Origin of the sequence: Pseudarthrobacter oxydans (assembly GCF_034258515.1) — a bacterium.
Lineage (GTDB): Bacteria > Actinomycetota > Actinomycetes > Actinomycetales > Micrococcaceae > Arthrobacter.
On sequence record NZ_CP139438.1, the window covers coordinates 2,287,502 to 2,345,172 of the forward strand.

Sequence of the window (57,671 nt, forward strand, 5' to 3'; positions counted from 1 at the left end):
TGCCGGGTGTGATTGGCGACTTCCACTTCGAATACGTCATCTTCGGCTACACCCTCACGCTGAATGTCCTGCTGCCGGCCCTGGTCCCGGCAGGCATCCTGTTCACCATCATGTTCATGTACCCGTGGATCGAACGCTGGGTTACCAAGGACGAACGTGAACACCACGTCCTGGACCGTCCCCGGAACGCCCCCACCCGTACGGCTATCGGTATGGCCGGCTTCGTCTGGTACTGCGTCATGTGGGCGGCTGCCGGGTCCGACCTCATCGCAACCCACTTCCATGTCTCCCTGAACGATGTGACGTACTGGCTGCGCGCCCTGTTCTTCGTCGGGCCGATTATCGCCTTCGTCGTCACGAAGCGCGTGGCGCTGGCCCTCCAGCGCAAGGACCGCGAGATCGCCCTGCACGGACGCGAGACGGGCCGCATTGTCCGCCTCCCGCATGGTGAGTTCATCGAGGTTCACGCTCCCCTGGACGAGTACAAGCGCTACAAGCTGGTGGGCTTCGAATCGCCTGAGGTTCTTCCTGCCGTGCCGAATGAACACGGCGTTGTAACCCGCAAGGAAAAGCGCCGCGCGTTGCTCTCCAAGTGGTTCTTCGAGGACCGGGTTGCACCTGCAACTCCGGCTGAACTTGAAGCTGCGCACGGCCACGGCCATGCCGCAGTGGAAGCACCCGAGGAAGCAAAGAGCCTGTCCCACTAAGGCTTACAAAGGCAAACAGGAAGGCCCGGTCCACATGGACCGGGCCTTCCTGTTTGCCTTTCGCGTGTCCGCAGCGCCAGCGCTGCACTCCGTCTGCCGCCGGTGTGGCGGCGGGCGCCTCAGTGGTTACGTGCCCGGCGTGCACCCGGGCGCTGCAGCGGCACCCATAGCTTGTACCTGTCTGCGCGGTAGTAGGAGACCGAATAGTCAACCATGGCCCGGGCTACGAAGGCATGCCGCTGGATCTTAAGGAGCGGCGCACCCACCTCCACGTTCAGCAACCGCGCGGTGGACGGCGAAGCCGCGGTGGCCTCGATCATGTCCTCGCCCCATTCCATCACCAGCCCAAATTGCTCGCTGAGGACGTTGTACAGCGAGGTGGGCGGTTCCCCGTCCAGCAGTCCAGGCACCCGGTGGGCCGGAATGAAGTTCTCGTCAACGCTCATGGGTTCACCGTCGGCCAGGAGCAGGCGCCGGAAACGCACCAATGGCGTTCCCTCATCCAACTGCAGCTCGCGTGCAAGGAACGCACTGGCGGCAATCTGCTCAAAGCTCAGGACCTTCGCCGCGGGGACCATCCCGCGTCGCTGCATCTCCTCGCTGTAGGACGTCAGTTTGACCTGGAGATCGAGCTTAGGCCGGCGGACGAACGTGCCCAGGCCCACTACTCTCTCGATCACTTCTTCGCCTACCAACGCATCAATCGCCTGGCGGACGGTCATGCGGGCAAGGCCGAACCGTTCGGCGAGATCCCGTTCAGACGGCAGGGCTGATCCCGGCGGGCAGGAGTCGGCGATGTAGGTACGCAGGATCTCACGCAGCTGGACGTAGATGGCCGTGCCACTGGACCGGTCGATGTCGCCGGTGATGGCTGCCGCACTAGCTGGCATGGATTGTCTCCCCTGCGTTGAAGTTCACCTTCCAATTTTAGGTCAGGTCTAGACCAGCGTCGTTCACCATGCCCAGCCGTTTAGCAGGGCAACGGGGCAGGCCCTATATTTGTCATGAAAACGCGATGTCGACGGAGGGGGCCGTCATAACGGAGGAGTCCCTTTGCCAACACATAACGCCGTGGTCAAAGCATCGGTGGGCCTGCACGCCAGGCCTGCCGCCCTATTTGTACGGGCTGTTACGGAAACCGGACTGCCGGTGACCATCTCCAAGGAGGGTGGCCCAGGCGTTGATGCGCGCTCCCTGCTGCAGGTAATGGCGGCGGATTTTCACCAGGGATGCATCGTGGAGCTTGGCGTCAGCGACGCGGCCGTCAGAGGCCCGCTGGGGCGCCAGGTGGCCGAGGACGCCTTGCGGGCGCTTGGCGAGCTGCTGGAGTCGCAGGGCGCAGCCTAGGGCGCGCCAGGAGCAACAAAAACGACGTCGGGCCCCACCATTTGGTGGGGCCCGACGTCGTAATCGGTGAAGCGTTAGTGCGCGTGGTCTCCGCGGCTGTATTCGTACACCCAGCCGATGAGTGCCACTACTGCCAGGCCGGCCGCGATGAACACAATCCAGAAACCGACCGCAAGGCCCAGGAAACCTGTTGCGCACGCGATTCCCAGGACCAGCGGCCACCAGCTCCAGGGGCTGAAGTGTCCCTGCTCGCCGGCGCCTTCGTGGATCTCAGCATCGCTGCGGTCCTCGGGGCGCATACCAACGCGCTTCCCGGTGAAGCCAAGGTAGCCGCCAATCATGCCGGCAAGTCCGCCCACCAGCAGGATGCCGAGGATGCCCACCCATTCGCCCCAGTTGGTCAGGAAGCCATAGACCAGGGACACCGGGACGAAGAAGAAGACTCCGGCACCAAAAATCCAAGATTCAATTTTCATTGTCAGTTGTCCCTCTGGTCGGCGTTTCCGAGTACCTGGGCGGCCGGCGCCGGTGACTCAACGGTGTGGACCTGGCGAAGTTCCGGGTGGTGCAGGTCCAGGGCGGGCCGCTCGGAACGGATCCGGGGCAGCGAGGTGAAGTTGTGCCGCGGCGGCGGGCAGGACGTGGCCCATTCCAGCGAGGCGCCGAAGCCCCACGGATCATCAACCTGGACCTTTTCCCCGTTGCGCCACGTGATGTAGACGTTCCAGAAGAACGGGATCAGGGAGGCGCCCAGGACGAACGATGCCACGGTGGAGAACTGGTTCATCCAGGTGAAGTTGTCCTCCACCAGGTAGTCCGCGTAACGGCGCGGCATGCCTTCGACACCCAGCCAGTGCTGGATGAGGAACGTCCCGTGGAAGCCAAGGAACAGCAGCCAGAAGTGGATCTTGCCCAGGCGCTCGTTCAGCATCTTCCCGGTGAACTTCGGCCACCAGAAGTAGAAGCCGGCGAACATCGCGAACACCACGGTGCCGAACACCACGTAGTGGAAGTGCGCCACCACGAAGTAGGAGTCCGAGACGTGGAAGTCCAGCGGCGGGGACGCCAGGATGATGCCGGTGAGGCCGCCGAACAGGAAGGTGATCAGGAAGCCGATACTCCAGAGCATCGGGGTCTCGAACGTCAGCGAACCGCGCCACATGGTGCCGATCCAGTTGAAGAACTTCACACCGGTCGGAACCGCGATCAGCATGGTCATGAACGCGAAGAACGGCAGCAGCACGGATCCGGTGACGTACATGTGGTGTGCCCACACGGTTACCGACAGTGCGGCGATGGCGATGGTGGCGTAGACCAGGCCCTTGTAGCCGAAGATCGGTTTGCGGCTGAACACCGGGAAGATCTCCGAAACGATGCCGAAGAACGGCAGCGCGATGATGTACACCTCGGGGTGGCCGAAGAACCAGAACAGGTGCTGCCAGAGGACGGCACCGCCGTTTTCCGGATCGAAGATGTGGGCACCGAAGCGGCGGTCGGCACCGAGCGCGAACAGAGCAGCCGCCAGCGGCGGGAAGGCCATCAGCACGAGGATGGAAGTCACCAGGGCGTTCCAGGTGAAGATGGGCATCCGCCACATGGTCATGCCGGGGGCACGCATACAGATGATGGTGGTGATGAAGTTGACCGCGCCCAGGATGGTGCCGAAGCCGGACAGCGCCAGGCCGAACACCCACAGGTCGCCACCGATGCCGGGGCTGAACGTCGTGTTGGACAGCGGCGCGTAGGCGAACCAGCCGAACGATGCCGCACCCTGCGGGGTGATGAAACCGGACACCGCGATGGTGGAACCAAAGAGGAAGAACCAGAAGGCCAGGGCGTTCAGCCGCGGGAACGCGACGTCGGGGGCACCGATCTGCAGCGGCATGATGACGTTGGTGAAGCCGGCGAACAGCGGTGTCGCGAACATCAGCAGCATGACGGTGCCGTGCATCGTGAAGAGCTGGTTGTACTGCTCTTTGGTCTGCAGGATCTGCATGCCGGGCTCGAACAGTTCGGCGCGGATGAGCAGCGCCATGACGCCGCCCAGGCAGAAGAACACGAACGACGCGATCAGGTACATGTACCCGATGGTCTTGTGGTCGGTGGAGGTGATCCAGTTGACGACGATGCGTCCCTTGGACTTAGGAACTACGGAAGCCTCGAGGGTTCCGGCAGGTGCGGTCTGGGTATAAGTAGCCACGTCGCTCCCCTTACTTAATTTCGTTCAGGTTCGGGTTGCGGTCGTACTCGACGCCGAGGAGACCCGTGTTGCCGGCTTCGCGCAGCTCGTTCATGTGGGCCTGGAATTCGGATTCCGACACCACCTTCACGCGGAACAGCATTTCGGAGTGGTACTCACCGCAAAGTTCGGCACACTTGCCGTCGTAGGTGCCCTCTTTGGTGGGGGTGAACCTGATGTAGTTGGTCTTGCCCGGGATCATGTCGCGCTTCTGGAGGAAAGCGGGGACCCAGAAGGAGTGGATGACGTCGCGTGCGTTGAGTTCGAGGTCAACAGACTTGTTGACCGGCAGGTACAGGGTGGGGAGCTGTTCCTTATCGATGGTGTTGCCCGTGAGGTGCGCCTGCACCCCGGCCTCGTGGACGTCCTCTTGGATGACGTCGCCGGCCTTGTAGTTGAAGTCCCAGGCCCACTGCTTGCCGCGGACGTCGACAACGACGTCGGCAGGCTGGGAGCGGTTGTCAATCGCCTGCTGGTCACGGTCGGTGAAGTAGAAGAACACCACAACCATGAACAGGGGGATGGTCAGGTAAAAGACTTCAAGGGGCAGGTTGAAGCTGGTCTGCCGCGGGAACCCGACGGTGCCCTTGCGGCGGCGGTATGCAACAAGGCACCAGACGATCAGGCCCCAGGTAATGATGCCCACAACCAGGGCGGCAATCCATGAGTTGACCCAGAGGTCCATGATGCGGTCGGTGTTGCTGGTGGTGCCACGTTCAGTGGGCAGCCACCCTTTCTCTACCTCTGGCGAACATCCGGTCAAAACCAACGCGCCGGCAATTGCCAAGCTTGAGATCGTTGTGATCGTTTTGCGTCGGCTGCCGGTTCGGTTCTGCGAACTCACAGACGGCCCTTCCTACTTGTTGCTGTTGTCCGGGCAGCCTTGGCCGCCCCGGGCACACTAAAAGTTTTACTACTCGGTGTAGAGCTTACCGCTCCGCCGGGCGTTTCGCCCACATGTCGGCGCCGTGCCCCCGTACCGATATTTTCGGCAGGAAACCCGGCGCCGGCATCGGGCGAAATAACCGGCTTAGTGGAACGAATCCCCACACGCGCAAGAGCCGCCGGCGTTCGGGTTGTCGATGGTGAAGCCCTGCTTGGAGATGGTGTCCTCGAAGTCGATGCTGGCACCGCTAAGGTACGGAACGCTCATCTTGTCCACGACAACCTCGACGCCGTCATAATCCCGGACTGCGTCTCCGTCCAGGAGCCGCTCATCGAAGTAGAGCTGGTAGATCAGTCCGGAGCAGCCGCCGGGCTGCACTGCAACCCGGAGGCGCAGATCCGTACGGCCTTCCTGCTCGAGAAGACTGCGTACCTTACCTGCGGCGACGTCGGTCAGCTTGACCTCGTGGACGGGCAGTTCGTCACTGGCCGTGCTGGTGGTACCGGTGCTGTTCTCATTGGTTGCGGTGCTCATTTGGCCTACCTTCTTAGGACGGTCTGGCGGCGCCGCGCTGGCGGTGCCTGCCCCTACGGTTTCGGTATGGGCTATAGCTACATGCTACGCGGGGCGGAGGTGTAGCTCTAACTCCTGAACGTAACCATCGACGGCTCCCCGTTGTTCCCCGGGAACAGCCAGCGCCGCGCTCCCATCGTGCCCCGGGTCCCCTGAACCGGTCCTAGAGTCCCTGGTCGTTAATCCGGGCCAGGAGCAGGGCCTCGGCAAGGATGGCCTTGCGGAAATCGCCAAGGTGCAGGGACTCGTTCGCACTGTGCGCCCGGGAGTCCGGATCCTCCACACCGGTCACCAGGATCTGCACGTCCGGATACAGTTCCGTGAGGTCGGCAATAAAGGGAATGGATCCGCCGATCCCTGTTTCCACGGCTTTGACCCCCCAGGCCTCTCCCAGCGCCCACATGGCCAGTGACGCCGCAGACGACGACGTGTCGGTCAGGAACGGGTTGCCGCTCTCCCCCGGCGTGAAGGTCACCTTCGCGCCGAAGGGTGCGTTTGCCGCAACATGCCGGCGCACAGCCTCCATGGCTTCCTCCGGGACCTGGCCAGGGGCGAGGCGCAGGCTGAACTTCGCCCGGGCGCGGGGCAACAGGGTGTTCGAAGCCGCCTCCACTGACGGAGCGTCGAACCCGATGATGGACAGGGCCGGCTTGGTCCACAATCGGGAGGCGATGCTGCCCGACCCGGCAAGCCGGACGCCGTCGAGTACTGAAGCGTCTGCCCGGTAGTCTTCCTCGGAAAGGTCAACCGTGGCTGTATCCCTTGCCACCAGTCCCTCGATGGCGACATTTCCTTCGTCGTCGTGCAGGGTGGCGATGAGGCGCGACAGGAGGGTGGGCGCATCCAGCACCGGTCCCCCGTACATACCGGAGTGCACGGCGTGGTCGAGGACCTGGACTTCGATGGTTCCGTCCACCAGGCCCCGCAGGCTGGTAGTCAGGGCCGGAACCCCAACCTTCCAGTTGCTGGAATCGGCGACGACGATGACGTCGGCGCGGAGCAGTTCCCGGTTTGCCTCCAGGAAAGAGCGGAAAGTAGGCGAGCCGGCTTCTTCCTCACCCTCAAAGAAGAACGTGACGCCGAGCCCCAGCGAGTTCCCGAGCACCTCCGTAACTGCTGCGTATGCCGCCAGGTGCGCCATGATGCCGGCTTTATCGTCCGCCGCGCCGCGGCCGTACAGGCGTCCGTCCTTCTCGACGGCGGTGAACGGTTCCGTCTCCCACAGACTCTGATCACCCGCGGGCTGGACGTCGTGGTGGGCATAGAGGAGGATCGTCGGCTTGCCGTCGGCGGCAGGCCGTTGGGCGACGACGGCGGGCCCTCCCGGCGTGCCGTCAGGCTTGTTGCAGCCAAGGATCTGGACGTTTCCGAGTCCGGTGCCGCGGAGCAGTTCCGCTACAGCTTCGGCGCTGCGTTCCAGCGGGGCCCGGTCAAAGCTTGGCCAGGCGATGCCGGGGATGGCGACCAGCTCTTTGAGCCGGGCCAAGGTCTGGTTGAAGGACCGGTCTATGGAGCTGCGAAGGTCTTCCGTCCGGTTGCTTCCGGCAAGGCCCGGTGATGGAAGGGCATTATGGTTTTGCGGCGTGCCCGTCGGCAATGAAGTCATGGCAAAACATTACCCGCGTCACATTGACTGCTTGGGACCAACGGTTGGCCTGGGCATGACTTCAGTTCCCCGCCGCAAGGTATTCTGTTCTGGTGTTCGGACGTAAAAAGGAAGCGCCCTCGGCGCAGCAAATAATAGACCAACAGGCTGCAGAGCCGGGGCGGACAGAGGGCTTGAGCGGCAAGGGTGCCCCAACTCCCACGCGTAAGGCACAGGAGGCGGCCCGCAGGCGGCCACTTGTCCCGGAAGACCGTAAAGCCTCGAAGGCTGCCGAGCGCCAGGCAATCCAGGACCAGCGGCTTAAGATGCGCCAGGCGCTGGACACCGGTGACGAACGGTTCCTGCCGCTGCGCGACAAGGGTCCGCAGAAACGGTTTGCCCGTGATTACGTTGACGCACGTTTCAGCCTCGGTGAGTACCTGATGTTCGGCGCCCTCGTATTCGTCCTGGTGTCGTTGGTGGTCCCGGCGTCCAGCGACTTGATGATCTACGTCCTCGGCGGGTTCTGGGTGATGTTCCTGGCCGTCTTCGTGGACGTGTTCATCCTGTCCCGCCAGCTTCGCAAGCGGCTGACCGCCAAATTCGGCGAGGTGGAGCGCGGAACCGTGTGGTACGGCTCCATGCGTTCCCTGCAGTTCCGCAAGCTCCGCCTCCCCAAGCCCCAGGTCAAGCGCGGCCAGTACCCGGCCTGAGCCCGCGGCGCCCTCCAACAGCCAACAAAACCCCGGCGGATATTCCGCCGGGGTTTTTGCTTTGGACCGTTCACGGCCTAGGGCCGGCGGCTCTTCGCCAGTTCGCGGTTGATCCGGGCAGCCCAGAACGGTCCTTCATAGAGGAAGGCGGTATAGCCCTGGACCAGGGTGGCCCCGGCGTCGAGCCTGTCCTGGACGTCCTGTGCCGTTTCAACGCCGCCCACGGCCACCAGGGTGAGGGCGTCACCGGTGACCTGCTTCAGGCGGCGCAGCACGTCGAGGGAGCGCTGCTTCAGCGGCGCACCCGAGAGCCCTCCGGCGCCGCACTTTTCCACCTCTTCCGCCGGCGTGGACAGGCCGCTCCTGGCGATGGTGGTGTTGGTGGCGATAATGCCGTCCAGCTTGAGGTCCAGCGCCAGGCGTGCGACGTCGTCGATATCCTCGTCGCTGAGGTCCGGGGCGATCTTTACAAGCAGGGGGACGTGGCGGCCTGCCGACCTGTCCGCTTCCTGGCCCACAGCCGTCAGCAGCGGCCGGAGCGACTCCACATCCTGCAGCAGCCGCAGGCCGGGGGTATTGGGCGAACTTACGTTGACCACCAGGTAGTCCGCAGCAGGTGCAAGGCTGCGGGCACTGACGAGGTAGTCCTCCACCGCATCGGCAAGCTCCACCGTTTTGGTCTTGCCGATATTGACGCCGATGACGGGGCGCACGCCCCGGTGCCGGCGCTGGAGGGCAGCGCGCGCGGCCTTGAGCCGCGGGGCCACGGCGGTTGCGCCGTCGTTGTTGAATCCCATGCGGTTGATGACCGCGCGGTCCTCCACCAGGCGGAAGAGCCGAGGTTTCTCGTTGCCCGGCTGGGCCTGCCCGGTGATGGTTCCCACCTCAACGTGGCCGAAGCCAAGCTCCGTCAGGGCCTCGATCCCATGGCCTTCCTTGTCGAAGCCGGCAGCAAGCCCGAACGGCGATGGAAAGGTGATTCCGAAGGCCGTGGTCTGGAGCGACGGTGCTGGAGCCGTCAGCTTCGCCAGCACCTTCCCCGCACCGGAGCGATGCGCCAGCCTGATGCCCTTGAATCCGATCTTGTGGGCGCGCTCGGCGTCCATCCATGAAAAGGCCAGCCTGAAGAATGTGGGATAAACGCGCATGCCTCTAGTTTTCCGCCTAGGAGGGCCCAGACCAAAATGAGGCGGGGCAAACCTGCAGCGGATTAGCATAAACGCATGGAATGGCAGCAGGACATCCTGGGCGCTGACTTCGAGTCGCACGCCTTCCGCGCCACGGGGCCGGACGGTGTGGAGCGCACCGCCACGCTGGTCCGGTTCCGCCCAGCACTGACGAAGTTGCCTCCATCCCCGGGCCGGCGCAGCGCCGTCCTGTTCCTGCATGGCTGGAGCGACTATTTCTTCAACGCGGACCTTGCCCGATTCTGGTCCACGGCGGGTTACGACTTCTACGCACTGGACATGCACAACCACGGCCGGAGCCTGCGTCCGGATTTCCCGGGCGGATACGTCGCCGACCTCATGGACTACGATGCCGAAATCGAAGCTGCATTCCAACTGATCGGCCAGGACGGCGCGGACCCCTCGCTGACCCTTATGGGCCATTCGACAGGAGGACTGGTGGCGGCGCTGTGGGCCAGCCGGCACCCCGGCCGGGTCTCCCGGCTGGTCCTGAACAGCCCGTGGCTGGAGATGCACGGCAGCTCACTGGTGCGGCGTGCGGCATCCAGGATGGTGGGACCGGTCGCGCGGTTCCGGCCCGAAGCCGTGCTTAGGCTTCCGGAACGGGGGTTCTACTGGCGGACCATCAGCAGCTCGGCCGACGGTGAGTGGACTCTGGATGACCGGTACCGTCCCCCGATGGCGTTTCCCGTGCGGGCAGGCTGGCTCAATGCCGTGCTGTCCGGGCACTCCAAGGTGGCGCGGGGCCTCAACATTGATGTTCCCATCCTTGTCCTGCTGTCCAGCGGCAGCGCCAACGGCCTCTTCTGGTCTGAAGAGATGCGGCGGACGGATGCCGTACTTGACGTCAACATCATCGCCACGCGTGCCCTCACCCTTGGCCGTACGGTGACGGTGGAACGCATCGACGGTGCCCTTCATGACGTGTTCCTCTCCCGCGCCGCGGTGCGTGCCGATGCCTACGCCCGGTTGGCACGCTGGCTTAAGGCCTATGGGGACGAGGAGCCATCCGAAAGTTGGAAGAGCGGATGAGCAAAGGGCACGCGGGCCGGGAAAGAGTCGCTGACCAATGGTCTGCCGACATCCTGGGGCCGCGTTTCGAGCAGCGCGTGCTGCCCCTGGAACCCGATGATGAAGGCGAAGTGTGCGCAACGCTTGTCCGTTGCACCGGCCAGGGACCCCGGCAGGGTACGGCGGAACAGCGGGCGGCTGTCAACGTGGTCCTTTACGTCCACGGCTGGGCGGACTACTTCCTCCAGGCGGAAGTCGCGGAGTACCTCACCGGGGCGGGGTTCCCTTTCTACGCCGTTGACCTGCGCAAGTTCGGCCGCAGCCTGCGCCCCTGGCAGACGCCCGGCTTCACTGATGACCTGGGAGTCTACGATGCTGACCTGGCGGCCGCCATCGCGGCGATCAGGGAGGACTTCGAGGACGCCCTGGGACCGGGAGTCTTCCCCACGGTGCACGTCCTGGCGCACTCCCTGGGCGGGCTTATCACCGCCCTGTGGGCTGACCGGAACCCGAAGGCGGTGGGCACCCTGATCCTGAACGCACCGTGGCTGGAACTGCAGGGGAGCAGCATCATCCGCACCATTGCCATGCACCTGGTGGACCCGCTGTCCAGGGCCGATCCCCGCCGCCCATTGTGGCTTCCGGAGATGCCCGGCTACTGGCAGAGCGTCAGCAGCGAGGCCCACGGGGAATGGCACCTCGACCCGCAGTGGCGCCCACGGGCTTCCTTTCCCATTCGGGCAGGATGGGCCAAGGCAGTCCTTGCCGGCCACGCCGCGGTGGAACGGCGGCTGGACATCCGGGCCCCGGCCCTGGTCATGCTGTCGGACCGCACCCGCATCCAAATCGAGTGGTCGGCGGAATTGATGGAGGCGGACGCCGTCATCGATGTCGAGGAGACAGCCCACCGTGCGCTCCGCCTTGGACGGCGGGTGGCGGTGTTCCGCTATCCCGGTGCCATCCACGACGTTTTCCTGTCCCGCCGCGGGGTGCGGGAGGAAGCCTGCCGGGACCTCGCGGCGTGGCTCAGGGGCTACCCAGCCTAAAGGCCGCCTCCTGCCGGAACCGGGTGTGCTGCCGGCGGGGCGTGGACCCTAGGATCCCGCGGGTGCGGCGGCATCCACCGCCCCGCCGTACCGGCGGTCCCGCCGGGCGTACTCCTCCACTGCCGCCCAGAGCGTCCGGCGGTCGACGTCGGGCCACAGCGTGTCCATGAAAACGAACTCGGCGTAGGCGGACTGCCAAAGCATGAAGTTGGACAGCCGCTGCTCGCCCGAGCTGCGGAGGAACAGGTCCACGTCCGGCAGGTCCGGCTCGTCAAGGTACTTCTGGATGGTCCGCTCGGTGATGGCACCGGGTTTCAGCCTGCCCGCAGCAACCTCGGCGGCGATGGCCGAGACCGCGTCGGTAATTTCAGCCCGGCCGCCGTAATTAACACACATGGTCAACGTGCAGGTGCTGTTGCCCGCGGTGAACTCCTCGGCCTCTTCCAGCTCCCGGATGACTGAGCCCCACAGCCGCGGCCGGCGGCCGGACCAGCGGACGCGCACGCCCCATTCATCGAGCTGGTTTCTTTGCCGGCGCAGCACATCCTTGTTAAATCCCATCAGGAAGCGTACTTCCTCCGGAGACCGGCGCCAGTTTTCCGTGGAGAAGGCATAGACGCTGACATACTCGATGCCGAGTTCTATCGCCCCTGCCATGACGTCCAGCAGCGCCGGCTCGCCTGCCTTGTGCCCTTCAATCCGGGGCAGTCCGCGCTGGTTGGCCCAGCGCCCGTTGCCGTCCATCACGATCGCCACGTGGCGGGGAATGAACTCTGCGGGGATGGAGGGCGCCACGGCTCCGGAGGGATGAGGGTACGGTGCAACCACCGGGTGGGTGCGCTTTCGGGACGCGGGGTTCTTTTTGCCGAGGGCCACTGTCAGCTTCGCTCCACATGTTTGAGGGACTTCAGGACTCGTTCGAGATGCCATTGCAGGTACGCCGCCACCAGGCCCGCAGCTTCTTTCCGGTGTGGCGGAAGGGAGCCGTCCGCCGTGGTCCAGTCACCGGTGAGCAGTGCCGCCAGGAGGACCACGGTTTCCGGCGCAGGAGCCGGTGATCCTGGGGGCCTGCAGCCGCTGCAGACCATCCCACCCAGCGGCGCTGAGAAAGCGGTATGCGGGCCGGGAACCCCGCAGCGGGCGCAGTCCGTAAAACTGGGGGCCCAACCGCCGGTGGCCAAGGCGCGCAGCAGATAGGAGTCGAGGATCAGGCCGGCGGCGTGTTCATCCCTGCTCAAGGCGGCCAGGGCACCCACCAGCAGGTTGTACTGGGCAGTTCCTGCCTCCCCGTCGACGTCGGTGAGCTTCTCCGCCGTCTCGGTCATCGCCGCCGCCACCGTATACCGGCCGTAATCGGCGGCAATGCTGCCGCCGTAGGCGCCCTTGGCCACCGCCTGGGTGACGATGTCCAGCGTCTTGCCGGAAACAAGCTGCAGGTCCGCCACCATAAAGGGCTCAAGGCGCGCTCCAAACCGGCTGCTGGTGCGCCGGACCCCCTTGGCCACAGCCCGCACCTGGCCGTGGTGCTTGGTCAGGAGGGTGATGATCCGGTCCGCCTCGCCCAGCTTATGGGTGCGCAGTACGACGGCGTCGTCCCGGTACGCGCGGGAGGCGAAAGAGTGTTGGGCCACGCCTTATCTTCCCATCCTTTGCAGGCACCATTCCGCCGGCCGCCACCAGGCGGGGCTCCGTTGTGCCGCCGGCGGTCCCGGCGGCACAACGGTGCGGCGTCAGGCCCGGGCGTCCCGGATGGCGCGGTTCACGGCGGAAATAACTGCCTTCAGCGAAGACATGCTGGTGTTGGCGTCAATGCCCACGCCCCACAGGACCCGCTCCCCCACGGCGCACTCGACGTAGGCGGCGGCCATGGCATTGCCGCCCTCGGAAAGGGCGTGTTCGCTGTAGTCGAGGACCCGGACATCCACGCCGTCTTCCCGCAGGATGCTCAGCAGGGCCGCAATGGGGCCGTTGCCGGTCCCGGTACGCTGGACCTGCACGCCGTCAACGGTGAGCGAGGCGTGAAGCGTCATGCCGCCGTCGTCATCCGTTTCTGTCTTGACAGCGCCCAGGGAGTAGCGTCCCCACTGCCCGTCTGCCTTCCCGGAGGGCAGGTACTCATCCTGGAAGACCTGCCACAGCTGGGCGCCGCTTACTTCGCCGCCAACGGTGTCCGTGCGCTTCTGGATCACGCCGGAGAATTCGATCTGAGCGCGGCGCGGCAGGTCCAGGCTGTGCTCGTTCTTCAGCAGGTAGGCCACGCCGCCCTTGCCGGACTGCGAGTTGACGCGGATAACGGCCTCGTAGCTGCGGCCCAGGTCCTTGGGGTCCACGGGCAGGTACGGCACCTGCCACGTGAAGTCTTCCACTGCCTTGCCGGCGGCCGCGGCGTCCCGCTCCAACGCCTCGAAACCCTTCTTGATGGCGTCCTGGTGGGAGCCGGAGAACGCGGTGAAGACGAGGTCGCCGCCGTAGGGTGAGCGCTCGGGGACGGGGAGCTGGTTGCAGTACTCCACGGTCCGGCGGACGTCGTCGATGTTGGAGAAGTCGATCATGGGGTCGATGCCCTGCACAAACAGGTTCAGGCCGAGGGTCACCAGGTCGACGTTGCCGGTCCGCTCACCGTTGCCGAAGAGGCAGCCCTCGATGCGGTCGGCGCCGGCCATATAGCCCAGTTCCGCGGCCGCTACGCCAGTGCCGCGGTCATTGTGGGGGTGCAGGGAGAGGATGATGCCTTCGCGGGGATGCAGGTGGCGGCTCATCCACTCGATGGAGTCGGCGTAAACATTGGGGGTGGCCATTTCCACGGTGGCAGGCAGGTTGATGATGACCTGGCGGTCCGCGGAGGCTTCGAAAACATCAGCGACGGCGTTGCAGACCCGCACAGCGTATTCCAGCTCAGTGCCGGTAAAGGACTCCGGGGAGTACTCGTAGGTCACGTGGGTGTCCGCGAGGGTCTCCTCGTACTTCCTGCACAGGCGGGCGCCCTGGAGTGCGATGTCCAGGATGCCGTCCTCGTCCTGGTTGAAGACAACCCGGCGCTGCAGGACGGAGGTGGAGTTGTACAGGTGGACGATGGCCTGCTTGGCGCCTACCAGGGATTCGTAGGTGCGCTCGATCAGGTGCTCGCGGGCCTGGGTGAGGACCTGGATGGTGACGTCGTCCGGGATGTGGTTGCCCTCGATGAGCTGGCGGACAAAGTCGAAATCCGTCTGGGAAGCAGAGGGAAAACCTACCTCAATCTCCTTGTAGCCCATCCGTACCAGCAGGTCGAACATCTTCATCTTGCGGGCAGGGCTCATGGGATCAATCAGGGCCTGGTTGCCGTCACGCAGGTCCACCGCACACCAGCGGGGGGCTTTGGTGATGATCTTGTCCGGCCACGTGCGGTCCGGCAGCTCTACCTTGATCTGGTCCTGGAACGGCGTGTAGCGGTGGGCGGGCATTCCTGAGGGCTTCTGTGCGTTTCGCATTACTATCGGGGCCTTTTCTGTGGTTCTTCGGTGAAAGGGTGGCCGGGCAACACAAACTCCGCAGCGAGGGTGGGCCTTGCGCTAGATCGCGTCTGAGGCCTCGCCGCGGCAGCTAAGAAGAAGGAGCTCTGCACGCACCTTTTGAGGGTAACACGCGTGCGTAAGATGAAAGGGCACTACCGTCCGTAAAGTCCACCATGCAGACGCCGCCGGGTATTCGACCGGGCGCGGCCCTTCATCAAAGGAGTTTCAGTGCCCATATCGGGGATCGACCTGTCCACCATCGACCACACGGTCCGGCCGCAGGATGACCTGTACCAGCACGTCAACGGTGCCTGGCTGAAGGGCGCGGAAATCCCTGACGACCGTCCGCTTGAGGGAGCCTTCACGGCGCTCCGGGACGGTGCAGAGATCGCGGTCCGGGACATCATTGAGGAGGCGGCGGCCAAGGGTGAAGCCGCCAGCGGAATCGAGCGGAAGATCGGCGACCTCTACAACAGCTTCATGGACGAGGCCGCTGTTGAAGCCAAGGGCATGGAACCGATCCGGCAGAGGCTGGCAGCCGTGTTCGCCACAACCACCGTGGCTGAGCTCGTGTCCCTGGCAGGGCGGCTCTTCCGGGCCGATGTTGGGGGGCTCTTCTATATCTACCCGGCCCCCGACGCGGGCAACCCCGACCGGATCCTGCTGTACACCGGACAGGGCGGCCTCGGCCTGCCGGACGAGTCGTACTACCGGGAAGAAAAGTTCGCGCCGACGGTTACGGCGTACAACGCCCACGTGAAGACCATGCTTGAGCTGGCCGGCGTTGCTGACGCCGGGGCCGCCGCCGGGCGGGTGGTGGAGCTGGAGACCAGGCTCGCATCCCACCACTGGGACAAAGTCACGCTCCGGGACCCGCAAAAGACCTACAACCTGAAGACCGCGGATGAAGCGTCCGCGCTGTTCCCCCTGCTCACCACATGGTTCGAAGCCGCCGGCATCGACGAGGCCAAACGCCGGGAAATCGTGGTGAGCACCCCGCCGTTCTTCGACGGGGCCGCAGCGCTCCTTGAGTCCGAGCCGCTGGCCCACTGGCAGGAATGGCTCGCCATGCGGGTGGTGAGCGCCGCGGCCCCCTACCTTTCGTCGTCGTTCGTGGATGCCAATTTCGCCTTCTACGGGACCACACTCAGCGGCACCCCGAGGAACAAGGACCGCTGGAAGCGCGGTGTCGCCGTCGTCGAAGCGGCGCTTGGCGAAGCCGTGGGGCAGATCTACGTCGCCCGGCACTTCCCGGAGACCTATAAGGCCCGCATGCAGGCGCTCGTTGCCAACCTGATAGAGGCCTACCGGCAGAGCATCACCGCCGTGGGCTGGATGGGAGACGCCACAAAGGCGGAAGCGCTCCGGAAACTGGAGGGGTTCCGGGCGAAAATCGGCTACCCGGAGGAATGGATCGATTACTCCGCCGTGGAGATCGATCCGGCTGACCTGCTGGGCAATGTGGAACGTGCACATAATGCCGACGTCGACAGGCACCTTGATGAGGTGGGCAAGCCCGTGGACCGCAACAAGTGGCTCATGACCCCGCAGACGGTCAACGCGTACTACCACCCGATGATGAACGAAATCGTGTTCCCGGCAGCGATCCTGCAGCCCCCGTTCTTCACGGCCGATGCTGACGACGCCGTGAACTATGGCGGCATCGGGGCTGTCATCGGGCACGAGATCGGCCATGGTTTTGATGATCAGGGGTCCCAGTTCGACGGCGGCGGGGCGCTGCGGAACTGGTGGACGGACGAGGACCGGCAGGCTTTCGAAGAACTCACCGCCAAACTCGTAGCCCAATTCGATGCCCTGTCACCCTCCGCGGCGCCAGGACACAACGTCAACGGCCGGCTCACGCTTGGCGAGAACATTGGCGACCTGGCAGGCCTGGCGATCGCCTACAAGGCCTACCAGATCAGCCTTGACGGAAAGGAACCGGAGGTCCTGGACGGCCTGACCGGGGAGCAGCGCTTCTTTGCCTCGTGGGCCGCCGGCTGGCGGCAGGTCATTCGGCAGGAGGAGGCTATCCGCCGTCTCGCGACGGACCCGCACTCCCCTAACGAGTTCCGCACCAATGCCATTGCCAGGAACCTCGACGCCTTCCACGAGGCATTCGAGGTTTCCGAACAGGATGGCATGTGGATGCCTCCCGCGGAACGCGTCAGCATCTGGTAATGACAAGGCACAGCGGGACCCGCCTTCCGGCGGTCCCCGCTGTGCCTTGTCACAGACTGTTCCGTTGTGCCGCTGGGGCCCGGTCCGCTAACGCTCGATGAGCATCGGATTGGCCTGCTGGCAGGCCGCATCCTTGGCTGTCTGGTTAACGATGTCTTCGGGCAATACGGCCGCCCCGTAGGTGGTGCCGGCGGTGAAGTCGGTACCGAGGTATACCTGGACCCCTGCGATGTTCGGGGCAGGGAGCATTTGTTCAGCGGGAATACCCAGCATTGCGGCAACATCCGCTGCCACGTCCGCGAAGTCCGGGCCGTAGTAGACCACTGACTGCGCCACAGCCGTCGCCTCAAACCGGCCGGCCTGCGCGAATCCGCCGGCGACCAGGGCCTGGACTATTTCCTGGGCACGGCCCGGGACGCCGCTGCCGTTGGCCACCGTGACAGGCTGCAGGGCTTTGTCGTAGGGCGGGGGCGCAGGCGTGGTTTCCGTGGGGGTCGGGGGTGCCGACGTCTCCGTTGGCGGAGGCGACGGAGCGGTTGGATCGGTCAGGTCGACGTCCTGCCGCATTGCCGAGAAGAGCTGGGAACCTGCGGGCTCGGCAATCTGGAGCCTGTTCGGATCCAGCACCGCGGGGGTGGTGGGCACAGCCACGAACGCCACCTTGCTGACGTCGATGTCCTTGAGCCGGGACCCGATGGTGAGCAGGCTGGGCACCGAGGCCAGCCCTTCATCGACGGTCAGGTTCTGGGTTACCACGTCGGCGATCTTCAGCATCTTCCCCGGATCCGAGAGCGTACCGTCGTCCTTGATCTTGCGGGTCAGGGAGGACAGGAACCCTTGCTGGGCCTTGATCCGGCCCAGGTCGCCGCCGTCGGCAAAGGCATGCCGGGTGCGCAGGAACGCGAGGGCCATCTCACCCTGGACAGCCGAGGTGCCGGCCGGCAGCCGGAGGCGTGAGTCAGGATCATAGACGGCGTCACTGATGCACACCTCCACACCCCCGACCGCGTTGGACAGTTCCTTCACGGCATTGAAGTCAGCCATCATGAAGTGGTCCACTTCCAGGCCGGTGAGTTTGTTGACGGTGTCCACGGCGCAGCCAATGCCTGCTTCAGCCATGGCTTCATTGATCATCACACCGCTGCGGGCAGGATAGACCTGGTTGGTTTTCGGGTCCTTGCACTGCGGGATGTCAACCAGCAGGTCCCGCGGGAAGCTGATGACGCTGACGCGCTTGTTGTCCTCGGAGATGTCCATCAGCATCATGACATCGGACTTGCCGTATCCGTTGGAGTCATCCGCGGTACCGTATTCGGAGTTCTTCCCGTCACGGGTATCGGAACCGAGGATGAGGATCTGCATCCGTCCGGTGGCGTCGCTCACGGATTCGTTGCTGCCGCCACCGGCGTTCAGGGGCGCTTTGGAAATGTTGCCCTGCAGGCGCAGAAACCAGAAGCCTGCGAAGGCGAGGCCGCCCACAATAGCCACTGACAGGATGGCCGTGACCACCTTCAGCCACACCGGCATTCCGCTTATGCGCCCAAGATGGCGGGCTGCACCGACGGTACCGCCGTCGGCGTGGCGGGATACGGGTCCCGCTCCGGCGGGACCATCGAGTCCGTTGTCGCGTCTGTCGCGGCCTAGCCCCACGTGGTGAACCTTCCTCTAAAAACCAAATCCGGCCCATTTTAGTGGCCCGGGCTGGGAAAATGCCGGGCGGCCTGCGCCGGCGGAGCCGAAACGGCTCAGAAACCCAGCTTGACCAGCTGTTTCGGGTCCCGCTGCCAGTCCTTCGCCACCTTCACGTGAAGGTCGAGATAGATCCGCGTGCCCAGGAGCGCCTCGATGCCCTTGCGTGCATTGGTGCCCACTTCACGCAGCCGGCTGCCGCCCTTGCCGATGATGATCGCCTTCTGCGAGGGACGCTCAACGTAGAGATTGACCCGCACGTCCAGCAGCGGGCTGTCTTCGGGCCGGTCTTCGCGGGGAACGATTTCCTCCACAACCACAGCGAGCGAGTGCGGAAGTTCATCGCGGACACCTTCCAGCGCCGCCTCGCGGATCAGTTCTGCGACCATGACGGCCTCAGGTTCGTCCGTCAGTTCACCGTCGGGGTACAGCGGGGGCGACGGCGGCATGTGGCTGATCAGGACGTCAGCAACGGTGCCCACCTGGAAGCCGTCGGTGGCAGAAACGGGAACGATGTCCTTCCAGCCGTCCTCCCCCATCACTTCCCTGCCGAGGGCTGCGACGGCCAGGAGCTGTTCCGTCAGGGCCTGGCGGTCCACGAGGTCGGCTTTGGTGACGATGGCGATCACGGGCTTGCGGCCAACCGCCGCGAGCTGGGCGGCAATGAATTTGTCTCCGGGGCCGATCTTTTCGTTGGCCGGCAGGCAGAACCCAATCGCATCAACTTCGGCCAGCGTATCCGCCACGAGGTCATTAAGGCGCTTGCCAAGGAGCGTCCGCGGGCGATGGAGGCCCGGCGTATCCACGAGGATGAGTTGTGCGTCCTCGCGGTGAACGATGCCGCGGATGGTGTGGCGGGTGGTCTGCGGTTTGGCGGACGTAATGGCCACCTTCTTGCCCACCAGCGCGTTCGTCAAAGTGGACTTGCCCGCGTTGGGCCGTCCCACCAGGATCGCAAATCCTGCGTGGAAACCGCCGAAATCGTCCTGGCCTTCGGCCTTATTTTTCTTGCTCACGTGAAACTCCCTGCTGGGTTGCTTCCGCCTCGTCGAAGAGATCTTCAAGGTCAGTGTCTTCTTTTGCCAACGGTGCCGCAATAATGTGGCTGACGCGGTTTCGGCGGCCTTCAAGCCGGTCGGCCCGCAGGGACACACCGTGCACTTCCACGGAGCTCCCCACAATGGGAACGCGGCCCAGGGCCTTGGCGAGCAGGCCGCCGACGGTGTCCACTTCGTCGTCGTCAAGCTCAATGCCGAAGAGCTCGCCGAGGTCGTCAATCCCCATCCGCGCGCTGACCCGGTACGAACCGTCCCCCAGCTCCACGGCCTCCGCGCTTTCGGTGTCGTACTCGTCCACGATTTCGCCCACGATTTCCTCGATAAGGTCCTCGAGGGTGACCAGGCCGGCCGTTCCGCCGTATTCGTCGATCACGATGGCCACGTGCGTGGACTCTTTCTGCAGCTCCCGGAGCAGGTCGCTGACAGGTTTCGACTCCGGTACGTAGCGAACGTCGCGGGCGAGCGATTCCACCAGCGGCGGCTCCTCGTTGGGCGCCAGCTCATGGATGACGGCGGCAACATCCTTCAGGTAGATGATGCCCAGGATCTGGTCGGTACTGTCGCCGATCACCGGAATCCTGGAATAGCCGGAACGAAGGAAAAGCGACATGGCCTGGCGCAGGCTTGACCCCGCTTCGATGGTAAGGATGTCGGTCCGGGGCACCATGACGGCGCGGACAAGGGTGTCACCGAAGTCGAAGACGGACTGGATCATCTCAGCCTCGGTGTCCTCGATCATGTCCGACTCGCTGGCGCGCTCCACGAGTTCACGGAATTCCTGCTCGCTGAAGAACGCCTCGTCGCCGCCGGGGGCCCCGGGGGCCGCCGTGCTTCCAAGCCTCACCAGCCAGCCCGGGATGGGCCCCAGCACCCAGGTGAGGAAACGGATCGTCGGCGCGGTGAAGCGGACAACAGCGGCTGCGTGCAGCCGTCCGAGTTGCCGCGGGGAGACACCAACAATGACAAAGCCCAGCAGGGCCATAATCCCGGTTGCTGCAAGGCCCGCAAGCCAAACGTTGCTGAGCAGGCTGTAGAGCAGGACGGACACGGCAACGGCGGACGCCATTTCGAACCAGATGCGCCAGAACCTCAGGGCGCGGATGTGCGCCACAGGCTGGCCGAGGATGCGCCGCAGGGCGGTGCCGCGGCTCTTGACCAGGGCTTCCTCGGCATCATGGCGCGGGATGAAGTTGAACGCGGCCTCCGCCGCGGTCAGCACCGCCGCAACGGCCAGGAAAACCAGGGCCATTGCCACGAGGAGCAGGGGCGTCACTGGGTGGTCTCGGCAGGCGCTTCTTTGCCCGTGAAGCCGGACAGCAGCTCACGCTGGAGCCCGAACATCTCGGCCTTTTCCTCGGGTTCGGCGTGGTCGTATCCCAGCAGATGCAGGATGCCGTGGGTGGTCAGCAGCAACATCTCGTCCTGGAGGGGGTGGCCGGCGTTTTTGGCCTGCACCCGGGCCACCTGGGGGCAAATGGCAATGTCGCCCAGCATTCCCTGGGGCGTGGGCCGGTCAGGCGTACCCGGGGTCAGCTCGTCCATGGGCACGGACAAAACATCCGTGGAACCTGGCTCGTCCATCAGTTCGATGTGAAGCTTCTCCATTGCAGGCTCATCCACCAGGAGGATGGACAGTTCAGCCTGCGGATGGATGTAGAGCTGTTCGAAGATGTACCGGGACAAAGCAACGAGTTCAGCTTCGTCCACCTGGACACCGGACTCGTTGTTGACCTCGATGCTCATGCGTGTTCCCCCCGCTTGCCGGCGCCGGTCGAATGCTTTACCCGGCTGCGCTGTGCCTCATCCCAGATGCTGTAGGCGTTGACAATATCCCCCACCAGGCGGTGCCGGACAACGTCTGCGGCGTCCAGCACCGAGAAACTGACGCCTTCGATACCCTGCAGGATCTCCGCCACAATACGGAGCCCGGAGCGGGTGCCGAAGGGCAGGTCAACCTGGGTGACGTCGCCGGTGACCACCATCTTGGAGCCAAAGCCCAGCCGGGTCAGGAACATCTTCATCTGCTCGGGCGTGGTGTTCTGCGCCTCGTCAAGGATGATGAAGGCGTCATTGAGCGTGCGTCCGCGCATGTAGGCCAGCGGAGCCACTTCGATGGTGCCCGCCGCCATCAGCCTGGGAATGGACTCCGGGTCCATCATGTCGTGCAGCGCGTCGTAGAGGGGGCGCAGGTAGGGATCAATCTTGTCGCTCAGGGTTCCGGGCAGGAATCCCAGCCGTTCCCCGGCTTCAACTGCCGGGCGCGTCAGGATAATCCGGCTGACCTCTTTTTGCTGAAGCGCCTGCACAGCCTTTGCCATGGCCAGGTAGGTCTTCCCTGTTCCGGCCGGGCCAATGCCAAAGATCACCGTGTTGTTGTCGATGGCGTCGACGTAGGTCTTCTGGTTCAGCGTCTTGGGACGGATTGTCCTCCCGCGGCTGGAAAGGATGTCGTGGGTCAGAACATCCACGGGGTTCTGCAGCGACTGGGTACGCAGGAGGGCCACGAGCTGCTGAAGGACAGCGGGACTGATAACCGTGCCGCGGGCCACCAGGCCGCGGACCTCGTGGAGGAGCCGCATGATGCGGGGCACGTCGCTGGCAGGACCAGTGATGGAAAGTTCATTTCCGCGGACGTGGAAATTGACGTGCGGGAACTGTTCCTCAATGAAGCGCAAAGCCTCATCGTGGCTGCCCAAGGACTGGACCATCTGGTCGGAGTTGTCGAAAAGTACAACCTCGGTACGGCTGCCGGGCAGGGAATGGGGAAACTCCCCCGCAGCGCCTTCGCCTGTGTTGAGCCGGCGCTTTCCATTCGCTGATTCAGTCATGGTGACGGCCCGCAGGCCCGTGATCCCCTCAAAGTACGAAAATAATGTCCACCGCAGGGCCGGCCACCGCATCCGGCGCGCCTTGCCCAAGCGGTCCCTCCATCTTACGCCAGTACGGCGTCAACACCGGATGAGGCAACCAGCCACGGACCAGGGCAAGGCGGCCTTCAGGCGCGGAGGCTGCGTCATTAGGTATCAACTTCATATCGGCCTCATATCGTTCCCGTTGCAGTTGGCCCCGGGGACCATGGCAGGGCCGTACGGTCCAGCGCCCTGTGCCATGCTGGAAATCCAGCTTCATTGCTGGACTACCGCCGCCCGGAAGCGGCCCAGTTGCGAAAGGACAGGCAACCAAACGTGCCGGCATCAGCTGCGCCCCTGAGGGCAGGACGACGCTGGGGCCGTGCGCGCCCTGCGGTCCTCGCAGTGGTTCTGGCAGTGGGCCCGCTCCTGGCGGGGTGCCTGGCCGAGCCCAATCCTGCACCTACCGGCCTCCTGAACTCCGGGCCTGCCGCCACCGGCACCGCACCATCCACCAGCGCCCCCCTTGAAACCACGCAGTCCTCCAACAAGGCGCCGGTGTACTGGATTGGCCGCACCGGCAGCAGCGTGTTCCTCTACCGGGAGTTCCGGGACGTGCCGGAGCAGGAAAACCCCGTGACGCGTGCCCTGCGGGCGATGATGAAGGATAAGCCGCTTGATCCGGACTTCTTCACCCCGTGGCAGAATCCCAGCAAGCTCGCCACCTCGATTTCCGGCAAGGACGTTATTACGGTGGACGTGTCCGAGGACGCGTTCAACAGCAACCTCGACGCTGACATGGCGGCCCGTGCCGTCCAGCAGCTTGTTTATACGGCCACGGCCGCTGCGGCCAGCTCCGGGCTCATTGACTCCGGGCAGCAGATCCGGGTGCGGATCCTTGTGGACGGGCACACGGACTACGTTGCTTTCGACCATATCCAGCTGGGTGACCTCATGACGAGGGGCGCGGGCATGGTGGCGCCCGTCTGGATCATCGATCCGCAGGAAAATGTGGAAATTGCCGACGGAAGCGTGAAGATCACCGGCCGCAGCACCCTGGCCGGCAGCAAGCTGCGCTGGCAGATCCAGCGGGCGGAGCAGGACGGCAACAAGGTACCGTTCCTCACCGGAGAAACAACGGCCTCCGCCCAGCCCGGACAGGGAGGGATCTTCACGCTTGCCCTCACGCTGCCTTCCGGCGACTACGAGTTGCGCGTGGCCCAGGCCGGCGCCGACGGGCAGCCGGACCAGAACGAGGACTCGCGGGCTTTCAAAGTCCGCTAGCCCGCACGCTGCAGCTTCGGCGGCCTGCTCAACCGGCAGGCTCGGCAGCATGCGCCGCCCAGCGGCCCAGGACGTCGCTGGCAAGCACGACGGCGGCGGGGCCGGCGGTGGATGAGCGCAGCACATGGTGCCCCAGCAGGGCCGTGACAGCACCCTTGCCGCAGAGCCGGGTTACTTCCCGGGGACTGATGCCGCCTTCCGGCCCAACGATCAGGAAGATTTCGCGGGGTTCCGTTGGGGTTCCGCCGCGCTGCCATGCTTCCAGCACTGTCCGCAAGGGCCTAACCGCGTCCTCGTGCAGGATGACGGCAAGCCCTGCGGCCTCCACGAGGCCGGCCAGCGCGGCGGTGTCGACGACGGGCCGCACCTCGGGAACCCAGGCGCGGCGCGCCTGCTTGGCGGCTGCCGTGACCACGGACTGCCATTTGGCGTGGGCCTTCGCGGCCCGGTCGCCTTTCCAGCGGACGATGGACCGTTCGGACTGCCAGGGTATGACGGCGTCGATCCCGAGTTCGGTTGCCGTCTCAATGGCAAGTTCGTCGCGGTCGCCCTTTGCCAGCGCCTGTACCAGCACCAGCCTTGTCCCCGGCTGCGGCTCAACGGCCAGGGAGGAGCATTCAACATCCAGCCCGGAGGGGGACGCCGCAAGCACCTTTCCGCTCATGCGCGTCCCGGCGCCGTCCACGATGTCAACGGGCTCGCCCGGGGCAAGCCGCTTCACCGTGACGGCGTGCCGCGCCTCGGGCCCCTCCAGGACAAAGACTTCCCCCGCCACCAGCTGGTCAAGGGAACCGGGAGGAGTGAAAAAGACCGGGTTGCTCACCGCTACAGGTTACCGAGCCGGTCCCGGAGCTTGGCGAACATGCCCCCGCTGGCCGCAAGCTTGCCCTCGGTGATCTGTTCACCGCGCATCTTGGCAAGCTGACGCAGGAGGTCCTCCTGCGCGGCGTCCAGCTTGGCGGGAGTCTCGACCTGGAGGTGCACTTTCAGGTCGCCGCGCCCGTACCCGCGAAGGTGGGTCACGCCAAGTCCGCGAAGGGTGATGATCTCGCCGGACTGGGTGCCCGGCTTGACGTCGATCTCCTGCGGTCCGTCGAACGTTTCCAGGCTCACCTCGGTGCCCAGGGCTGCAGCGGTCATGGGAAGGTGCAGGGTTGCGTGGAGGTCGTCGTTGTCCCGGACATAGGTGGCGTCGTTGTTCACGCGGATCTCGACGTAGAGGTCGCCGGCGGGACCGCCGGCGGGACCTGCTTCGCCCTGGCCGGAAAGCTGGATGCGGGTTCCGGTGGCTACGCCGGCGGGAACCTTGATGGTCAGCGAACGGCGGCTGCGGATGCGTCCCTGGCCGCTGCACTCATTGCAGGGGTCCTTGATGACGGTGCCGAAGCCCTCGCAGGTACCGCACGGGGCGGCGGTCATGACCTGTCCCAGGATGGAGCGCACGGCACGCTGGACCTGGCCGCTGCCGCCGCAGATGTCGCAGCGTTCCGGATGGGTTCCCGGCCGGCAGCACGAACCTTCGCAGGTGGGGCACGTGACGGCCGTGTCCACTTCCAGCTTCTTGTTGACGCCGAAGACAGCGTCGCGGAGTTCGATGCGGACACTGATGAGTGCGTCCTGGCCGCGCCTGACGCGGGAAGCCGGGCCCGTTGTTCCGCCGGCCCCGAAGAAGGTGTCGAAGATGTCCTGGAACGCGAATCCCTGGCCGGCGTAGCTGCCTCCGCCGAAGCCGTTGTCCGTGCCGTTCTCGTTGCCGGTGGTGTCGTAGACGCGGCGCTTCTGCGGGTCCGAAAGAACCTCGTAGGCGTGGGTCACGGCCTTGAAGCGGTCCGACGCGTCCTCACCCGGGTTGACGTCCGGGTGGAGCGTGCGCGCCAGCTTGCGGTAGGCCTTCTTGATCTCTTCTCCCGTGGCCTCCGGTGAGACTCCAAGGACGTCGTAGTGGCTGCTCAAAGTTCGTATCTCTTCCTTGTTGTACTGCCTGCAGTTGGACTGCGGGAAATGATCTGCATGCCCGGGAACGGGAAAACGTCAGGGTCCCAGGATCCGCGAAAGGTAGCGGGCAACGGCCCTGACTGCGGCCATGGTGGTGGGATAGTCCATCCGGGTTGGTCCCAGGACACCAATTTTCGCAATGTGGTCCGGACCGTACCCCGTGGCAACGACGGACGCCTCGGCAAGGCCGTCGTAGGGATTCTCGCGGCCGATGCTGACAGCCACCCCGCGGTGGTCCTGCGCCATTTCGCTCAGCAGGCGGAGCATGACCACCTGTTCCTCGAGTGCTTCCAGGACCGGTCCGATGCTGAGCGGAAAGTCCACGTTGGAACGCGCAAGGTTGGCGGTGCCCGCCATGACCATGCGGTCTTCCCTGCTGCTCTGGGCCAGGCCTTCGAGGCCGACGGCGAGGGCATGGGCGGCCTGCCTTTGCCCCGGGCCGGCTGTGGCCACCACTGCCGGCAGGGACTGGGCGAGCTGGTTCAGCGGAGTGCCGGCAAGGGAGCCAAGGAACCGTGCCCGCAGGGTGGCGAGGGCGTCGTCCCCCAGGTCCTGGCCGACGTCGATAACGCGCTGTTCCACTTTGCCGCTGTTGGCGATCAGCACCACCAGCACCTTGCGCGGCGCGAGGAGGACGAACTCGATATGGCGGACCAGTGCCCGGCTCAGGTGCGGATACTGGACCACGGCAACCTGGTTGGTCAGCTGCGACAGCAGGCGGACCGTGCGGTCAAGGACGTCGTCGAGGTCGTCAGATCCTTCCAGCAGCGACTGGATGGCCCTGCGCTCGGCCTGGGACAGCGGTTTGACCGCCGAGATCTGGTCCACGAACAGCCGGTAACCCTTGTCAGTGGGGATACGTCCGGCGCTGGTGTGCGGAGCGGTGATCAGGCCCTCTTCCTCCAGGGCGGCCATATCGTTCCTGATCGTTGCGCTGGACACACCGAGATGGTGCCGCTCCACCAGGGCCTTGGACCCGACGGGTTCCCGGGAGTGGACGTAGTCCTCCACGATTGCACGCAGCACTTCAAGTTTGCGTGGCTCGCTCACACTCCACCTCCATCCAGGGTTCGGGGCGGCCGCGCCGCCCGCGCTGTGCCACCTCAAGGGTTAGCACTCGACATGCCTCAGTGCTAACAGTCTATTATGACTCCCGCCGTTGCTAGCATTGGTACCGCTCCGGGCGAAATCCGGACCTGTGACCGAACGCTAGGCGGAGTGAAACCATGCAGTACCAGAACTGGGGCCCACGCGACTTGTCCGCTCCCGCAAAGACTGAACTGCCCGAGGTTCCCGTTGAACGGGGAATGGTCCTTGAGGACGTCCAGTCCGGCTGGGTGGGCGCCGTGACCCGGGTGGAAAAGTCCGGCGGCATGCACGTGGTTGCCCTGGAGGACCGGCGCGGTAAATCCCGGTCCTTCCGGCTTGGTTTCGGATTCCTCCTCGAAGGCCGGGCCATCAAGCTCCTGCCCCCGGCCCCGCGGCAGGCCGCCGGCGCCGTCGCCGGCCGGACCGCCTCCGGGTCCGTCCGCGTCGCCGGCCAGCGGGCACAGGTGGCCAAGGCCAGCCGGATCTGGGTGGAGGGAAAGCACGACGCCGAACTGGTGGAAAAGGTCTGGGGAGACGACCTGCGCGTGGAGGGCATCGTCGTCGAACCACTGCACGGCATTGATGACCTGGCGGGGGCCGTCGCAGCGTTCAGGCCCGGACCGGGCAGGCGCCTCGGCGTCCTGGTGGACCACCTGGTGCCGGATTCCAAGGAATCCCGCATTGCGGACGCCGTCATGGCCTCGCCGGGAGCTGCAGGGAACGTCCTGATTGTGGGTCACCCTTACGTGGACGTGTGGCAGGCCATCCGGCCCGCGGTCCTGGGCATTGAGCAGTGGCCGGTAGTGCCGCGCGGGCAGGATTGGAAGACCGGCATCCTCGCAGCGTTCGGCTGGCCCCATGCCACAAAGGAGGACATCGGGCTTGGCTGGCAGAAACTGCTCGGCGCCGTCCGAACGTACGCCGACCTGGAAGCCTCGCTGCTGGGGAGGGTCGAAGAAGTCATCGACTTCCTCACCGTGCCCTGAAGGACGGTTCTGCCCCGGCCCGCGCATCCCGGGCAGGTATGGGGCCGGTACCAAGTATTCTTGGTACTGCGGATCCTGCAACATTGCAGGCCGCCGCACCCAATAAGCTTTCTTAGCCGGCACCATTGCACTTCAGAAGGAACAGACTGTGGCAGAAAACGCACGTGATCACAGGGACAGCCCGGGCGGCCAGGGCCGTTCGGAGTACCACGGCGTTCCCGCGAATGCGCTGCCCCTGACAGCCAGCGAAGACCGGCAATGGGCCACCATGGCGCACTTCGGGGGCATCCTGGGCTGCGTTCCGTCGCTGCTGATCTACCTGATCTTCCGGGACCGCGGGCCCTTCACGGCACAGGAATCCAAGGAAGCCCTGAATTTCAGCCTGCCGCCCACCATTGCTGCCCTGCTGGCGAACATCCTGGTGGTCTTCGTCCCCGTGATCGGCAACATCTTTGCCGTCATCGCCACCCTCATCTGGATTGCGCTCACCTGCTTCTCGGTGGCGGCCGGCATCCATGTCAACCGTGGCCAGCCGCACCGTTACCAGTACAACCTGCGCTGGATCAAGTAGCGGCTGCACGGGTCCACGCCGGCGGGGTTCCCTGGCGGGCGCGGGCCCGCGTTGCTTTGTGCCGTTCAGTCCGGCAGGACCCGGCGGACCACCGCGTCTGCCAGCAGCCTGCCCTTGAGGGTCAGGACCAGCCTGCCCCTGAACGCGGCAGCAGGATCCACGAGGCCGTCCGCGATCAGCCCCGCAACCTCATGGCGTCCTTCTTGGCCCAGCGACGATACTTCGAGACCGGACTGGAGACGGGCCTCGAGCATCACACGTTCGACGTTCCGGGTCTCCTGGTCCAGGGTTTCCCTGCCGGCCGCCGGTGACACTCCCTGTGCGAGGCGTCCGGCGTAGGCCGTGGGGTGTTTGACGTTCCACCACCGCACGCCGCCCACATGCGAATGGGCGCCGGGGCCGATCCCCCACCAGTCGTCGCCCCGCCAGTAGGCGAGGTTGTGGCGGCAGGCCTGCTCCGGCGTGCGGGCCCAGTTGCTGACCTCGTACCAGCCCAGGCCGGCTTTGGTGATGAGGTCGTCGGCGAGTTCGTACTTGTCGGCGTGGTCGTCGTCGTCGATTCCTGGAACCTCGCCCCGGCGGATCTGGGCAGCGAGCTTGGTTCCCTCTTCGATGATCAGCGCATAGGCGCTGATGTGGTCCGGCTGGTAGGACAGTGCCGTCTCCAGGGAGTAGCGCCAGTCGTCCAGGGACTCCCCCGGCGTGCCGTAGATGAGGTCCAGGCTCACAGCCAGTCCCGCGTCCCGGGCCCATTGCACAACCTGCGGGACTCGGCTGGGCGTGTGGGTCCGGTCAAGCACTTTGAGGACATGCGGCACAGCAGACTGCATCCCGAAGGAGACGCGGGTGAAGCCGGCTTCCTTCAGGATGGCAAGGGATTCAGGCGTGACGGAGTCCGGGTTCGCCTCCGTGGTGACTTCGGCGCCGGCCTCGATTCCCCACTGTCCGATGGCGCGGCGCAGGATCAGGGCGAGGTCCTCGGCGGGAAGCAGGGTGGGTGTGCCGCCGCCGAAAAACACCGTGCTGAGCGGGCGCGCAGGAAGCCCTGATTCCGCCAGGACCCTGGCTGCCAGGGACACTTCGGAGGCGGCCGTGACGGCATAGGCGTCCTGCGAGGCCCCGCCGCCGAGCTCTGTGGCGGTATAGGTGTTGAAGTCGCAGTAGCCGCAGCGGACGGCACAGAACGGAATGTGGACGTAAAGCCCGAACGCCCGGCCCGCCGCACCGTCAGCCGCCTGGGGAGGCAGGAGACCGTCCGACGGCGCCGGGTCGCCGAGGGGAAGAGTGCTAGGCATTGCAGGGGCCTCCGGTGGCGCCGGCCGCTGTAACCACTACTTCTTGGCCTTGTCCTTGGACTCGTCCGTGGTGAGCGCAGCAATGAAGGCTTCCTGGGGGACCTCAACGCGGCCCACCATCTTCATGCGCTTCTTGCCTTCCTTCTGCTTCTCCAGCAGTTTGCGCTTACGGGAGATGTCGCCGCCGTAGCACTTGGCCAGGACGTCCTTGCGGATGGCGCGGATGCTTTCCCGGGCGATGATCCTGGAGCCGATGGCCGCCTGGATGGGCACCTCGAACTGCTGGCGGGGAATGAGTTCGCGCAGCTTGGTGGTCATCATGACGCCGTAGGCGTAGGCCTTGTCGCGGTGCGTGATGGCGGAGAAGGCATCCACCTGTTCGCCCTGGAGCATGATGTCGACCTTGACGAGGTCCGCCACCTGGTCGCCGTCGGCCTTCCAGTCGAGCGAGCCGTAGCCGCGGGTCTTGGACTTGAGGATGTCGAAGAAATCGAACACGATCTCGGCGAGCGGCAGGCGGTAGCGGATTTCCACCCGGTCCTCCGAGAGGTAATCCATTCCTCCCATGACGCCGCGGCGGCTCTGGCACAGCTCCATGATGGCGCCGACGAATTCGTTCGGCGCAAGGATGGTGGCCGACACCATGGGCTCGCGGACCTCGGAGATCTTGCCGGAGGGGTATTCGCTGGGGTTGGTCACGTGGACCACTTTCTTGTCCTCCAGCGTCACCTCGTATTCCACGTTGGGGGCCGTGGAAATCAGGTCCAGGTTGTATTCGCGTTCCAGCCGCTCGCGGGTGATTTCAAGGTGGAGCAGTCCCAGGAAGCCCACCCGGAACCCGAAGCCCAGTGCCGCGGAGGTCTCCGGCTCGTAGACCAGGGCGGCATCGTTGAGCATCAGCTTTTCCAGTGCATCGCGCAGCACCGGATAGTCCGTGCCGTCCAGCGGGTACAGGCCGGAAAAGACCATCGGCTTGGCATCGGCGTAGCCGGGCAGGGATTCAGCGGCCGGCTTGGCGAGGTTGGTGACGGTGTCGCCGACCTTGGACAGGCGGACGTCCTTCACTCCGGTGATGAGGTACCCCACCTCGCCGACGCCCAGGCCCTTCGAGGGCGTCGGCTCCGGGGAGCTCACGCCAATCTCGAGGAGTTCGTGCGTGGCCCGCGTGGACATCATCTGGATGCGCTCGCGGGGGTGCAGCATGCCATCCACCACACGGACATAGGTGACCACGCCGCGGTAGGTGTCGTAGACGGAGTCGAAGATCATTGCGCGGGCCGGGGCATTGGCGTCACCCTGGGGAGCCGGGAGGTCGCGGACGATTTTGTCCAGCAGCGCTTCAACGCCCATGCCGGTTTTTCCCGATACCCGCAGCACGTCCTCCGGTTCGCCGCCGATCAGGCTGGCAAGTTCAGCCGCGTACTTCTCGGGCTGTGCCGCAGGAAGATCGATCTTGTTCAGGACCGGGATGATGGTCAGGTTGTTTTCCATTGCCAGGTACAGGTTGGCGAGGGTCTGGGCTTCAATGCCCTGTGCCGCGTCCACCAGGAGGATTGCTCCCTCGCAGGCCGCGAGGGAGCGGGAGACCTCGTAGGTGAAGTCAACGTGTCCGGGCGTGTCGATCATGTTCAGCGCGTAGCTGACGCCATCCAGCTCCCACGGCATGCGGACAGCCTGGGACTTGATGGTGATGCCGCGCTCGCGTTCGATGTCCATCCGGTCCAGGTACTGGGCCTTCATGTCGCGGGACTGGACCACTCCGGTGAACTGCAGCATCCGGTCGGCCAGGGTGGACTTACCGTGGTCAATGTGCGCGATGATGCAGAAATTCCGAATGATGGCCGGATCTGTCGCGGCGGGCACCGGGGCGGTGCGGGCCATGGGAGACACGCAGGGTCCTTACTGTTGGCATTCACTGATGGCTTTGGGCAACCAGGCAGGACGCGCCGATGGCACGCTGCGGCCCGACCGCACATTTTCAACCTCCAGTGTCCCACGTCAGGGCCCGCGCCACCGCATCCTGAGAGGAGTTCCTGCCTTCACTCTCCCGTACCGGGGGCGGTTATAGGGTTGCTGGATGGTTCTCAATCTCCGCTCCCTGCAGGATGCCGTCAGGACAGGCCTCCGGGCACTGCGCAACGCAGCCAGGACGTCCCCGGCGCCTGGCCCCGACTCCTCCCCCGGCCGGGCGGCGCCTGTGCCCGGCAACGCCCGCCTGCCGGCCGCTGCCCGCGGCGGCGCCGTGGATGGCGATGTATATCCCGGGGACTTCCAGGGCCGGTCCAGCGTCCGCTACGCACCGAGGCCCGATGGTGAACCGGATCCGGGCGAGGTGGTGTGGGCGTGGGTGCCCTACGAAGAGGACCACAGCCGGGGCAAAGACCGCCCCGTGCTTTTGGTGGGCCGCAGCGGCAGTTACTTGTTGGGAGTCATGCTCACGAGCAGGGACCGTGTCCCCGAATCGGCCGTGTCACAGGACTATGTGGACCTGGGCGCCGGCGCCTGGGACAGGCAGGGCCGGGCCAGCGAAGCCCGGCTGGACAGGATCGTGCAGCTTCGGCCGGACGCCATCCGGCGCGAAGGTGCTGTCCTGGACCGTGCGCGCTTCGACACCGTGGCGGCCGGACTGCGCAGCCGACACGGCTGGACGTAAACACCGAAATGGCCAGGCCTGCCGCTGACCTGCTATTCTTTATAGCTGTGTGTCCGTGCAGGTCGACGGCCACTGATGGTTGGCCGCCATAGGTATCCCCACGCCGCTCAGTCAATGGCCAATCTGAAAGCCCTCTAGACCATTTCCGCATTAAAAAGAGAGTTCACACGTGGCGAATATCAAATCCCAGAAGAAGCGCATCCTCACCAACGAGAAGGCACGCCTGCGCAACAACGCAGTCAAGTCCGAGCTGAAGACGGCCATCCGCGCCGTCAACACCGCCGTTGAGTCCACGGACAAGGATGCAGCTGCTGCTGCCCTGGTTGCTGCCAGCCGCAAGCTGGACAAGGCTGTCAGCAAGGGTGTTCTGCACAAGAACAACGCAGCGAACCGCAAGTCGGCGATCTCCAAGAAGGTCAACGCACTGTAAGGTTTCCAGTTCAACTGAACTGATGGTTGTGGCCGGTCCCCTCGGGGGCCGGCCATACATCTTTAAGGCCCTGAATTGCGGCCCCGGATGCCAGGCTTGGGCCCGGATCCGAACGGAACTGTCAGCGGCCCTGGACCGACATGGCGATCACCGTGACCGCATGCTCCACTGCATACACAGGATCACGCGAAAGCCCCTTGACCTGCGCGTCCGCCTCGGCCGTGGCCTGGATGGACCTGACCAGGCCATCCGGGGTCCACCGGCGGACGTCGCGCTGCGCCTGCTCCACCAGCCAGGGCTGCATGCCCAGTTCCGCGGCAATCTGGCCAGAGGAGCCCGACGCACCGGCAACGCGGGCCACGGTACGGAGTTTTGCGGCCAGCGCGGCAACAAGCGGGACGGGGTCTGCTCCCGTGGCGAGGGCATGACGGAGCGTGGACAGGGCCAAAGGAGCGTTGCCGGCCATTGCCGCGTCCGCCACCTTGAACGCCGTCGCTTCAATGCGTCCACCGTAGTAGCGGTCCACAATATCTGAAGTCACGGTGGTCCCGGCATCGGCGATGAGCTGGCTGCACGCCGCCGCAAGTTCCGAGAGGTTTGCGCCGACAGCGTTGACCAGGGCCTGCACCGCGTCCTGCTCAATACGGCGGCCGCCGGCCTTGAACTCGGCCGCCACGAAGGCCACCTTGTCTGCGTCTTTCTTGAGGGGCTGGCAGTCCACCACGGGCCAGCCGTCCTTCTTGATTGCGTCCAGGAGTTTCTTCCCACGGACTCCCCCGCCGTGCCGCAGGACAAGGACGGCATCCGGTTCCGTATGTTCTACGTACCGAAGCGCGTCAGCGAGGAAGGCGTCGTTCATGGCCTCGACAGCTTCGACCTCGATGAGCTTGCTTTCGCCGAACAGCGACGGGCTGACCTGCATCAGCAGGGTGCCGGGCTCGTACGCGGCCGCATTGATGCGGCTGACCTCCACGTCCGGGGCTGTTGCCCGGACCTGGGCACGGATGTGGTCCATGGCCCTGATGCCCAGGTACTCCTCCGGGCCGCTGACCAGCACCACCGCAGCGGGCTTTACATCCCGCCAGGAGGCCGCATTCGATGCCGGGGAACGGGTTGCTCGCTTCTGCGCAGCGGCCATCGTGGGTTCCTTCCGGAAAGTCTTGTGGAGGATTCCAGCCTGCCACGTCCGGCCGTCCGGTCCAAGCCGGCAGGCGTCAGTGGCACCGCGGGCCGGCTCGGCCCGGGCCCTGACCCGCGGCCAAGGCCGTCCAGGGTACCGACTTGGCGCGATTCAAGGGCTTCGATCAGGGCTACAACGCGCCGATGGGAAGCCAGGACGCAGCGGCCGAACCTGCGGGGCCGGGACGCCGCCCACAGCGTTCCTAACGTGAGGGCTGACAGGAAGAGCATGGTGAGCAGCCCGGCAACGCCTTCCGGCCACGGAAGTGATGCGCCCGAGAGCTGTGAGGTGAACCTTGCCGTGGCTGCAATGCCGGCGCTGAAGATGCCCGCTACGGCGATCAGGGCTGTGGCGGGCCAGGGAGCCGGAATTACCAGGGGCACGGCTGCGGTCCCCAGAAGTGTCACCGGAGCCACCAGGGGTGAAGCGATGACATTGGCCAGCAGCGAGTACGTTGAGAATTCGGGTTGCAGCAGCACTGTAACCGGCCCGCACATCAGTTGCGCAGACAAGGGGACTGCGACCCCGGCCGCCACCCAACGCGGAATGAACACCGGCGTCCAGTCGATGATGCGGCGCCCGAGGACAATGATCCCCAGGGTGGCCAGGACGGACAGGAGGAACCCGAAGCTCGATCCCAGGCCCGGGTCGATCAGCAGCAGCGCGATGACGGCCACGCTCAGGAAGCTGAGCCCGCGTCCGGACCGCCCGCCTGCCAGTGAGATCAGTCCAACACCTCCCATCAGCGCCGCCCGAAGCACGCTCGCATCGGGACCCACAAGCACCACGAACAGGCCCAGTCCGGCCCCGGCCAGCACAGCAGCCGGCACCCGGGGCAGGCGGAGGCTGCGGCAGGCCAACAGCAATGCACCGAGGACCAGGCTGCAGTTGGCCCCGCTGACAGCTGTCAGGTGCGTCATGCCCACACCTTTCATGGCGTTCTTCAGGCCCTCATCCAGCGCGCTGGTGTCTCCCGTGACCATGCCGGGAAGCAGGCCCGCCGGATCAGGGGCGAGGAAGGAAGCTGCGGCAACAAGCCGTTCCCGCAGTTCCTTGGCCGATCCCTGCAGTAGCGGAGATTCGTTGGGCCGCCCGGGCGGGGAGGAAGCAGTGAGGGTGCCGGCCTCTTCCCTGCCCGGATCAGGAGGGCGGAGCTTTCCTGCGGTGCGGACCAGCTGGCCCGGCACAAGGGCTCCCCAGGCCGGGCCGCCCATGACCATAAGGTGGGCACGCGTCCTGAGCAGGACGCCGCCGGTGCCGACATCCCGTGTCCAGACGGGCACCGACCAACGCTCGGGCGGTCCTGCCTGGCCGGGTCCCGCCAGTGCGCGCGGGGCTCCTGCCACCTCGACCACGGCCACCACCGACTTCCCGGACGCAATCGCCGCCGCCAGCGGACCCTCGGACCTCTGGCTGGACGCGACGGCCGAGTGCGATGCCGCGGCGGCAGCCAGGAAGAGTGCCACCGCGCTGGTGGCCAGGAAACTCCGCCGAACCGGAGTATTTTTGGCTGCCGGCGCCCCTCCTTCGCAGGCCCCGCCTCCCGATGCCCCCGTTCCCCCGGTACGGGTTCCCCCTGCCGGGTTTGCCCGTAGCCTGCGCCGGCGGAGGCCGGGCAAGGAGGGCCGGGCCGTGCGGAACAGCAGGAGCAGCCCCAAGGCCACCGCTGCGCAACATACGACCGCCAGGGCTGCAGGGGCCAGCCAGAGCCCGGCGACTGACGCAGCCCACACCGCGGCTGCCGGCAGGGTGAGGCGGACATCCGTGCGGCGGCGCGGGGCCTCACCGGGGGTGCCGGTGGTTGTCCCTGCCCCGTCCTTCACTGCCCGCGCCCAGGTGTCCTTTAGGATCCGGCTCCAATATTCCAGGACACGGTGCCGGAAGGGCACTGCAAGCCCCGGCCTCCGGCGCTCGAAAGGAGCATCCCCGGAGCGGACTGCCGGATTGTCACGGGTCCCGGGAAGGCGGGCGCCTGCTTCACGGCTGCCCCCAGGACCGGGTGGAGTAGCCGGTCCTTTCACAGCGGACTGCACGTAACGGCTCCAGGGACTCGTCCGGGAGGTCTTCCTGCTACTACCCATCGGGATCACGGTTCACCCGGGCCTTCTCATACCAGGCCTCCCCATACCGCCAGAGCCTCACACCGTCACCAGTGGCAGCAATGCTTGAAGCATCTTGGGTCCCACGCCGTCCACGGCGTCCAACTCCTCGACGTTCTTGAATGCCCCGTGCTCCTTGCGCCAGTCCACGATTCGTTGGGCAAGGACAGGACCCACTTTCGGCAAGGCATCCAGCTCCTCCACGCCCGCCGTGTTGAGGTTGACTTTTCCTTCCGGCGGCATTGCACCGCTGCCGTCATCCTGGCCAGCGCCATCCGGCCCGCCTGCAGGGATCTCCTCCCCTTCCCGCGGAACATGGATCTTCTGGCCGTCCTCCACGGCGAGGGCAAGGTTCAGGCGGTTCAGGTCGGCTCCCGGCGCCCCGCCTCCTGCTGCCGCGATGGCCTCGTGCACCCGGCTTCCTGCGGGCAGCCGAACCACGCCCGGCCTTGCCACTGCCCCTGCCACATGGACCACTACGGATCCGGGGGATTCATCGCCGCTGGCGTCCCTGGCAGCTTCAGGATCACCTCCGGTCCCCTGGTCCCCCGCGGGGGCGCCGTCCGCCACCGGACCACCGGGGCTGATGCCGCTGAGGGGCAGGATCTCCGGACGGCCTGACGCCACCTGCCACCAGAACCATGCCCCCGCCGCAACAGAGAGGATGCCCAGCAGCACAGCGAGGCGCGGCCCCAGCCGCCACCGGAGCACGGATCCCACGGGAGTGGTGGCGGCAGGATCCAGGTCCTGCCGGGAACCGGCGGGTGGGGAGTGCGGGGAGGCCTCCGGCGGGTCCCCGGCCGGTCCCCGGTACTCAAAAGGCCCGATACCGTTCCGGAGCAGCCCCGCGGGAGCCTCCCCGAGGGCGGCCTGCAGGCGATTCCTGGCATGGCGCGCCGGACCACCTGCTTCTCCAGCGTCCCGGCGTGACATGGCTTCACGCTAGGGAAACGTCCGGGCGCGGCAACAGGGCAGGTACGCGTTATGTGGAAAGGCCTGCCGAACGGCTGCCCGTTTCCGTCAGCTCTTCCCCCACGATCACGGCCAGGACCCCCAGGCCGGCATGGGCCGCGAGGACAGCGGGAAGCGGGCTGGTCTGGGCCGGCGGGCGCCCCGGCAAGGCCAAGGCCAGGCGTGCAGCCAGGTTTTTCGCTTCGTCGGGATTGCCGAAATGGTGGATGGCAAGGTGGACGGCCGATGCCGGCCGGCCGGCAGCATCGGCGGCGACGATCTCTTCCAGGCGCGCAACAGCCCTTGCAGCAGACCGCACCTTCTCAAGCAGGACAATCCTGCCGCCCTCCACCGCCAGGATCGGCTTGATGGCCAGCATCGTCCCCAGCAGCGAGGCGGCTGCACCGATCCGGCCCCCGCGGCGCAGCTGCTCCAGGCTCGGAACGTAGAAATACACCTTGGTCCGTCCTGCCTGTCCAGCCGCGGCAGCGGCAACGGCCGCAGCGCCACCGCCGTCGGCCGCTGCCCCCACTGCCGCCTGGACGGCCATGCCCAAAGCCATGCCAACGGTGCGGGAGTCCACGACCTCCACCGGGATGTCCACCCTCGCCGCAGCCAGCCGGGCCGCGTCCGCCGTCCCGGACAGGTCCCCGGAAATATGGATGGAGACTACCGCCTCGAAGCCCTTCTGCCGGGCGGCGCGGTAGGCCTGCTCGAATTGGCCGGGCGAGGGCCGGGAGGTCTTAACGGAGGTCCCGGCGGCCAACGCCAGGGCGATGGTTTCGGAGATGTCGTCTTCGCCCTCGCCATAGATCTCCGACCCAACCATCACAGGCATCGGAATGACCGTCAGGACGCCGTCGCCCGTGAGCGCCGACACCCACTCCGGCGGCAAGGCAGCTGCGGAATCAGTGACCACGGCAGTACGCACGACGGCGCCCGGCCGTGTTCCGGAATCATCCCGCCTGCCAGCTTCCTGCCTGGCGCGCATGGCCGCCAGGCGTGCGCGGAGCCAGGGCCAGGCGGCGGTGTCGCGGTCGGGCAAGGGGGCCTCCTGGTGTCACTGCAGGCCGCCGGAGCTGTTCCGGCGGCCCGGTCCGGCTAGGCCGGGACGATGTTGACCAGTTTAGGTGCGCGGACAATCACCGTGCGGATGCCGCGGCCGTCCAGTGCCCGCTGGACATTCTCCGACGCAAGCGCCAGTTCGCGCAGCTGGTCCTCGGAGACGTTCGGGGACACTTCCAGCCTGTCCCGGACCTTGCCCTGGACCTGGACCACTGCCGTGACGGTGTCCTGGACCAGCAGGGAGGCGTCATGGGCCGGCCATCCCGCATTCGCGACGGAGGCCGGGTGGCCCAGGACGTTCCACATGTCCTCAGCCGTATACGGCGCGAACAGGCTCAGGATCACCGCGACGGCCTCAGCGGCCTCGCGCACAGCGGGGTCGGCGCCGCCGGCACCGGAGGCTGCGTCTATGGTCTTGCGGGTGGCGTTGACCAGCTCCATCAGTTTGGCCACCACTACGTTGAACTTGTTGGCGTCCAGCAGCGCGGCGGCGTCGGCGATGGTCCGGTGCGTAACGGAGCGCAGTGCGCGGTCGCCGCTGGTGACGTCGATGCCGGGTTCGCTCGCCACATCCTGGGCCAGGCGCCACGCCCGCGCCAGGAACTTGGCGGAACCGGAGGGCGAAACGTCAGCCCAGTCCACGTCGTCCTCGGGCGGGGAGGCGAAGATCATGGTCAGGCGGACGGCATCCACGCCGTATTTGTCCAGCTGCTCGCCGAGGTCCACACCGTTGCCGAGGGACTTGCTCATGGCTTTGCCGCCGTTGAGCACCTGCCCCTGGTTGAGCAGGGCGCTGAACGGCTCGTCGGCGTCGATCATGCCGAGGTCGTGGATGACCTTGGTGAAGAACCGGGCGTACAGCAGGTGCAGGATCGCGTGCTCAACGCCGCCAACGTACTGGCCCACCGGCATCCAGTCGTTGATTTTCTCCGGGTCGAAGGGCCCCTCCGTGTAGTGCGGCGAAACGAAGCGCAGGAAGTACCACGACGAGTCCACGAAGGTGTCCATGGTGTCGGTATCCCGCTTGGCCGGGCCGTGGCAGGAAGGGCAATCCACGTTGACCCACGCTTCGGCAGCAGCCAGCGGAGAGGTGCCCTTGGGCGACAGGTCTTCACCGCGCAAATCGGACGGCAGCGTGACGGGCAGCTGCTCGTCGGGGACAGGAACCTCGCCGCAGGACGGGCAGTGGATGATCGGGATCGGGGTGCCCCAGAACCGCTGGCGGCTGAGCAGCCAGTCCCGCAGGCGGAAGTTCACGAACTTCTCACCGGTGCCCTGGCGTTCCAGCATGGCGATCGCGGCCGGGATGGCCTCCGCCTTGGGCAGGCCATCCAGCCCGCCCGAGTTGATCAGGGTGCCCTCGCCCGTGGTGGCCGTGCCGGAAACGGCAGGATCCTCCTCGCCCGTGTCCAGGACTGCCCGGACAGGCAGGTCGAAGGTGCGGGCGAAGTCCAGGTCGCGCTGGTCGTGGGCCGGCACGGCCATGATCGCGCCGGTGCCGTAGTCGGCCAGGACGTAGTCAGCGGCCCAGACGGGAAGCTTCTCCCCGTTGAGCGGGTTGACGGCGTACCGGCCGGTGAAGACGCCGGTCTTCTCCCGCTCAGTGGACTGGCGTTCAATCTCGGAGAGCGCCTTGACCTGCTCGCGGTATTCGTCCAGGGCCGCGGCGTGCTCCCCGGTGACGAGTTCGACGGCGAGCGGCGCGTCCGCGGCCACCACAAAGAACGTCGCGCCGTACAGGGTGTCGGGGCGGGTGGTGAAGACAGTCACCTCCTTGGCGGGCTTGCCGCCGTCGGCCTCGATCACGAAGTTGACGTGGGCGCCCTCGGAGCGGCCAATCCAGTTCTTCTGCATGGCCAGGACGCGCTCGGGCCAGTGGCCGCGGAGCTGCTCCATGTCGTCAAGCAGCCTGTCGGCGTATTCGGTGATCTTGAAGTACCACTGGTTGAGGGACTTCTTGGTGACGGTGGTGCCGCAGCGCTCGCAGGCACCGTTGACTACCTGTTCGTTGGCCAGCACCGTTTGGTCCTTGGGGCACCAGTTGACCGGGGAGTCCTTGCGGTATGCCAGCCCGCGCTCGTAGAAACGCTTGAACAGCCACTGGGTCCAGCGGTAGTACTCGGGATCCGAGGTATGCAGCCGGCGCGACCAGTCGGCCGAGATGGCGTACCGCTTAAAGGACGCGGCCTGGGTGTCGATGTTGGCGTAGGTCCACTCGCTGGGGTGGGCGTTGCGCTTGATGGCAGCGTTTTCCGCCGGAAGGCCAAAGGAGTCCCAGCCGATCGGGTGGAGGACGTCGAATCCTTTCTGGCGCAGATAGCGGGCCACCACGTCACCCATGGCGAACGCCTCCGCATGGCCCATGTGGAGGTCGCCCGAAGGGTACGGGAACATATCCAGCACGTAGCGCCGCTCCCGGGACCCGTCGTCGACAGGGGTGAAGACCTTGAGGTCTTCCCACACCTGCGGCCATTTGGCCTCCATCGCCGTGAAGCTGTAGGTGCCCTCCTCGGGCACCTCCGCTGACACTGTTGCTGCTGTTCCGGTCTCTGTCTCCGGCTGAACGCCCACTGCTGCCCTCTTCTGTTCTGTTACGGCATCTGTGCTGCCATAACGGCCTGATCCTCCTGCTGTCACCGGACGCTCCCGGACACACAAAAGCCCCTCACCATGGAGGGGCTGCCGCACGCTATCCGTTGGTCCGGATACCGGGCGGCTGGCTAAGCAGAAGGATCGCACGCATGAAACCACTTTAGCGCACCCGGGAAGGAACACCGCCGGGGGCCTGCCGGGAATGACGGCCTCCGTCAGGACCCCGAGGGTACGAGTCCCCCTACTGGAACGGCCCGCAGGATTACGTGTCCCCCTACTGCCGCAACCCGCAAAACCACGTGCCCTCCCCTACCCCCTACAGCTGCGAACTTGTGTGCTTTCCCCCCTTGCCAACAGTGGCAGGGCAGGTGCATTGTAATGACCAAGTCTGAGGGGGAAACTGACTGGTCTCCGGCGTAGGAGCCTGAAATGTATTCATGCCAGTTACACCCGCAGCAAAGTAGCCGCGGGTCTTACCCTTCGTCTAACCCCGGCCGAGAATCCAACGGGTGACGAACCATGTTTGGCTGGGTTACCCGGTTCAGCATGCAGTTTCGGATTCTGGTTCTCGCGATCGCAGCGGGCCTTATTACTTTTGGCGTAGTAAACATTCCACATATGGCTGTGGACACCATGCCGGAGTTCGCCCCCGCACAAGTCGAGATCCAGACCGAAGCCCTCGGGCTTTCCGCCGCTGAGGTCGAACAGCTCATCACCGCCCCCATGGAGGCGGACCTTCTTAATGGCGTGGCCTGGCTGGACGAGATACGCTCCAAGTCCGTTCCCGGCCTGTCGTCCATCGAACTCGTCTTCGAGCCCGGTACGGACGTCCTGCGTGCACGCCAGCTGGTGGCGGAAAGGATGACGCAGGCCCACGCGCTGCCCAACGTCTCCTCGCCGCCCCTGATCATGCAGCCGATGTCGTCCACGAGCCGCGTGATGATGATCAAGATGAACTCCACCGAGCTCTCGGGCATCGACATGTCCGTCCTGGCCCGGTGGAAGATCAAGCCGCGCCTGATAGGCATCCCGGGCGTCGCAAACGTGTCTATCTGGGGCCAGCGCGAACAGCAGCTGCAAGTTGAAGTCACTCCCACGCAGCTCCGCGACAAGGGCATAACCCTTGAGCAGCTGGTCAAGACCACGGGCAACGCCGTCTGGGTTTCGCCGCTGAGCTTCCTGGAGGCATCCACGCCGGGTACCGGCGGCTTCGTGGAGTCACCCAACCAGCGCCTTGGCATCCAGCACGTCCTCCCTATCCGCACCCCGGCCGACCTGGCAAAGGTCAGCGTGGAGGAAGCGGACCCGCCGGTGCTCCTGGGCGACATCGCCCAGGTCAAGGAAGGCCACCAGCCGCTGATCGGGGACGCCGTGGCCGGCTCAGGTGCAGGCCTGATGCTGGTCGTCGAAAAGTTCCCGGGCACCAACACACTGGAAGTCACCCGCAACGTTGAAGCCGCGCTGAAGGACATGGAGCCGGGCCTCACCGGGATCCAGATCGACACGTCCGTCTTCCGGCCGGCAACCGGCGTCCAGGAATCCGTCGACAGCCTGGGCCTCTCCCTGCTCATCAGCCTGCTGATTGCCGTAGCCCTGTTCTGGCTGCTTTTCCGCTCCTGGCGTGCGGCTGTGATTGCGCTCGTGGCCATCGCCACGACGGTCACGACGGCCGCAGTTGTGCTGTTCGCCCAGAATGCAACACTCAACATCGCCATCCTGCTCGGGGTTCTGCTCGGCACATCGGTAATCGTGGGCGACATTGTGGAAGACATCCAGGCCCACCGGCGGCTGGCCTCGGGCCAGGATGTGGCGAAGCCGGGAACTTCCCCAAGGTCGAGGATCAGCCTCATCGCGAAGGGAATCCGCACTCCGCTGTTCCACGCATCGCTCATCATGGTGGTTGTCCTCGTTCCCACGCTCTTTCTGACCGGGGTCGGCGGCTCGTTCTTCACCCCGCTGTTCTGGTCACTTGCGCTGACCCTTGCCGCCGCACTGATAGTTGGCCTCTCCGTGACGCCCGTGCTGGCGTACTTCCTGCTTCCGCCGAAGACTGCTCCGGCCAGGGAACTTCCCGCTGTAGGACGCGCGAAGGCCTACTACGGCCGCGCGCTGGACGGAATCGGTCCCCGGAAAGGCCTTGCCGTCGCGGTGGTGGTGGTTGTGGGAATGCTGGGGATCGTAGCCGGTTCCCAGCTGACGCAAAACAGGCAACTTGTTCCCACGATGCCTGACCGCACGCTTTTGGTTCAGTGGGACACCATGGCCGGGACCTCCAACGATGAAGTCCAGCGGGTTGCCGCCAAGGCCGCCGAGGAACTTCGGGCCCTTCCGGGGGTCTCCGGAGTCGGCGGGCACCTGGGACGCGCCATTTCAGCAGACCAGGTGGTAGGCAACAGCTCCGCCGAGCTGTGGGTGTCGATCGACCGGGGCGCCAACTTCGGCGAAACCGAGCGTGCCGTGCGGGAAGTGGTCCAGGGTTACCCTGGCATCGCGCACAACGTGATGAACTACTCGCAGCAAACCATCGGAGATGTACGCTCCAGCATGGAACCGGACTTTGCGGTCCGGGTCTTTGGAACGGAAATGCCGGTGCTGCGTAAAAAGGCAGAAGAGGTCCGCCAGGCCCTCCAAAAGATCAACGGGGTGAACAACCCGACCATCGACGCACCGGCCGTGACCCCGATAGTGGAGGTCCAGGTCAACCTCGAAGCCGCCCAAAAGGCAGGTATCAAGCCCGGTGACGCAAGGCGCGCCGCTGCGACCCTGATGCAGGGCATCGTGGTTGGGAACCTCTTTGAACAGCAGAAGGTTTTCGAAGTGGTTATCCGGGGGGCCGTTGGCGTCCGGGATGACCTGACAAGCATCCGTGAGCTGCTCCTTGACACCCCCAACGGCGGCCACATCCAACTGGGGCAGATCGCCGACGTGCGGATGGTCCCGAGTGAAGTCGTGGTCCAGCACGATGCTACGTCGCGGCGCATCGACATTGTCGCCGACATCAGCGGACGCCCCTTGGAAGATATTCAGCGGGACATCCAGGCAGCCGTCCAGCAAATCGAGTTCCCGCTCGAGTACCACGCCGAGATCCCCACGAAATATGGCGAACTCCAGGCCGCGGATACCTTGGTGCACGGACTCGGAGTTGCTGCCGCCCTGGCTGTGCTGCTCCTGCTCCAGACAGCGGTGAGGAGCTGGAAACTGGCTGTCGCCACCTTCCTGGCCCTTCCCGCCGCGATGTCCGGAGCAGCGGTGGCGGCCTGGTTCGGATCGGCGTCGCTGTCCTGGCTGTCACTGACAGCGTTTGCTGCCGTCCTTGCCATCGCCGCGCGCAACGCAGCCCTGTTGTCCGCACGCGTCGACGAGATCTGGCGGGAGACTGCCGGAGCTTCGCGCACAGACGTGGTCCTGCAGGCAGCCCGGGACCGCGTGTCGCCAGTCCTGAAGTCGGCCATCATCACGCTGCTTGTGCTGATACCGCCCGCCTTCATGGGCGGCACGGTCGGCCAAGCCTTGATAGGGCCGATGCTGCTGATCCTGGCCGGTGGCCTGGTGACCACAACGCTCGTGGGGCTCTTCATCCTCCCGCTGCTCACCCTGTGGTTCGGTCCACGCACCGAGCCCGAAGAGTGGTCGGAAGTCTACGAATCAGAACATCCAGTCATGTCGATGCCGGAAAAGGTGAAAGTATCATGACCAGCAAAAGCCTCCTTCGGCGCCTGCCAGTCGCAGCTGCCGTCTGCGCCGCCCTGCTGTCTTCACTGCCGGCCTGCGCCCAGTCCACAGCGCAGGCGGAGTCTGCAGCCGAAGCGCCTGCCAAGGTGGAGAAGAACGCCACCACGGGAATTGCACGCATAACGCTCAGCCAGCGGGCCATTGAACGGCTTGAACTGCTCACGGAGACCGTCAAGCCGGCGGATGGAGGCATCCTCCTCCCCTACGCTGCCCTGCTTTACGACGCCGAGGGGAAGACCTGGGTTTACGGGAACCCCGAACCACGGGTGTTTGAACGCCAGGCCGTCACCGTGACCAAAGTGGAGGCTGGTGTTGTCACCGCCAGCGCAGGTCCCGCAGTGGGTTCCCAAGTGGTGACCGTGGCCGCCGCTGAGTTGTTCGGCGCAGAGTTCGTCACGGGCAAATGACATGCGCCGGATAGTCGCCGCCAGCCTCCGCTTCAGATCCATCGTCATCGCGTTGGCGGCGGCTCTGATGATGGTTGGCGGCGCCCAGCTCAGCAACGCCTCAGTGGATGTCTTCCCTGAATTCGCGCCGCCAAAAGTCGAGGTCCAGACAGCATGCCTTGGCCTAACGGCCGCGGAGGTTGAAGAACTGGTATCGGTTCCCATGGAGGAGGCCTTCAACGGCATAGACGGCCTCGACCACATGCGCTCCAAGTCAGTCCCGCAGTTGTCCTCGATCGTCATGGAATTCGAGAACGGCACGGATCTGCTGACTGCACGCCAGCTGGTATCCGAACGGATGGCGACAGTCATTCCCACCCTGCCCACCTGGGCAGCCCCGCCGGTGATGCTGCAACCGCTGTCCTCCACCAGCCGGGTGATGAAGATCGGCCTGTCCTCCGACACGCGGTCCCTGATCGAGATGTCCATGATCTCCTACTGGAACATCAGGGCCCATCTGCTCCGCGTTCCGGGTGTGGCGAACGTGGCAATCTGGGGCGAACGCCTCCAGATGCTGCAGGTCCAGGCGGATCCCGCCAGGCTGGCGACCCACAAGGTCAGCCTGGAAACAGTGATGAATTCTACGGCCAATGCGCTGGATGCCGGGCTCCTCCATTACTCCTCGGGTGCCATGATCGGCACCGGCGGATCCCTGGACACGCCCAGCCAATCCATCGGAATCCGCCACGTCCAGCCCATCACCACCCCGGAAGACCTCGCCCAGGTGGCGCTGGAGGACCGGGAGGGGCAGCCACCACTGAAGCTGGGCGACGTGGCAAATGTCGTGGAGGACCACCAGCAGCTTATTGGTGACGCAGTGATCAACGGCGGCCCGGGCCTGATGCTGATCGTGGAGAAACTGCCGTGGGGAAACACCCTTGAAGTCACCCGGGGCGTTGAAGAGGCAATGAAGCAACTCGAACCCGGCCTGACCGGAATTGCCGTGGACACCACGATTTTCCGGCCGGCAACATTCATCGAGGAATCCCTCAATAACCTGGGCGTCGCCCTTCTCCTTGGCTGCCTGCTTGTCATCATGGTGTTGAGTGTCTTCCTCTTCCAGTGGCGGACGGCGCTGGTCAGCGTGCTGGCCATCCCCTTGTCGCTGGTGGCGGCTGCCCTTGTGCTCTATTGGACCGGCGGCACAGTCAACACCATGGTGCTTGCGGGGCTGGTGATTGCGGTCGGGGTGGTGGTGGACGATGCCATCATCGACGTCGAAAACATCGTCAGGCGCCTTCGGCACCACCGGGCAACCGGGGGCACGGGAAGCACCGCGAGGGTTGTGGTCAACGCGTCCCTGGAGGTCCGGGGACCCATCGTTTATGCCACACTGATCATCGTCGCGGCCACGGTTCCGATCTTCTTCCTGGACGGGCTGACGGGGGCCTTCTTCCGGCCGCTGGCCACGGCCTACACGTTGGCAGTGTTCGCGTCGATGCTCGTGGCCCTTACGGTGACCCCCGCGTTGGCATACATCTTCCTCCGGAACGCCAAGCTGGAGGACAGGGATCCGCCCGTGGTCAGGGTCCTCAAGCGCTGGTACAGCAAGGCCCTCCGGCCCATCGTCCGGCGGCCAATTCCCGGTTACCTCGCCTTGGCCGCCTTCGGCATGGTGGGCATAGTGGCGGCACCGTTGCTGGGCCAATCCCTGCTCCCTTCCTTCAAGGAACGCGATTTCCTCATGCACTGGCTTACCAAACCAGGTACGTCCAACGCCGAAGAAGTCCGGGTCAGCCAGCTGGCCTGCAAGGAACTCATGACCATCCAGGGCGTGAACAACTGCGGATCCCACACCGGCCAGGCCTTCAACGCTGATGAAGTGGTGGGTGTCTACTTTGGTGAGAACTGGATCAGCGTAGACCCGGGCGTGGACTACGATTCCACGCTGAAGTCGGTCGAGTCTGTAGTGGCCGGCTACCCCGGTATCCAAAGGGACGTGCAGACCTACCTCAAGGAACGCATCCGTGAGGTGCTGACGGGGACCGGCTATGCCGTCGTCGTCCGCGTCTACGGCGACGACCTTTCGATACTTCGCCAGGAAGCCGACAAGATCAAGGAGATCCTCGGCGGCATTGACGGGGCCATCGGTGCCAAGGTCGCGCTCCAGTCCAACATTCCGCAGATTGATGTGGAGGTGAACCTGGACGCAGCGAACCGCTACGGACTGAAGCCGGGCGATGTGCGCCGGGCGGCGGCCACCATGGTGGCCGGCGAAGAGGTCGGCGACATCTACCGTGACGGCAAAGCCTACGACGTCCAGGTCTGGAGCCCGCCGGAGGTCCGGACGAGCGTCACAAGCATAGAGAACCTCGTGCTGGATACGCCGTCCGGGCAGAAGATCCGGTTGGCTGACGTGGCGGCCGTTTCGGTCAAGCCGACACCCAACGTCGTTGAACGTTCCGAAGGGTCAAGGCGCATCGATGTCAGCGCCAACGTCAAGGAAGGCGACCTGGCCAAGGTGGTGGAGAAGCTGCAGGACGGCATGAAATCAGTCCAGTTCCCGGTCGGCTACAGCGCCGTTGTCCTCGGCGAATACGCGGAACGGCAGGCCGCATCGCAGCGCCTGATGCTCTACTCCATCGTCGCACTCATCGTTGTCTACCTTCTCCTGCAGGCTGCTTTCAGGAGCTGGCGGCTTGCCACCCTGGCCATCCTGACCCTCCCGGTGGCGCTTGTGGGCGGGGTGATCGCTGCGCACCTCAGCGGCGGAATCCTGTCCCTGGGTTCCCTGGTCGGCTTCCTGACGCTGATGGGGATCGCGGCACGCAACGGCATCCTGCTCATCAACCACTGCCAGCACCTTGAACAGTTCGAAGGCGTCCCCTTCGGACCGGAGCTGGTGCTTCGGGGGGCTGCAGAGCGGTTGTCGCCGATCCTGATGACCACGCTGGCCACCGCGCTGGCCCTGGTGCCGCTCGTTGTCATGGGCAACATCCCGGGCCACGAGATCGAGCATCCGATGGCGGTGGTGATCCTGGGCGGGCTCGTCACGTCGACGTTGGTCAACCTGTTCATCGTCCCCTCGCTGTACCTCCGCTTCGCCAAGGGCGGCCGCGGTCGGCGCAGCACCCCCGAACTGCAGCCGGCCCCTGCGGTGTAGTCCTCTTCCAACCAGTATGAAAGGCACTGAGATGACGCTTTTGGCACGCCGCCTCACAGCATACGGGTCCGCGCTGCTGCTGGCCTTCGGGTCGCTGACGGTGGTCTCGGCACCAACGGCGGCCGCGCCGGCAGCCGAAGAACTCTGCGGCGAAGGGTCCGCGATTAATTTCGACCGGTCCGCCTTCCCGGAATATCCGCGGATCGACAACAAGTGGTTCCCCCTCAAGCCGGGCATGCAGTTCACCACGGTGGGCACCGTGACATCGGCTGACGGCGTACAGGCGCACAAGGTGGTCCATACGGTCACCGGCCTGACGAAGGTAATCGACGGCGTGACCACCCGTGTGATGTGGGACCGTGACTACTCTGACGGTGAACTGGTGGAGTCCGAACTGGCCTTCTTTGCCCAGACCCGTGCCGGGGATGTGTGGCTGTTTGGCGAATACCCTGAGGAATACGAAAACGGCGAGTTCGTGGGCGCCCCAAGCACCTTCATCAGCGGGCTCGCCAAGGCACAGGCGGGCATCGCCATGCAGGCAAAGCCCGAGACGGGCACGGCCTCCTACGTCCAGGCCTACGCACCCAAGGTTGATTTCCTCGACTGCGGGACGGTGTTCAAGACAAACCAGGAAGTCTGCGTTCCCACCGGGTGCTACGACGACGTCCTGGTGATCGACGAATACAACCCCCTGGAACCGCCCGAGGCCGGACACCAGCGGAAGTTCTACTCACCCGGAACCGGGCTGATAAAGGTCACGGCCGTTGGCGGTGAAGACCAGGAATTCATGGATCTGGTGAAAGTGCGGAAATTGAACGCCGAGAAGTTCGCGGCCGTCAACGCGCAGGCCCTGGAACTGGACGAAAGGGGATACGAGGTCAGCCGGAGCGTCTATGCCAAGACGCCGCGGGCCGAACTCAACTACTGAGAGGCAGAGGAAGTTCCTGGCCGGCATGAAGCCGACGCAAGAAGGAGGGCGGCACCCGTGCCGCCCTCCTTCTTCGCCATCCGCTGCCGGCAGGGGCGCCTAGCGCACGTCCTCGTCAACCCAGTCCATGGACTTGGTGACGGCCTTCTTCCAAAGCCGCATCTGCCGGTCCTGCTCCGCCTGGTCCAGCTGCGGTTCCCAGCGCTTGTCCTCGGACCAGTTGGCCGAGCACTCCCCCAGGTCCTTCCAGAACCCGACGGCAAGGCCGGCGGCGTAGGCGGCACCCAGCGCGGTTGTCTCCACTACCTTTGGCCGGATGACGGGGACGCCCAGGATGTCCGCCTGGAACTGCATCAGCGCATCATTGGCCACCATGCCGCCGTCGACCTTCAGCTCGGTCAGCGGAACGCCGGAGTCCGCGTTCACAGCGTCCAGGACCTCCCGCGTCTGGAAGGCGGTGGCCTCCAGCGCGGCACGCGCGATGTGGTTCCTGTTGACGAACCTGGTCAGTCCCACGATGGCGCCGCGCGCATCGGACCGCCAGTAGGGTGCGAAGAGACCCGAGAAGGCCGGCACGATGTACACGCCGCCGTTGTCCTTCACGGACGCAGCCAGGGTTTCCACCTCGGGTGCGCTGCTGATCAGGCCCAGGTTGTCACGCAGCCACTGGATGAGCGAGCCGGTGACGGCGATGGAACCTTCCAGGGCGTAGTGCGGTGCAGCGTCACCGAGTTTGTAGCCCACCGTCGTCAGCAGCCCGTTCTTGGAGTGGACGATTTCCTCGCCGGTGTTGAAGATCAGGAAGCAGCCCGTGCCGTACGTGTTCTTGGCCTCGCCTGCCTCGAAGGCCGCCTGGCCGAACGTGGCGGCCTGCTGGTCCCCGAGGATCCCGGCAACGGGAACCTCCCGCAGGAGTTGGGAGGTGTGCACGGTGCCGTACACCTCCGAGGAGGACTTAATCTCGGGCATCATCGTCCGGGGAACACCGAAGATGCCAAGGATCTCCTCATCCCACTGCAGGGTATCCAGGTCCATGAACAGCGTGCGGGAGGCGTTGGTGACGTCCGTGACGTGAACCCCGCCGTCCACTCCGCCGGTCAGGTTCCACAGGACCCAAGAGTCGGTGTTGCCAAAGACCAGGTCGCCGGCCTCAGCCCTGGCGCGGGCGCCCTCCACGTTGTCCAGGATCCACTTGATCTTTGTTCCGGAGAAGTACGTGGCCAGCGGGAGGCCCACTTTTTGCTTGAAGCGGTCCGGCCCGCCATCCTTGGCCAGCTCGTCCACGATGTCCTGGGTGCGGGTATCCTGCCAGACGATGGCGTTGTAGACGGCCTCACCGGTGGTCTTGTCCCACACCACCGCAGTTTCACGCTGGTTGGTGATGCCGACGGCGGCAATATCGTGCCGTGTCAGGTTCGCCTTCGACAGCGCTGAGGCAATGACCTCCCGGGTGTTGTTCCAGATTTCGGCCGGGTTGTGCTCCACCCAGCCGGCCTGCGGGAAGATCTGTTCGTGCTCCATCTGCCCGGAGGACACGATGCTCCCGCTGTGGTCGAAGACGATGGCACGGGTGCTGGTGGTTCCCTGGTCGATGGCGATTACGTACTGGTTCATGGTTGACGTCCTTGTCTGTAATGGAGTTGAGCAGTGGTTGGGTAGGGGGTCAGGAGGCGGCAGTGACGATGATGGGGGCAATCCTGGCGACGATGCCGCCAAGGGCGCCGCCAACCAGCGGGCCTACCACCGGAATCCAGGAATAGCCCCAGTCGCTCGAGCCCTTGCCCTTGATGGGGAGCAGGGCATGGGCAATGCGTGGACCGAGGTCGCGGGCAGGGTTGATGGCGTAGCCGGTGGGGCCGCCCAGGGAGACGCCGATGCCGACGACGAGGAGTGCGACAGCCAGCGGGCCCAGGCCGGAGGGGGTCCCGCCGAACGTCAGGATGACAAACACCAGGACGAAGGTGCCGATGATTTCGGTCACCAGGTTCCAGGAACTGGAGCGGATGGCCGGTCCGGTGGAGAAGACGGCAAGCTTGCTGGCAACCTCCTCTTCAGCGTCAAAGTGCTGTTTGTAGGCGAGCCAGCACACCACGGCGCCGAGGAAGGCGCCGAGCATCTCGCCGCCGAAGTACGTCAGGGTGGAAGCGAAATCCACCGGTACATCCGGCGCGTATTCGGCCTTTCCGTTAATCAGCAGCCCCAAGGTCACGGCAGGATTCAGGTGCGCCCCGGACTTTGCGGCCACGAAGACGCCCGCGAAGACAGCGATGCCCCATCCCCAGGTGACCATCAGGAACCCGCCGCTGTTGCCCTTTGTCCCCCTCAGGGCAACGTTGGCGACGACGCCGCAACCCAGAAGGGTCAGCATCGCCGTTCCGAATACTTCGGAAAGGAAAACTATTCCAAGAGACATCTTTGACTCCTTTTATTTTCAGATGGAGGTCCTTCGCGGGTTGAAGGACCGTGTGGCCGGGGCGGGTTGCCGCCCCGGCCGACAGCCGGGCCTCAGGCGACCAGGCTGTGGGTTTCTACACGGTGGAACTTCTGCAGCACTTCCTGGGCATGCTTGATTTCCGCTGCCCGGGCTGCGGCGTTCCAACCCAAGGGAACGGACAGCACTTCGGCCATTTCGTTGAGCAACTCGCCCGTCACCAGCCCCCGGAACGCCAGGGAGGTCCGGCGGATGAGGACGTCCACCAGGTGCCCCACCTGCTCATGGGCCGCCATGAACTCAAGTTCACGGACGCTCAGTTCGCGGGTGGAGTGCAGCAGCCTGTCAGGTCCGGCGTCAAGGTATTCCATGACCGCTTCCGCACGTGTCCCGTACCTGGTCAGGAGCCCTGCTGTACGGTCCGCGTCACGGTTGTCGGCCATATGGGCCTTGATCCACTTCTGGACACCGGCCTCATCGGCAGGGAACCCGGCGCCGCCGCCGATAGGCAACTGCGCGGTGGAGACTTTGCGCTCCATCCCGATCTCAGCCAGGACGTCGTTCGTCATGTGTTCGGCGAGGGCACGGAAGGTTGTCCATTTGCCGCCTACCAGGCTCAAGACCACGGCGCCCTTTCCATTCCGGTCCAGTCCCGTTTCCCGGCGCTCGATGCGGTAGTCGCGGGAAACGAAGCCGGGCTGGGTGGCATCGTGGCGCGGCAGCGGCCGCACTCCGGAGAAGGTGTAGACGATCTGCTCACGGGTAACGGCGATGTCCGGGAACACGTGGCCTATCAGGTCGAAGAAGTACTCGATTTCCTCATCTGTGCAGACGGCGTCCTCCGCCATGTCCGCATCCACATCCGTGGTACCCACAAGGACCCGGTCACCCATGGGGTAGATCAGGACGATCCGCCCGTCCGTGTGCTCGAAGAAGATCTCCCTGCCGCGGCAGGCTTCAAGGAGCGCAGGGTGGTCCAGGACGATGTGGGAGCCCTTGGTGCCGCCCATGAACGTGGAGGCAGAGCCCATGGCGGCGTTGGTGAGGTCCACCCAGGCGCCCGTGGTGTTCACAATGACGTCTGCAGTGAAGTCGAATTCCTCCCCCGTCAGTTCGTCCCGCAGCCGCACGGTGCTTCCCCGGCCGGTGCCCGGATTGGGCTGTCCGGTGACGGACTGCAGCGAAACGTAGTTGCTGGCACGGGCCGTGCTGCCCTGTCCGTTGCCTGCACCGGTTGCCGCCAGCCCGGCTTTCTCCCCGTCCTGGAGGACATCGAGCGTAAGCCGCTCCGGGTTGTGCACGGAAGCGTCGAAGTAGGTCGCCGTGTATTTCACGTCGGGGCGGAGGCTGGGCAGCTCGGCAAGGGCACGCTGGCCGCTGCGGAACTGGTGACGCGGGACGGCGCCGCCATCCCGGGAAAAGGAGTCGTACAGGCTCAGGCCGAGCTTGATGAGGAAGGCCCCCCGTTCCTTCGGCTTGCCGTGCTGCTTGTGCGTCAGGAAGCGAAGCGGTGCCGCAAGGACGCCGGAGAAGGTGCTGAAGATCGGGATGGTGGTCTGCAGCGGCTTAACGTAGTGCGGGGCGATGCGAAGCAACCGGTTACGTTCCACCACTGATTCCCGGACCAGGCGGAACTCGCCGTTTTCCAGGTAGCGGATGCCGCCATGGATCATGTGGGAGGAGGCGCCGCTGGCCCCCTGGCAGTAGTCGCCGCGTTCCACGAGGGCGACGTCCACGCCCTGCAGCGCAAGGTCACGGAAAGTTCCCACGCCGTTGATACCTCCTCCCACCACGAGGACCTTGGCATGTGGACGGCGCCGGAGGTGGTGCACTGCGCTGCGCTCCACTCCTGGCTTCGCCGCTGAAGCAATAGGTTGGACGTGAAAATCCTTGGGTCCCAAAACAACTCCCTTGGGGCTTTGTGTGACGCGGTACCGGATGGGTTTACCGCCGTTTCACCACTATTCTTTGGAGTAATGGAAAATGGAGTCAAGCACTATGCACAAACGTGCAGTCTGGAGGACTGATGGACCCCTCACGCCACTCTGACGCACTGCGGGCTGCACAAATGTATTACCTGCAGGACCTCACCATGGACGCCATAGCCCGGGAGCTGGGGACGTCCCGGTCCACGGTTTCCCGCCTCCTGTCCTCCGCCCGCGAATCCGGCCTGGTGCAAATCCAGATCCGCAATCCGCTGGATACGGGCCCCGAACTGGAGGGCAGGATCCGCCGGCGGTACGGCGTGGATGTCCACGTGGTTCCGGTCATGGAAATACTCAATGAGGCGGAAACACTGGACCGGGTGGCGATGCAGGCAGCGCGAACCATCGGACCGCTGGTGGATTCCAACGCGATCATCGGAGTGGCCTGGGGATCCACCCTGAGCGCCGTCAGCCGCCACCTCACCCGCAAGATCACCCATGACAGCGTCATCGTGCAGTTGAACGGCGCCGGCAACATGCACACCACCGGTATCACGTATGCCAGCGACATCATGCGGCGGTTTGGAAGCGCCTACGGGGCCAGGGTTGAACAGTTCCCGGTGCCTGCCTTCTTTGACCACGCAGCCACCAAGGTTGCCATGTGGAATGAACGCAGCGTGCAACGGATCCTCGAACTCCAGGCGAAGATGAGCATCGCAATTTTCGGCGTGGGCTCCGTGGACGCCGACTATCCCAGCCACGTGTATGCCGGTGGATACCTGGACGAGGCTGACCTCAACATCCTGGCAACCTCGGATGTTGTGGGCGACGTAGCCACCGTCTTCTTCCGCAGCGATGGCTCCTCCGACGGGATCGTCCTCAACGAACGATCCACCGGACCCGCACTCGCGCAGTTGCGGCAAGTCCGACGGAGGATCTGTGTAGTGTCCGGGGTGTCCAAGATCAACGGGCTCCGCGGAGCCCTGGCGGCGGGCCTGGCCACGGACCTGATCCTGGACGAGGCCACCGCGCGCCGCCTGGTGGATTTTGAAGGTCTCGCCACCGCTGGTGGGTAGAGTCGTGGCTATGAGAACTTCACCGCGGCTCAGCCTGAACAACGGCGTGCTGATCCACCAACTCGGATACGGGCTCTACAAGGTCCCGGCCGCCGACGCGGAAGGCCTCGTCGCCACTGCGCTCGCAGCCGGATACCGCCACTTCGACACGGCGGCGATGTACGGCAACGAAACCGGTGTGGCTCGGGGCATCAGTTCCCAACTGGGCGGTGACGCGGGCAGCGGCGGCTCGGGCGAGCTGTTCCCGGCTCTGTCCCGGGAAGACATTTTCGTCACCACGAAGGTGTGGAACAGCGACCACGGCTATGACGCCACGCTGCGCGCCTTTGATGAGTCCATGGTCAATCTCGGCCTTGACTACGTTGACATGTACCTCATCCACTGGCCTTGTGCCGCCCGCGGCCTATTTCCGGACACGTACCGTGCACTGGAAACCCTGTACCGGGAAGGAAAAGTCCGTGCCATCGGCGTCAGCAATTTCCAGCCCGCCCACCTTGACCGGCTGCTGCAGACCGCGGAAGTGGTCCCCGCCGTCAACCAGATAGAACTGCATCCGTGGCTGCAGCAGGCAGAACTCCGGACACAGCATGATGGACTGGGTATCCGGACCGAAGCGTGGAGCCCCCTGGGGCGGGGCCAGGTCCTCGCCGACCCCGTTGTCCGCGCCTGCGCCTCCGAACACGGCAAAACCCCCGCCCAGGTGATCCTCCGCTGGCATATCCAGCTGGGAAATATTGCCATCCCCAAGGCGAGCTCGGAGGTGCGGATCCGGGAAAACATGGACATCTTCGACTTCGAGCTCTCCGCCCGGGACATGACGGCGCTGGCCGGGCTGGACCGGGGTTACCGCACCGGGTCCCACCCGGACACCGTTAACTGAGGCAGGACACATGACTACAGCACAGCCCGGATCCGCCGCGCCCGCCTACTTCAGCGCCGACCTGGCCGCACGCACGTCCGCCTCCACCCTGGAGCTCGACGGCGGCAAGGTTGCCTATTGGACCTACGAACCGCTGGTGGCCAGCCCCGAAACACGCACCATCCTGGTCATCCATGGCTTCCGCGGAGACCACCACGGACTGCTGAGGGTGGCAGACCAGCTTCCCGAGATGCGGATCATCATGCCGGACCTGCCCGCATTTGGTGAGTCCGCGGCATTCCGGTCGGGCGAGCATTCCGTGGAGCGCTACGGCCTGTTCATCACGCAATTCATGGCAGCCCTGGGCCTCGGCCCGGACACGGTCCTGCTGGGACACTCGTTCGGCTCCATCATTGCGGCGCACTTCGTGGCCGATCGTCCCGGCACCGTGGATCCGCTCATCCTCATCAACCCCATTGCGGCACCGGCACTGGAAGGGCCAAAGGGTGTGATGACCAGGCTGGCGATCCTGTACTACCGCCTTTCAGCCCGGCTCCCCCGGAGGGTGGGACTGGCCCTGCTGCGGAATCCGCTGATTGTCCGGGTAATGAGTGAAACCATGGCCAAGACGGGCGATAAAGACCTCCGCCGGTTCATCCACGGCCAGCACCACGCCTACTTCAGCGCTTTCGCCAGCCGGGCGAGCCTCCTTGAATCGTTTACGGCATCAGTCAGCAGCCATGTGGCGGAAGTAGCCGGCCGGCTGACCCTGCCAGTCCTGCTGATCGCGGGGGAAAAGGACGAGATCGCCGTCCTGGCCGACCAACACCGCCTGGCTGCGCTGCTGCCGGATGGAGAGCTCCAGGTGATTCCCGGCGTCGGGCATCTGATCCACTACGAAACACCTGAACCGGCAGCCACTTTCATCCGCAGCTTCCTTAAGGACCATCCCGCGTGAAGATTGTCATTGACGCACGGTTTACCCGGACAGACCACCACGACGGCATCAGCCGCTACGGCGCCAGCCTGATTGCCGCCACGGCTAAAATCGCCGACGTCTCCATGCTGGTCTCCGACGTCCGGCAACTCGCCCTGCTCCCGGACGTTCCGTACACCCTGATCGGCAGCCCGCTGTCGCCGTCGGAATTGTTCGTGGCGCGGACCATCAACAAGCTGGGCGCCGACGTGGTGGTGTGCCCCATGCAGACGATGGGAACCTGGGGCCGCAAGTACGGCCTGGTCCTGACCCTCCACGACCTTATCTACTACGAACACCCGGCCCCGCCCGGCTTCCTCCCCGCGCCCGTGCGCCTGCTGTGGCGGCTGTACCACAAGGCATACTGGCCGCAGCGGCTCCTCCTCAACCGCGCCGACACTGTGGCCACCATCAGCGCAACCACGGAAGCGCTGATCGCAAAGTACCGCCTGACGCGCCGCCCGGTGCGGATCATCAGCAATGCCCCCCAGCCGGAGCAGGAACACGGACCGCGGCCCGCTGGCGCCGGTGCAGACCGCGCGCTCGTCTACATGGGCTCTTTCATGCCGTACAAGAACGTGGAAACCATGGTGGCGGGGATGGCGGGCCTGCCCGGGTACACCCTCCACCTGCTCAGCCGCATCACGCCCCAACGCCGCGCCGAATTGGAACGCCTGGTTCCGCCAGGGGCGCACGTGGTATTCCACAACGGCGTCACGGACGAGCAGTATCACGAATTCCTGCGCTCTGCTGCGGCGCTGGTCAGCCTGTCCCGGGCTGAAGGCTACGGGCTTCCCCTGGTGGAGGCCATGGCGCTCGGCACCCCTGTTGTTGCCAGCGACATCCCCATCTTCCGGGAGGTCGGCGGGGACGCCGCGCTCTACGTGGATCCGGAGTCCCCGGAACAGTTTGCCGATGCCGTACGCACGCTCCAGGACAACGGCCACTGGGAGGAACTTTCGCGGCGCTGCGTTGCGCGTGCACGGGAGTTCACCTGGGACGAGTCGGCCCGCCAGCTGGTGGATGTGGCACACGAAATCATGGCCCGGCGCCGGGGCCGGCGTTAGAGGACGCCCCTAGAGGACGTCGATGCCGTCCAGCCGGAGCTGGAAAGGCTCGCTGGAGCGTTTCGCAGCGGCCGCTGCCCTGGTGACCCGCAGGACACGGGTGACGGCCGCAGCCTGTCCGTAGGGGAAGAAGAGCAGGGTGCGCACATCCTCCGCTGAACGGCGGGGCGACGGCGGACCGCTGAGCACCACGGGTGCGGGCCCGGCGGTCCGTAAGGTGATCCCGCTGGAGGCAAGTTCCGCTGACACGGCACCGGTGTAATGTTCGACGGCGGCGCGCGGCCCGGTGACGGAGGCGAGGCGGACCGCGGGGGGAAGCTGCAGCTCCATGCGCAGGGAAAGTTCCCGTTCCGCATAACCGGCGGGGTCCCAG

48 protein-coding genes (2 of these 48 running past the window's edge) are annotated in these 57,671 nt (G+C 65.2%); 19 read left to right on the forward strand and 29 right to left on the reverse strand.

Annotated elements, in window-relative coordinates; genetic code table 11:
* A protein-coding gene (locus SMD14_RS10355; RefSeq protein WP_321213578.1) for a ubiquinol-cytochrome c reductase cytochrome b subunit crosses the window boundary here: on the forward strand, nucleotides 1-707 show its 3' end. The gene continues 964 nt to the left of window position 1, outside the view; the window shows 707 of its 1,671 coding nt (coding positions 965-1,671); the start codon falls outside the window, past its left edge; it ends in the stop codon at nucleotides 705-707.
* A 119-nt stretch (nucleotides 708-826) separates the two neighbouring features.
* Here SMD14_RS10355 and SMD14_RS10360 read toward each other — a convergent pair whose 3' ends face one another.
* Nucleotides 827-1,597, reverse strand: coding sequence for a GntR family transcriptional regulator (locus SMD14_RS10360; RefSeq protein WP_157242292.1), 771 nt, complete (start codon nucleotides 1,595-1,597; stop codon nucleotides 827-829).
* A 163-nt stretch (nucleotides 1,598-1,760) separates the two neighbouring features.
* On the opposite strand from SMD14_RS10360, the gene SMD14_RS10365 reads away from it, so the two are divergent.
* On the forward strand, nucleotides 1,761-2,054 hold the full coding sequence (locus SMD14_RS10365) for an HPr family phosphocarrier protein (RefSeq protein ID WP_321213579.1): 294 nt from the start codon (nucleotides 1,761-1,763) through the stop codon (nucleotides 2,052-2,054).
* A 74-nt stretch (nucleotides 2,055-2,128) separates the two neighbouring features.
* Here the strand turns inward: SMD14_RS10365 and SMD14_RS10370 are convergent, their stop codons facing one another.
* The 5 genes from SMD14_RS10370 to SMD14_RS10390 all read right to left on the reverse strand — a co-directional run bounded on the left by SMD14_RS10370 (nucleotide 2,129) and on the right by SMD14_RS10390 (nucleotide 7,358).
* Nucleotides 2,129-2,530 carry a cytochrome c oxidase subunit 4 gene (locus SMD14_RS10370; RefSeq protein WP_013601026.1) on the reverse strand — a complete coding sequence of 134 codons (402 nt, stop codon included), beginning with the start codon at nucleotides 2,528-2,530 and terminating at the stop codon, nucleotides 2,129-2,131.
* A gap of 2 nt (nucleotides 2,531-2,532) precedes the next feature.
* The gene (gene ctaD / locus SMD14_RS10375) at nucleotides 2,533-4,254 is read right to left on the reverse strand and encodes a cytochrome c oxidase subunit I (protein WP_321213580.1); all 1,722 of its coding nucleotides are present in this window, start codon (nucleotides 4,252-4,254) and stop codon (nucleotides 2,533-2,535) included.
* 10 nt (nucleotides 4,255-4,264) lie between these two features.
* A complete protein-coding gene (gene coxB / locus SMD14_RS10380) occupies nucleotides 4,265-5,137 on the reverse strand; it encodes a cytochrome c oxidase subunit II (protein WP_321213581.1) in 873 nt (290 codons plus the stop codon).
* A 186-nt stretch (nucleotides 5,138-5,323) separates the two neighbouring features.
* Nucleotides 5,324-5,713, reverse strand: coding sequence for an iron-sulfur cluster assembly accessory protein (locus tag SMD14_RS10385; protein WP_066275924.1), 390 nt, complete (start codon nucleotides 5,711-5,713; stop codon nucleotides 5,324-5,326).
* A gap of 202 nt (nucleotides 5,714-5,915) precedes the next feature.
* The gene (locus SMD14_RS10390; RefSeq protein ID WP_321213582.1) at nucleotides 5,916-7,358 is read right to left on the reverse strand and encodes a dipeptidase; all 1,443 of its coding nucleotides are present in this window, start codon (nucleotides 7,356-7,358) and stop codon (nucleotides 5,916-5,918) included.
* 92 nt (nucleotides 7,359-7,450) lie between these two features.
* Here SMD14_RS10390 and SMD14_RS10395 point away from each other — a divergent pair, with 92 nt between their 5' ends.
* Nucleotides 7,451-8,050, forward strand: a complete 600-nt coding sequence (locus SMD14_RS10395; RefSeq protein WP_321213583.1) for a DUF3043 domain-containing protein — start codon at nucleotides 7,451-7,453, stop codon at nucleotides 8,048-8,050.
* A 77-nt stretch (nucleotides 8,051-8,127) separates the two neighbouring features.
* On the opposite strand, the gene SMD14_RS10400 is transcribed toward SMD14_RS10395, so the two are convergent.
* Nucleotides 8,128-9,198 carry a quinone-dependent dihydroorotate dehydrogenase gene (locus SMD14_RS10400; protein ID WP_157242288.1) on the reverse strand — a complete coding sequence of 357 codons (1,071 nt, stop codon included), beginning with the start codon at nucleotides 9,196-9,198 and terminating at the stop codon, nucleotides 8,128-8,130.
* A gap of 75 nt (nucleotides 9,199-9,273) precedes the next feature.
* Here SMD14_RS10400 and SMD14_RS10405 point away from each other — a divergent pair, with 75 nt between their 5' ends.
* On the forward strand, nucleotides 9,274-10,269 hold the full coding sequence (locus tag SMD14_RS10405; protein WP_321213584.1) for an alpha/beta hydrolase: 996 nt from the start codon (nucleotides 9,274-9,276) through the stop codon (nucleotides 10,267-10,269).
* On the forward strand, nucleotides 10,266-11,294 hold the full coding sequence (locus SMD14_RS10410) for an alpha/beta hydrolase (protein ID WP_321213585.1): 1,029 nt from the start codon (nucleotides 10,266-10,268) through the stop codon (nucleotides 11,292-11,294). The genes SMD14_RS10405 and SMD14_RS10410 overlap by 4 nt, the downstream gene beginning before the upstream one ends.
* A gap of 48 nt (nucleotides 11,295-11,342) precedes the next feature.
* On the opposite strand, the gene SMD14_RS10415 is transcribed toward SMD14_RS10410, so the two are convergent.
* The 3 genes from SMD14_RS10415 to leuA all read right to left on the reverse strand — a co-directional run bounded on the left by SMD14_RS10415 (nucleotide 11,343) and on the right by leuA (nucleotide 14,764).
* Nucleotides 11,343-12,170 (reverse strand): isoprenyl transferase, encoded by an 828-nt coding sequence (locus SMD14_RS10415; protein ID WP_321213586.1) that lies wholly within the window; start codon nucleotides 12,168-12,170, stop codon nucleotides 11,343-11,345.
* Between the two features lie 2 nt (nucleotides 12,171-12,172).
* A complete protein-coding gene (gene recO / locus SMD14_RS10420; RefSeq protein WP_321213587.1) occupies nucleotides 12,173-12,925 on the reverse strand; it encodes a DNA repair protein RecO in 753 nt (250 codons plus the stop codon).
* A gap of 99 nt (nucleotides 12,926-13,024) precedes the next feature.
* Nucleotides 13,025-14,764, reverse strand: a complete 1,740-nt coding sequence (leuA, locus tag SMD14_RS10425) for a 2-isopropylmalate synthase (RefSeq protein WP_321213588.1) — start codon at nucleotides 14,762-14,764, stop codon at nucleotides 13,025-13,027.
* Nucleotides 14,765-15,016: 252 nt separating this feature from the next.
* On the opposite strand from leuA, the gene SMD14_RS10430 reads away from it, so the two are divergent.
* Complete coding sequence (locus SMD14_RS10430; protein WP_321213589.1) at nucleotides 15,017-16,969, forward strand: M13-type metalloendopeptidase; 1,953 nt, start codon at nucleotides 15,017-15,019, stop codon at nucleotides 16,967-16,969.
* Between the two features lie 87 nt (nucleotides 16,970-17,056).
* Here SMD14_RS10430 and SMD14_RS10435 read toward each other — a convergent pair whose 3' ends face one another.
* The 5 genes from SMD14_RS10435 to SMD14_RS10455 all read right to left on the reverse strand — a co-directional run bounded on the left by SMD14_RS10435 (nucleotide 17,057) and on the right by SMD14_RS10455 (nucleotide 22,544).
* Nucleotides 17,057-18,496: an LCP family protein gene (locus SMD14_RS10435; RefSeq protein ID WP_409339725.1), complete on the reverse strand. Its 1,440-nt coding sequence runs from the start codon at nucleotides 18,494-18,496 to the stop codon at nucleotides 17,057-17,059.
* A gap of 218 nt (nucleotides 18,497-18,714) precedes the next feature.
* A complete protein-coding gene (era, locus tag SMD14_RS10440; RefSeq protein WP_321213591.1) occupies nucleotides 18,715-19,674 on the reverse strand; it encodes a GTPase Era in 960 nt (319 codons plus the stop codon).
* Entirely contained in the window at nucleotides 19,658-20,989 is a 1,332-nt protein-coding gene (locus SMD14_RS10445; protein WP_321213592.1) for a hemolysin family protein, read from the reverse strand. The genes era and SMD14_RS10445 overlap by 17 nt, the downstream gene beginning before the upstream one ends.
* Entirely contained in the window at nucleotides 20,986-21,459 is a 474-nt protein-coding gene (ybeY, locus tag SMD14_RS10450) for an rRNA maturation RNase YbeY (RefSeq protein ID WP_157242282.1), read from the reverse strand. Before ybeY ends, SMD14_RS10445 begins: the two co-directional genes overlap by 4 nt.
* Entirely contained in the window at nucleotides 21,456-22,544 is a 1,089-nt protein-coding gene (locus tag SMD14_RS10455; RefSeq protein ID WP_157242281.1) for a PhoH family protein, read from the reverse strand. The genes ybeY and SMD14_RS10455 overlap by 4 nt, the downstream gene beginning before the upstream one ends.
* Before the next feature lie 357 nt (nucleotides 22,545-22,901).
* On the opposite strand from SMD14_RS10455, the gene SMD14_RS10460 reads away from it, so the two are divergent.
* Nucleotides 22,902-23,849: a GerMN domain-containing protein gene (locus tag SMD14_RS10460; protein WP_321213593.1), complete on the forward strand. Its 948-nt coding sequence runs from the start codon at nucleotides 22,902-22,904 to the stop codon at nucleotides 23,847-23,849.
* Nucleotides 23,850-23,877: 28 nt separating this feature from the next.
* Here the strand turns inward: SMD14_RS10460 and SMD14_RS10465 are convergent, their stop codons facing one another.
* From SMD14_RS10465 to hrcA, 3 genes are all read right to left on the reverse strand, one after another.
* Entirely contained in the window at nucleotides 23,878-24,672 is a 795-nt protein-coding gene (locus tag SMD14_RS10465; RefSeq protein ID WP_321213594.1) for a 16S rRNA (uracil(1498)-N(3))-methyltransferase, read from the reverse strand.
* 2 nt (nucleotides 24,673-24,674) lie between these two features.
* Nucleotides 24,675-25,802, reverse strand: a complete 1,128-nt coding sequence (gene dnaJ, locus SMD14_RS10470; protein WP_157242280.1) for a molecular chaperone DnaJ — start codon at nucleotides 25,800-25,802, stop codon at nucleotides 24,675-24,677.
* 78 nt (nucleotides 25,803-25,880) lie between these two features.
* Nucleotides 25,881-26,894 carry a heat-inducible transcriptional repressor HrcA gene (gene hrcA, locus SMD14_RS10475; protein WP_321213595.1) on the reverse strand — a complete coding sequence of 338 codons (1,014 nt, stop codon included), beginning with the start codon at nucleotides 26,892-26,894 and terminating at the stop codon, nucleotides 25,881-25,883.
* Between the two features lie 176 nt (nucleotides 26,895-27,070).
* Here hrcA and SMD14_RS10480 point away from each other — a divergent pair, with 176 nt between their 5' ends.
* Nucleotides 27,071-27,919, forward strand: a complete 849-nt coding sequence (locus SMD14_RS10480) for a DUF3097 domain-containing protein (protein WP_157242278.1) — start codon at nucleotides 27,071-27,073, stop codon at nucleotides 27,917-27,919.
* Nucleotides 27,920-28,067: 148 nt separating this feature from the next.
* Nucleotides 28,068-28,490, forward strand: a complete 423-nt coding sequence (locus SMD14_RS10485; RefSeq protein WP_321213596.1) for a DUF4870 domain-containing protein — start codon at nucleotides 28,068-28,070, stop codon at nucleotides 28,488-28,490.
* Nucleotides 28,491-28,555: 65 nt separating this feature from the next.
* Here SMD14_RS10485 and hemW read toward each other — a convergent pair whose 3' ends face one another.
* Both hemW and lepA read right to left on the reverse strand, forming a co-directional pair.
* Nucleotides 28,556-29,785: a radical SAM family heme chaperone HemW gene (gene hemW / locus SMD14_RS10490; protein ID WP_321213597.1), complete on the reverse strand. Its 1,230-nt coding sequence runs from the start codon at nucleotides 29,783-29,785 to the stop codon at nucleotides 28,556-28,558.
* Between the two features lie 36 nt (nucleotides 29,786-29,821).
* Complete coding sequence (gene lepA / locus SMD14_RS10495; protein WP_321213598.1) at nucleotides 29,822-31,675, reverse strand: translation elongation factor 4; 1,854 nt, start codon at nucleotides 31,673-31,675, stop codon at nucleotides 29,822-29,824.
* Between the two features lie 187 nt (nucleotides 31,676-31,862).
* On the opposite strand from lepA, the gene SMD14_RS10500 reads away from it, so the two are divergent.
* Together SMD14_RS10500 and rpsT are read left to right on the forward strand one after the other, a co-directional pair.
* Nucleotides 31,863-32,438: a type II toxin-antitoxin system PemK/MazF family toxin gene (locus SMD14_RS10500; protein WP_157242276.1), complete on the forward strand. Its 576-nt coding sequence runs from the start codon at nucleotides 31,863-31,865 to the stop codon at nucleotides 32,436-32,438.
* A gap of 169 nt (nucleotides 32,439-32,607) precedes the next feature.
* A complete protein-coding gene (gene rpsT, locus SMD14_RS10505) occupies nucleotides 32,608-32,868 on the forward strand; it encodes a 30S ribosomal protein S20 (RefSeq protein WP_011692086.1) in 261 nt (86 codons plus the stop codon).
* Nucleotides 32,869-32,989: 121 nt separating this feature from the next.
* Here rpsT and holA read toward each other — a convergent pair whose 3' ends face one another.
* The 5 genes from holA to leuS form a co-directional block, all read right to left on the reverse strand.
* A complete protein-coding gene (gene holA / locus SMD14_RS10510) occupies nucleotides 32,990-34,006 on the reverse strand; it encodes a DNA polymerase III subunit delta (protein WP_157242275.1) in 1,017 nt (338 codons plus the stop codon).
* On the reverse strand, nucleotides 33,940-35,871 hold the full coding sequence (locus SMD14_RS10515) for a ComEC/Rec2 family competence protein (protein ID WP_321213599.1): 1,932 nt from the start codon (nucleotides 35,869-35,871) through the stop codon (nucleotides 33,940-33,942). Before SMD14_RS10515 ends, holA begins: the two co-directional genes overlap by 67 nt.
* 315 nt (nucleotides 35,872-36,186) lie before the next feature.
* The gene (locus tag SMD14_RS10520) at nucleotides 36,187-37,080 is read right to left on the reverse strand and encodes a helix-hairpin-helix domain-containing protein (protein ID WP_321213600.1); all 894 of its coding nucleotides are present in this window, start codon (nucleotides 37,078-37,080) and stop codon (nucleotides 36,187-36,189) included.
* A 49-nt stretch (nucleotides 37,081-37,129) separates the two neighbouring features.
* Nucleotides 37,130-38,143 carry a DegV family protein gene (locus SMD14_RS10525; RefSeq protein ID WP_321213601.1) on the reverse strand — a complete coding sequence of 338 codons (1,014 nt, stop codon included), beginning with the start codon at nucleotides 38,141-38,143 and terminating at the stop codon, nucleotides 37,130-37,132.
* Between the two features lie 56 nt (nucleotides 38,144-38,199).
* The gene (leuS, locus tag SMD14_RS10530) at nucleotides 38,200-40,734 is read right to left on the reverse strand and encodes a leucine--tRNA ligase (RefSeq protein WP_321213602.1); all 2,535 of its coding nucleotides are present in this window, start codon (nucleotides 40,732-40,734) and stop codon (nucleotides 38,200-38,202) included.
* Nucleotides 40,735-41,301: 567 nt separating this feature from the next.
* Between leuS and SMD14_RS10535 the strand changes: the two genes are divergently transcribed.
* Genes SMD14_RS10535 through SMD14_RS10550 form a run of 4 tightly spaced genes read left to right on the forward strand, consistent with a single transcriptional unit; the run spans nucleotide 41,302 to nucleotide 48,964 of the window.
* The gene (locus SMD14_RS10535) at nucleotides 41,302-44,448 is read left to right on the forward strand and encodes an efflux RND transporter permease subunit (protein WP_321213603.1); all 3,147 of its coding nucleotides are present in this window, start codon (nucleotides 41,302-41,304) and stop codon (nucleotides 44,446-44,448) included.
* The gene (locus SMD14_RS10540) at nucleotides 44,445-44,894 is read left to right on the forward strand and encodes a hypothetical protein (RefSeq protein WP_321213604.1); all 450 of its coding nucleotides are present in this window, start codon (nucleotides 44,445-44,447) and stop codon (nucleotides 44,892-44,894) included. Before SMD14_RS10535 ends, SMD14_RS10540 begins: the two co-directional genes overlap by 4 nt.
* 1 nt (nucleotide 44,895) lies before the next feature.
* Nucleotides 44,896-48,036: an efflux RND transporter permease subunit gene (locus tag SMD14_RS10545; RefSeq protein ID WP_321213605.1), complete on the forward strand. Its 3,141-nt coding sequence runs from the start codon at nucleotides 44,896-44,898 to the stop codon at nucleotides 48,034-48,036.
* 31 nt (nucleotides 48,037-48,067) lie between these two features.
* Nucleotides 48,068-48,964, forward strand: coding sequence for a hypothetical protein (locus SMD14_RS10550; RefSeq protein WP_321213606.1), 897 nt, complete (start codon nucleotides 48,068-48,070; stop codon nucleotides 48,962-48,964).
* Between the two features lie 99 nt (nucleotides 48,965-49,063).
* Here the strand turns inward: SMD14_RS10550 and glpK are convergent, their stop codons facing one another.
* The 3 genes from glpK to SMD14_RS10565 all read right to left on the reverse strand — a co-directional run bounded on the left by glpK (nucleotide 49,064) and on the right by SMD14_RS10565 (nucleotide 53,242).
* Entirely contained in the window at nucleotides 49,064-50,578 is a 1,515-nt protein-coding gene (gene glpK / locus SMD14_RS10555; protein ID WP_157242094.1) for a glycerol kinase GlpK, read from the reverse strand.
* A gap of 49 nt (nucleotides 50,579-50,627) precedes the next feature.
* Nucleotides 50,628-51,377 (reverse strand): MIP/aquaporin family protein, encoded by a 750-nt coding sequence (locus tag SMD14_RS10560; protein ID WP_157242093.1) that lies wholly within the window; start codon nucleotides 51,375-51,377, stop codon nucleotides 50,628-50,630.
* Nucleotides 51,378-51,469: 92 nt separating this feature from the next.
* Entirely contained in the window at nucleotides 51,470-53,242 is a 1,773-nt protein-coding gene (locus tag SMD14_RS10565; protein WP_370460710.1) for a glycerol-3-phosphate dehydrogenase/oxidase, read from the reverse strand.
* Nucleotides 53,243-53,421: 179 nt separating this feature from the next.
* On the opposite strand from SMD14_RS10565, the gene SMD14_RS10570 reads away from it, so the two are divergent.
* The 4 genes from SMD14_RS10570 to SMD14_RS10585 are packed head-to-tail and all read left to right on the forward strand — an operon-like array spanning nucleotide 53,422 to nucleotide 57,298.
* Entirely contained in the window at nucleotides 53,422-54,396 is a 975-nt protein-coding gene (locus SMD14_RS10570) for a sugar-binding transcriptional regulator (RefSeq protein WP_157242091.1), read from the forward strand.
* Between the two features lie 10 nt (nucleotides 54,397-54,406).
* Nucleotides 54,407-55,276: an aldo/keto reductase gene (locus SMD14_RS10575; protein ID WP_157242090.1), complete on the forward strand. Its 870-nt coding sequence runs from the start codon at nucleotides 54,407-54,409 to the stop codon at nucleotides 55,274-55,276.
* Between the two features lie 10 nt (nucleotides 55,277-55,286).
* Complete coding sequence (locus SMD14_RS10580) at nucleotides 55,287-56,213, forward strand: alpha/beta hydrolase (protein ID WP_321213607.1); 927 nt, start codon at nucleotides 55,287-55,289, stop codon at nucleotides 56,211-56,213.
* Nucleotides 56,210-57,298, forward strand: coding sequence for a glycosyltransferase family 1 protein (locus SMD14_RS10585; RefSeq protein WP_321213608.1), 1,089 nt, complete (start codon nucleotides 56,210-56,212; stop codon nucleotides 57,296-57,298). The genes SMD14_RS10580 and SMD14_RS10585 overlap by 4 nt, the downstream gene beginning before the upstream one ends.
* A gap of 9 nt (nucleotides 57,299-57,307) precedes the next feature.
* Here the strand turns inward: SMD14_RS10585 and SMD14_RS10590 are convergent, their stop codons facing one another.
* A protein-coding gene (locus SMD14_RS10590; RefSeq protein WP_321216254.1) for a primosomal protein N' crosses the window boundary here: on the reverse strand, nucleotides 57,308-57,671 show its 3' end. It continues 1,676 nt past the right edge of the window; the window shows 364 of its 2,040 coding nt (coding positions 1,677-2,040); its start codon lies off the right edge, out of view; it ends in the stop codon at nucleotides 57,308-57,310.

What these genes read in the sequence shown, in the direction of transcription:
- ybeY (WP_157242282.1), bottom strand. Translation starts at nt 21,459, where the DNA reads ATGAGCATCGAGGTCAACAACGAGTCCGGTGTCCAGGTGGACGAAGCT.
- SMD14_RS10520 (WP_321213600.1), bottom strand. Translation starts at nt 37,080, where the DNA reads ATGTCACGCCGGGACGCTGGAGAAGCAGGTGGTCCGGCGCGCCATGCC.
- SMD14_RS10500 (WP_157242276.1), top strand. Translation starts at nt 31,863, where the DNA reads ATGGTTCTCAATCTCCGCTCCCTGCAGGATGCCGTCAGGACAGGCCTC.
- SMD14_RS10370 (WP_013601026.1), bottom strand. Translation starts at nt 2,530, where the DNA reads ATGAAAATTGAATCTTGGATTTTTGGTGCCGGAGTCTTCTTCTTCGTC.
- SMD14_RS10405 (WP_321213584.1), top strand. Translation starts at nt 9,274, where the DNA reads ATGGAATGGCAGCAGGACATCCTGGGCGCTGACTTCGAGTCGCACGCC.
- SMD14_RS10540 (WP_321213604.1), top strand. Translation starts at nt 44,445, where the DNA reads ATGACCAGCAAAAGCCTCCTTCGGCGCCTGCCAGTCGCAGCTGCCGTC.
- SMD14_RS10545 (WP_321213605.1), top strand. Translation starts at nt 44,896, where the DNA reads ATGCGCCGGATAGTCGCCGCCAGCCTCCGCTTCAGATCCATCGTCATC.
- SMD14_RS10535 (WP_321213603.1), top strand. Translation starts at nt 41,302, where the DNA reads ATGCAGTTTCGGATTCTGGTTCTCGCGATCGCAGCGGGCCTTATTACT.
- SMD14_RS10390 (WP_321213582.1), bottom strand. Translation starts at nt 7,358, where the DNA reads ATGACTTCATTGCCGACGGGCACGCCGCAAAACCATAATGCCCTTCCA.
- leuA (WP_321213588.1), bottom strand. Translation starts at nt 14,764, where the DNA reads ATGCGAAACGCACAGAAGCCCTCAGGAATGCCCGCCCACCGCTACACG.
- SMD14_RS10480 (WP_157242278.1), top strand. Translation starts at nt 27,071, where the DNA reads ATGCAGTACCAGAACTGGGGCCCACGCGACTTGTCCGCTCCCGCAAAG.
- glpK (WP_157242094.1), bottom strand. Translation starts at nt 50,578, where the DNA reads ATGAACCAGTACGTAATCGCCATCGACCAGGGAACCACCAGCACCCGT.
- holA (WP_157242275.1), bottom strand. Translation starts at nt 34,006, where the DNA reads ATGGCCGCTGCGCAGAAGCGAGCAACCCGTTCCCCGGCATCGAATGCG.
- SMD14_RS10385 (WP_066275924.1), bottom strand. Translation starts at nt 5,713, where the DNA reads ATGAGCACCGCAACCAATGAGAACAGCACCGGTACCACCAGCACGGCC.
- SMD14_RS10435 (WP_409339725.1), bottom strand. Translation starts at nt 18,496, where the DNA reads ATGCCGGTGTGGCTGAAGGTGGTCACGGCCATCCTGTCAGTGGCTATT.
- SMD14_RS10580 (WP_321213607.1), top strand. Translation starts at nt 55,287, where the DNA reads ATGACTACAGCACAGCCCGGATCCGCCGCGCCCGCCTACTTCAGCGCC.
- hemW (WP_321213597.1), bottom strand. Translation starts at nt 29,785, where the DNA reads ATGCCTAGCACTCTTCCCCTCGGCGACCCGGCGCCGTCGGACGGTCTC.
- SMD14_RS10410 (WP_321213585.1), top strand. Translation starts at nt 10,266, where the DNA reads ATGAGCAAAGGGCACGCGGGCCGGGAAAGAGTCGCTGACCAATGGTCT.
- SMD14_RS10570 (WP_157242091.1), top strand. Translation starts at nt 53,422, where the DNA reads ATGGACCCCTCACGCCACTCTGACGCACTGCGGGCTGCACAAATGTAT.
- SMD14_RS10400 (WP_157242288.1), bottom strand. Translation starts at nt 9,198, where the DNA reads ATGCGCGTTTATCCCACATTCTTCAGGCTGGCCTTTTCATGGATGGAC.
- SMD14_RS10360 (WP_157242292.1), bottom strand. Translation starts at nt 1,597, where the DNA reads ATGCCAGCTAGTGCGGCAGCCATCACCGGCGACATCGACCGGTCCAGT.
- SMD14_RS10560 (WP_157242093.1), bottom strand. Translation starts at nt 51,377, where the DNA reads ATGTCTCTTGGAATAGTTTTCCTTTCCGAAGTATTCGGAACGGCGATG.
- SMD14_RS10550 (WP_321213606.1), top strand. Translation starts at nt 48,068, where the DNA reads ATGACGCTTTTGGCACGCCGCCTCACAGCATACGGGTCCGCGCTGCTG.
- SMD14_RS10455 (WP_157242281.1), bottom strand. Translation starts at nt 22,544, where the DNA reads ATGACTGAATCAGCGAATGGAAAGCGCCGGCTCAACACAGGCGAAGGC.
- SMD14_RS10575 (WP_157242090.1), top strand. Translation starts at nt 54,407, where the DNA reads ATGAGAACTTCACCGCGGCTCAGCCTGAACAACGGCGTGCTGATCCAC.